The organism is Paenibacillus xylanexedens (assembly GCF_007676705.1).
In the GTDB taxonomy this organism is placed as follows: Bacteria; Bacillota; Bacilli; order Paenibacillales; family Paenibacillaceae; genus Paenibacillus; species Paenibacillus xylanexedens_C.
Map to the genome: position 1 here is coordinate 1,441,785 of NZ_VEBF01000002.1, position 57,671 is coordinate 1,499,455.

Below are 57,671 nucleotides of genomic sequence, written 5' to 3' on the forward strand. Positions count from 1 at the left end.
AATAACAACAGAGTTATCCGTAAACATACGCAGGCTGGCTGCATTTTGATATGTGAACGCTTGTGTCAGTGCAAAATTGAAGTTTTCTTTCCCCGCAGCAGCCAGTTTTTCTTTGGCTTCTACATAGTGCTGATCGAGATCACTAAGAACTTCTTTTGCTTTGTCTTCTTTACCCAGAGCCGTTGCAATGTTATTAAAGATCTCTGTCATCTTGTCATAATCATAGCCGTCACCATCATACGGATCATATTCAATCGTTGGTGCAATTGCATTCAGCTGATCGTAGACCGCTGTATTATTATCCGCATTAGCAATGATCAGATCTGGCTTCAATGCAGCAATAGCTTCCAGATTCGGCTCACTGCGTGTTCCGATGTCTGTAACACTGTCATCCAGTGCTGCTTCGGATGTTACATAAAGTTTATAGTTAGCATTATCTGCGTTACCTACTGGTTGAACTCCCAGGGCAACGACATCTTCTGTATACGTCCATTCAAGTGTAACGACACGCTCAGCCGGCTTGTCCAGCTGAAGCTCTCCACGTTTATGCTTCACTGTAACAGGACCTGCGGTCTCCTCAGCCGGAGCACTACCCGAATCGGTACCTTGACTTGTATCTGTTGTAGTATTGGCTTTACCACATCCCGCCAAAACCAGCATAAAGGCCAGCATGATCAACAGTCCGTTTAATCCTTTTTTCATATCTGTATTCTCCCCTGTTTATATGTATTTATATGATAACAATTATCATTATCACTATTGGATTATGCCGTAGGAATGGATTTTTGTCAATGCAAAGTCACTTGTGATCTTGATTCTCCGAATAACAGGAAAAAGGAACTGCTCTTCAGCAATCCCCTTCCCTTGGATCGATAACATCTGATTTAACTTAGCTGCATTGTAGTAATGCACGTATCATCGTTGTCATATGTAGACAATTGGGTCTCTGCAACTTTCCCATCATGAACTACACGAATGAGATAAGTTCTATCTCTGGGCACCCATAGATCCATAAATCCGTTTGCACCCGATTTCATCATGGAATCCTTCATTAAAGTGTTGCCCTCGGAATCGTGAATGGTAACATTGAACTCCTCGTTGCTCATTTCCCCCTGACAGCCGGTCAAGCTATGAATTGCACAGGGATGGGTCTGGTCCACGTAAGGCGCAATGGAAAGGAAAAATTCATTTTCAGGCAAATCATATGTAGTGGTCTTTTTATCTTGATCGGTGACAATTAACTGTTTGGCATTGATGGAGGCAGATTCCGGTGTCTCTTTATCTGTGCTGATATCTTCTACCAATTTTCTGATGTTGGGCGCATTGGCTGTATCCGCCTCATCCTTGCCCGTATTGCTTGCAAACAGATAGGTTCCGATTACAATCACAACTGCAACACTTGCAATGATCCACATTTGTTTCTTCATTTGGAGTCCATCTCCTCGTCCGTTTTGGTTTATTATAAGGGAGAACACATCGTTACGGACAGTTTACGACACCAAAGTCACCATATATTCACATTTTTGTATTGTAGTATGAGTAATCTGACAGCCTGTACACTGTATCATTGATAAGTAAGGGAGGATGTGTATACATGCTTAAGTCTCCAGCCGTATCTGACACCGATCGAAGAGTACACAAATCAAAACTGGCACTGAAGACAGCCCTTCTGGAATGGATGTCCCGTAAACCATTAGCCAGCATAACCATCACCGATATTGTCAAATCCGCCGATCTGAACCGCAGCACATTTTACAAGCATTATGTGTACAAGGAAGACCTGTTTAATGAATTGTTAAATGACGTGATTGACGATCTCAAATCAGCCTATCGAGCACCCTATCAGCATTTCCGAGATTTCGATATTAAGGACCTTAACGCCTCAGCCATTCAAATTTTCGACCATGTGCTGGCTCATGCCTCCTTCTATACTTTACTGGTTAATTCTAACGTGCTACTGGATTTCAGGGACACGCTCTATATAACACTTAAGAACTTGTATCTGGAGGATGTAACCGATCTGTCGCCTGATCCACGGTTGGATAAGGAACTTCTCGCCTGTTATCAGGCCAATGCCGTTCTTGGTTTAGTTACGGGTTGGGTGCAAAGCAACTTCAAATACAGTGCCTCCTATATGGCAGAACAACTATTGGAATTCACACGCATGAACCGATCCCAAGAGATTTATCGGTCTAATCTCCATTCTGCAACGAATCCATCAAGTAATGTTATGCCATGACTCTGTAGTGGTATCTGTTCTTAAAAAGAGGTACTGTCTCCCGTGAAGCTTGAGATACAGTACCTCTTTAGTATGTCGAAACATTTATTTTAATTAGTTGCTGATCCAGCCACCATCTACAGGTAGCTCGACACCTGTAATGAATTTGGATTCATCAGATGCCAAAAACAGGTAGGCATAAGCAATATCCATAGATTCACCAGCATGTGGAGGCAGTGGTGCAAGATTTTTGTAATTCTCCCCCATCTCCACCTGGGATTTGATGCCTGCTTTCTCCACCATACCTGTAAATACAGCACCCGGATGTACGGAGTTCACACGAATATTATCTTTGGCAAACCATTGTGCACCGTGTTTGGTCAGTGAACGTACAGATCCCTTGGAAGCACTATAAGCCGCGCCCTGGGCATCTGCTATTCCACCAATAATCGCTGCAATGGAAGAGGTATTAACGATGGAACCTTGTCCATTCTTCTGCATATAAGGAATGACTGCCTTCATGCCTAGCCATACACCTGTTCCATTAATGGACATCACCTTGTCCCAATCCTCTAGCTCAGCTTCCAAAATGCCTTTGGCCATATGAATTCCGGCATTGTTGACCAGAATATCTATTTTTCCGTATTTCGATACGGTTTCTTCCACAACAGCGTTCCATGACTCTGGACTGGACACATCCAGCTTCAACGCAATGGCTTCCCCGCCATCAGCTACAATCTGTTTAACCTGTTCCTCCAAAGCTTCGATTGCCACATCGGTAGCCACTACCTTGGCTCCTTCTCTTGCAAATAATTGAATACCTGCCAATCCCATGCCACTTGCGGCTCCAGTTATAATTGCAACTTTTCCAGTTAATCTGCCCATTTCATATCATCCTTTCCTATTACGATGAATGCCTCATTATGACACCCAACCTGCTAACACCTTTAGTATACGGATGAAATGAAAGCTCTTTCAATCAGCAAATAGACAGGCTTTTGTGGGATAACCGATAGCTGAGTATGGATCTGTTTATTCCCCAGATGTTAATCCACAACATGGACAACTTATGTTGGTTTTGTTTTCAAACTACGAGTGCAGATAAGCAAATGTTTTAAGATCATCGAAAAAGTTTAACCAGAGCTTCCTCTTGCTTAAGTATCTTGTCCAGCTTGAACATAACGACGGTCGTAATCTTAGAGACCCCATACCTTCGGTAGCTACTAGCACCGTGATTCTCTTACCCACTTTGGGGGCTTGGCTTCGGAAACGGAGAGAGTAGCGGCGATGACCTTCAGCGTCATCGTCCCGCCACTCTCCACCTCCGTCATCTATCTTCTGAATAAATAGACTTATTTACTGGATAAAACACATAAACTTTTATATTTTACGAACATAAACTATATTGAAAATTGGAATTAAGGCGTCAGTTTTAGTATGGTCACAGTGGTATTTAGATTATTATGCAACTGTACAGGAGTTGCATTTGCATTAACCAGCTGGATCGTCGTTGGTACTGTTGTTACCGTAATAATTACTTCAGCAGATATGGGTCCCCCTCCATTACCCGTGAAAGGCACGGGTGTAATAGGCACCCCATTCACTGTAAGGTTGAAATCAGCATCGCCCTGATTATGAATGGAGAAAGAGATAAAGTAACTTCCTGTTTCATTGATTGTTATCGTCGAGGATGGCGGTACAAAAGTAAATGCACCTCCAACATTAGCCAAAACGCCAGTTAAAGTTATTGGAGCGTTTCCTGGAACTGTGTCAGTACCTGTGCCGGGATCTGCCCGGAAAACACTTAGAAAATCAGATATTCCAGCCCCGGCTGGACCGGCAGGGCCAGCAGGACCTATTGCTCCAGCAGGGCCAGCAGGACCTATTGCTCCAGCAGGGCCAGCAGGACCTACTGGTCCGGCAGGGCCAACAGGACCTACTGCTCCGGCAGGGCCGACTGGTCCTGGTATACCAGGAACTCCTTGCAGTCCGATCGGCCCCGGTATCCCTTGAGCTCCTGTCGCCCCCTTGGGACCTATCGGTCCTAGTGCGCCAGGAATCCCTGGAGAACCTTGCGGTGCATTAACAACAACTTTAGGTTTAACCTTTACCACTTTTACCTTAACACCACAATGAAAATGTTTTTTAAATTTACGTCTACAAATTCGTTTCCCATGTCTATTTAACAACCAACTCACCTCCGTGATATTTCTCCACATACTATGTGCTACAATCACGGAGTGCATAGACAATTAACTATAATTCATAAAATCATAGTGCCTATTATGGGAAATTGATGCATTTTAATCATTTCATTAAATCGGAAAAAGCCCGTCTAACGTACGAGAATATCTCGTGGTTAGACGGGTTTTGCTTGTTTACATTCTACACAGGATTCTTTTCATGACAAAAGGGCTTTGTTTTTCTCATAGAACCGGGCATTGTGAGAAGATACACCCGCCATATCGGAAGCAGCAGGTTCCAGATACGTCTTGGCACTGTTGACTGCGAGCACCGCATCGTTAAAAGCACCAGCGATCAGCCTGACTTTGCTTCCATAGGTAATGAAATCACCTGCTCCGAATATACCCGGAATGTTGGTACGCATGCGCTGATCAACGGATACGCCGTAATCTTCCCGCGCCAGGCCCCATTGCACAAGATTGCCAAAATCACGATCATACCCATGACTTACGACGACTTCATCCACTTCAACATGTGTAATCTCACCATTCTCTACATGGGCCAGCTCAACACGATCTATTTTGTCACCTGCACCGTATAAGCGTGAGATGCTATATGGCGTCATGACGTTGGCTTGAGCTTTCATCTGAGCAACTGGCGACTCGTGTCCGGTAAATTCATGGCGTCTGTGTGCCACAATGACTTCACGGGCTATCTTGCCCATTTCATTCGCCCAATCGACTGCGGAATCGCCGCCACCCGAGATCAGAACACGCTTTCCGGCAAATCGGGACAGGTCGGTTATCGTATAGTGCAGATTTGTAAGTTCATATCGGTTGGCACCTTCAATAGCCAGCTTTTGCACCTGCGTCATACCTCTGCCAGCACATAACAGGATTGTGCGTGTGTAGTGACGTTCGCCTGTTTTGGAAATGAGTTCAAATACACCGTCCTCCCGTCGTTCCAGCTCGGCAATTTCCTGACCAAATACAATCGTTGGATCGAACGTTCTCGCTTGTCTTTCCAGTGATTCAATCAACTGCTCACATCGAATCGGGTCAACCCCGCCCACATCCCAGATCAGCTTCTCCGGGTACGTACGCATGAATCCACCCAGTTCCTGTTTGGCTTCAATGATTTTGGTACGCATGGCTCTCATGCCACTATAAAAGGAGGCGTACATTCCAGCAGGTCCCCCACCAACGATGGTAATATCATAAATATCCAGTTGAGGCTCTACAGTCATCTATGGCACCAACTTTTCAACAACGTAGTCCATTAACTTCACAGAACCAATTGGACCAACACCGGATACAAATTCACTCGTTTTCAACGGGAAGACATGATCATTCTTTACAGCCTCCAGATTCGCCCACACCTGGCTTGCTTTCAGATCTTCCATAGATTTCTTCGTGTCATACCCTACGAGGGTTCTGTCTTCCAGGAAAATATAATCCGGATTCATCTCAGGCAAGAATTCAAGCGAGAACTGGCTAAACCAATCTGTAGAGTCTTTGATAGCTTCAGGACTATTCAGGCCCAAGATATCATAGAAGAAAACACTGCTGCTTCCTCCTTTGGGACCCATGAAACGGTAACGATTGTGCTCTACCCGGAGAACCAATACTGTCTTGTCTCCAAGGGCTGCTGCAATTTTTTCTTTCGCTTGTGCTGCTTTCTCGTCGAATTCAGCCAGTACTTTGGCAGATTCTTCGGTCTTGTCGAATATGACTGCCAGCTTCGGCATAGCACGCTTCATTTCACTGTTGGCATCCAGTGCCACCGTTGGAGCAATTTTGGACAACTCGTCATATACGCCCTGTTCCATACCTTCACCTGCTGTAAGGATCATATCCGGTGACAATGCTAGCAATTGCTCATAGTTATATTGATACTGCTCGACTTCGATGACCTGAACTCCGTGTTCTTTAAAATAAGCAGGACGGTATTCCGCTTCGACTTCCGGAGTTAACAACACGATTTGGGGTGTAACACCCATCTCAATTAGATACTCGGCATAGATCGAATCGAACACAATTAAATTTTGAGGATTGGCAGGAATCGTTACTTCTCCAAACTGATCCTGTACCACTTTAGTTCCGCTGGCATTCCCTGCTTCTTCCGTTGTCCCTGCTGCGCCTTCCGTCTGCGTCTCTGTTGTTCCAGTTGCTGTATTTTCTTCTTTGGCTCCACCGGAACATGCCGCCAGCAGTACACTGATTACCAACAGCATGATGCCAAACCCTTTGAATCTTCGTGACATGATATACTTCGCCCCTTAATTATGTTGATAATGATAATTATTATCAAATAGTATCAAATAAGAAGTGTGCCTTCCATAGCATATCGTGCGTATTCAATTGGATTATTGTGCTCACACAGGATTGGTTTCTGTAAGATTGCGAATAATCTGATTTAAGATCAAGGTATGTCCCGTAATACCATGACCGTCCACCCACAGATGAGTATCAACGTAATACACCCGGTTATTCTTCACAGCCTTCAGGTCGTTCCATAGCGGACTCTCCCATAGTTTCGTCATATTTTCTTCAGCACTAAAATGCTGCATGATCCGCTTCTCCACAAACAGATAATCGGGATTGGCTTGTGCCAACAGATCAAGTGAACAAGGATTAAACCAGGCTGTACCTGATTGCAGCGCTTGCGGCAATGCTAATCCAAGCTGTTCATATAACAATTGAGAAGCACCGTGTGAGTGCCCACCCAAGTAACGATAGCCAAATGCTTCTACCCGCAGCAACATCACTGTGGAAGCAGATTGAATGATATGTTGCAACTGTTGCTTCGCTACGCGGACCTCGTGTTTCATCTGCTGATGCAATCTATGAGCCTTTTCTTCTTTGAAAAACCAGGCTGCCAATTGATGGAGCAACGGCTCTACATCTGGATGAAGTCCCGTCAGAATTGGTGCAATCGTGCGCAGCTCTCTTTTGACTTCTTCCGTTAATACGTTCCCAATCATGATCTCCGGTTGAACTTGTCGAACAAGATCTATCTCCACCTCATACTGTGCAACCTCCAGCATTTGCACTCCATACGCTATAAATTGTTCTCGATGATGTGGGGACAACAGGATTGGAGTGACCACTACGGCATGGGGGATAACACCGAGATGAATCATCATTTCTGCACAGATGGGAGACAGTGACACGATCTTGCGCCCGTTCATCGTCTGTCGATATCTTTTCGGTGATACGCCCGTCAATTGTTTGAAGCGTCGGCTAAAATAATGAGCATCTTCAAATCCAGATTTTTTGGCAATATCCTGTGAGGTTGCATCTGTTAATATCAATTCTTCCTGTGCACGATAGATCCGGTAGTGGGCCAGATAATCCAGAGGTGGCTTACCATATCGCTCGCTAAATTTGCGGGAGTAATGCCATGGACTAATTCCGGCAATCTGAGCTAACTGCATACGTGTAATCACCTGATCATAATGCTGCTGCATGTAGTCAATGGAACGCAGTATGCCGTGCTCTGGCTTCCGTTTGTTGTCCTCTGGCTTCCGGTACAGATTTTTTAATAATGCATATAACAAATGCTGGTGCCCAACCCCTCCTGCACTCTGTTCCTGTGTATCCTCTTCACTCCAATGCTGAATGATACTTGCCAGACTTCCACCCGACAGTTGTACCTTCTGATACGCCTCTCCTGACGGTACATGCCATTCGAACTTCTCTGCTTCCCGTCGCTCATGCAGGACCGAATATGTATCGAACTGAACATGCCATCCTGCCAGATCCAGATTGCCACCTTCAACGACCTCCATTACGGAGTTCTCTTCGAGCGCAATTAATTCTCCATAGGAGACGTGAACTCGGTGTCCATTTATATTCCAGATCGCTTTTCCATCAATGATAAATATCAAGGTGTGACTGAAAAAGTGATGCAGCTCGCCTTTCGTTATCCATGCGTTGCTTATTGCATTCGTTGACTTCCATTGAGCAATCCATTCCATGTTATCAGACATAGGTTATCCTTTCAGAGGGATTGATCATCCAGATTTATAGGTTTCACTATATCAAAATACATTACAACTCCATAACCAACAAGCTATGGCATGAATAAAATGGAGGAAAGCTATTATACATCTCATACTTACATTAATCAGAAAACACACACAACAAAAAAGCCCGTACCATCAGGTACAGGCTCTTTCTTACAACCTTAATGCTAATTTTTTCAACACTATGTTCTACGTATTACTCGATGCTGGCTTTCGGTGCTACCTTTCCCCGTTTTTGTCCTTTTCCTGCCATCCAATACGTCAGTCCACCTGAAACACCGAAAGCAATAACCACACCAATACAGGTGTGTAACAGATTCAGACTGCCCTCTTCGATGAAGAGCGGGAGGCTGACCAAGCTCGGATTCCCCACCATAGCGAATGCCTTGACAGATAACAATCCGAAATATAGTCCACCCGTAGCTCCACCCAGCAATGCCGCGTAGAAAGAGGATCTCTTTCTCATGTTGACCGCATACAATGCCGGCTCTACGACTCCAAGTAGGGCTGTTCCCGTTGCCCAGAAAGCAAGTCTTCTGGATGCTGGCTCTTTCGAGCGAATTCCGTTTGCAAGCGCGGCCCCCGCTTGTCCAACAATCGCCACTAACATGGCAGCAATCACCATCGAACCACCATTCATAACCATTTCATTAATTAGAATGGCAATCAGCCAGTAGTGTAATCCCATAATTAACATCAGTGAGAAGACTGCTCCCAGTAACATCACCGTCAACACTGGAACATTAGCTAACAGTGAATCCAATGCCTCCGGTAGATATTCATCGATCCAGGTACCGATAGGACCAAATATCATGAATACCAGTGGAACCAGGATCAATAACGTCAGGAACGGAGCAACAATCCCTTTGGAGAATTTTGGACTTATTCGTTGAACGGCTCTTTCCAGATAGGACGCGACACAGATCGTTAGAATAACCCAGATGGCAGTCGTGTAAAAAGCAGGCTGGGACACGAGTGGCAAGCCCAGGAAATGAACCTCTTGTTCACCTGACATCATCATGGTCATCTCCGGATGGAACATCAATCCGCCAATAGATGCAGCAACATAGATATTGCTCTTCAACCGGTACGCTGTGCTGATGGCTACCAATACAGGCAGTAGATAAACAACACTGTCTCCAATGATCCTGAATATCGTAAAGGTCTGACTGTCCATCAATGCAGAAGAATCCGTTGAACCGTACGTATCCATTAGAGTAATAATAGCGAGCAGTATCTTAATAACAGCGGCTCCGAGAATCGCAGGAATCAAGGGCCTAAACACATCGGAAACAAAGTGTAAGATCGAAAATCTGTTCTTCTTCCCGTGTCCTGCTTCCTGTAATATTGTTCCTTCCATTTCCCCAACGCCCATACCCAGTAACGTGTTGTAGATCAGGACAGATTCATCCTTTATTGCCAGATGGCACTGCTCACCCGTTACCCGAATATCTGCCTCATAACCAATGGAAGCCAAAATCGACATGTTCAATCGGCTACTGTCCTTCAGTATCAACATCGTTGTACCCTTATCGTGCTCTACAAGCTTGATGTTCTCCGCGCCACCTGTGAATTTTAACCAATCTTCAACTTGCTTCTCATGCATTATGTACAATCTCCTCATGTTACGGTAAACCCGTGTTTTGTGATGTGTTCGATCTAATATGCCTCTATCTATATACACATTTCCACGAAAAAACTTCAATAGGATAATAAAACTAATTTTCCTTACATTGCATGTTCATTTATACAAGGTAAATGGACCTATGACATCGTTTATGTAGCAAAAAAGCCTGCACAAACGCAGGCTCTAACACATCTTCTATAGGTTACATTTATCCACTTATGACAATGCCAACATCGCGTTCATATCTTCTTCTGCCGTTGTAATTAACTTCAGACCGAACATATCCACGAGTACATCCAGGACACCTTCTGATATGAACTCAGGTGGTTTTGGTCCGATCCGAATGTCCTGAATGCCGAGGCTGAACAGGCCAAGCAGGATGGCTACTGCTTTTTGCTCAAACCAGGACAGCACAATGCTGACAGGCAACTCGTTCACGGTACAGCCAAAAGCATCCGCCAATGCCATTGCAATCTTCACGGTGGAACCGGAATTATTGCATTGTCCCAGGTCGATATAACGCGGTATGCCCGTGTCTCCAACCGTACCATAATCCACATCATTGAAGCGGAACTTGCCACAAGAGGTCGTCAGTATAACGGTATCATTCGGCAACGATGTAGCGAGTTCACGGTAGTAATTTCCGCCTTTGCCTGGCGCATCACAGCCCGCGATCACGAAGAATCGACGGATATGACCGTCTTTTACCGCCTGAATAATTTCGGGCGCAAGTCCGATGACCGTCTCATGATGGTATCCTGTCGTTAAGACTTGCTCGGATTGTACATCAGCCGCAGGCAGTGACAATGCGCGTTCAATTAGAGGTGAGAAGTCGTCATTCATAATTTTGGCAACACCCTCCAGACCCGCCACTTCATATGAGAAGAAGCGGTCTGCATATGTGCCTTTGATCGGCATAACACAGTTGGTCGTTGCGAGAATGGCACCCGGAAATTGTTCGAACAGTCTGCGCTGATCGTACCACGCTTTACCGATATTGCCCTTAAGATGGGCATATTTCTTCAGCGCCGGATAACCGTGCGCAGGTAACATTTCCGAGTGAGTATAGATGTTGATTCCTTTCCCTTCGGTTTGACGCAGCAACTCCTCCAGTGCATACAGATTATGCCCTGTCACCACGATGCACTGTCCTTCGATCTGGTTCTGACTAACCGTTATCGGTTGCGGTATACCAAAGCGGTCTGTGTGCGCACGATCCAGCACGTCCATGATGCGGATTGCTGCATTGCCGACTTTCATCGCCATCTCCAGATGCTCTTGAACATTAAAATTCGAATTCGTTAATGTCATATATAATGCCTCATGTGTAATCCGATCCACCTCAGGATCATGATATCCCAACTGGCGTGCATGAGTCGCATAAGCAGCAATCCCTTTTAACGCAAAGATCATCGTATCCTGCAAACTTGCGATCGTTTCATTTTTGCCGCATACCCCAACCACGGTACACCCGCCACTCGGCGTCTGTTCGCACTGATAACAAAACATATGGGTTCCCCTCCAAACTAGATTAAACACTGTTCGTTATGAAATAGCGTAACAGACCCCGATATGTCCATGTGTGATGGTGCACACAGTTTCTGATCCAACACCTATATATGGTTCTCTGAGACTATCATCCAATCCCTACCTTTCCTCTCAACATATCCTGTTGAATAGATCCATCTGTCATCCAGGCAGATTTGTCTTGTAAACAAAGGGGGAACATCATATGGATAAACCTGTTTCGATCTCTCGCACGTATCCTCGACTGGCCGTATACAGTGAAGAGAAGTTCAGGGGATTACGAAGAGTTTACCGTGGTAACCTGGGTATTGCTGATATCGACGCAGTCCTGACCGGGATTGAGAGTCTACGGTTCTTCTCTACGAATCCGAATGCCACGCTTGTATTGTTTGATCGGTCACGTTTTCGTGCTAATTTCGTTATTCTGCGGGGCAATCGCAATATTCGTGAACTGGACGACATCCTTAGAAGAGGAGATGTAGAATCGTTAATTGCTACGAATCAGCGGTTAACTTCAGCACAAGTCCGTAGAATTCAGCGTACTGGAAACCTGCCTCCAGGCTATCGTCTGATCTAAAATTCCTCTATGGTTCACACCACCATAAGTTTCATTCCAGTGATGCATGTTATGTCTCTGCATCACTGGAAATAATAACATTGGGAATGAAGCATATCTCGGCTCATTATGAAAAATACTGTGTACATAAGAAAAACTTCTGATCGAAGCACTATTGAGGGATATTCAGCTCCGCTGAAAACTTATAGATTTTATAATCATAAAAAATTATGGAAATGAAACGATTCTAGATTTTGTCCGTAAGGGTAATACACAGAGAAATCTAATATTCAAGGAGCTGGTCAATTGCAACACTATAGACACAGTGCAGAGGAAACCCTTCAGGATGTACAGAGCTCCTCTAAGGGACTCACAACCTCCGAAGCTGCCAAGAGACTTGAAACGGAAGGATATAATGAGTTAAAAGGTAAAGATGCAACGCCAGTCTGGAAACTGTTCCTCGAAAATTTCAAAGATCCTATGGTCATCGTGCTGCTGATTGCAGCCGCGGTACAGGTTGTACTTGGACACCTGATTGAATCGTTGATCATATTCCTGGTTATTTTGCTTAATGCCGTGATCAGTGTAGTGCAGACCAAAAAAGCCGAGAGTTCGCTTGATGCGTTAAAACAAATGTCTGCACCCGAGGCCAAGGTCATTCGTGACGGCCAGAAAAAGACCATTCCAGCAAGGGAACTCGTGCCTGGTGATATTGTTATGCTGGACGCAGGAGATTATGTTCCGGCCGACGGACGTATCTTGGAATCAGGCAGTCTGAAAATCAACGAAGGCATGCTTACCGGAGAATCCGAAGCTGCGGAAAAACACGCCGATGTCATCCCGGATGAAGCTCCTATTGGAGATCGCCGGAATATGGCCTTCAGTGGCTCACTGGTCGTATATGGACGCGGTATGCTCGTCATTACAGGTACGGCACTCAAAACCGAAATCGGAAAAATTGCTGAATTAATTGAAAATGCCGAAGCCAAGAACACGCCATTACAGCGCAAATTGGAATCTTTCAGCAAAAAACTGGGCTTTTTCATTCTTGGCTTGTCGATTCTCATCTTTGCCATTGAAGCCGGTCGCGTATGGTTAACCGAGGGTACGGAGAATATCGGACCATCCATCGTGAATGCACTGATGTTTGCGGTAGCCGTTGCGGTTGCTGCCATCCCTGAAGCACTCTCCTCCATTGTGACCATTGTATTGTCACTCGGAACGAATAAGATGGCCAAACAGCATGCGATCATTCGCAGACTGCCTGCCGTGGAAGCTCTCGGTTCTGCCAGCATCATCTGTACCGATAAAACAGGTACACTAACGCAGAACAAGATGACCGTTGTGGATTATTACATTCCCCATGGTACCAAGGATGAATTCCCCGATGATCCGGATCAGTGGTCGGAAGAGGAACGACGTTTGTTACATATTGCAGTGCTCTGCAATGATTCGAATATTAACCAGGAAGGCAAGGAACTGGGTGATCCTACCGAAGTGGCCCTCATTGCCTTCAGCAACCGGGTAAACAAGGATTACAACGAGATCCGTGACCAGTTCCCGCGTGAAGCCGAGCTTCCTTTTGACTCGGATCGAAAACTCATGAGTACGGTTCACACGTTTGAAGGACAGACGGCTTTGCTGACCAAAGGTGGTCCGGATGTGTTGTTCAGCCGCTGTAGCCATGTGTTTATTAACGGTGAAGTTCAGCCCCTGACACCTGAGATTCGTGCACAGTTTGAAGAAAAAAATGAAGCCTTCTCCAAACGGGCTTTCCGTGTGCTGGCCTATGCGTACAAAAAATTCGATGATAAAAACCAGGTCACCATTGATGACGAGCATGATCTGACGCTTGTTGGCCTGACAGCGATGATTGATCCACCGCGTGAAGCGGTGTACGGCTCTATTGAAGAGTCCAAAAAAGCGGGCATTCGCACCATCATGATTACCGGTGACCACAAAACGACGGCTCAGGCCATCGGTGTGGATATTGGCCTTGCCGAACCGGACGATCTCGCCATTACCGGAGCCGAACTGGACAAAATGTCTGATGAGGAGCTGGATAAACAACTCGAACACATCTCGGTCTACGCAAGGGTATCTCCCGAGAACAAAATTCGGATTGTTCGTGCATGGCAGCGCAAAGGAAAAGTTGCAGCCATGACTGGAGATGGAGTTAATGACGCACCAGCGCTGAAACAAGCTGACATCGGCGTAGCCATGGGCAGCGGAACAGATGTTGCCAAAGATGCGGCTGCCATGATTCTGACCGATGATAACTTTGTCTCCATCGTGAATGCGGTCAGTGTTGGGCGGATGGTATTTGATAATATCAAAAAAGCCATCGCATACCTGTTTGCCGGTAACCTCGGCGCCATTATTGCCATTTTGTTTGCCCTGATCGTCGGCTGGGTTAATCCGTTCACGGCCCTTCAACTGCTGTTCATTAATCTGGTGAATGACTCCCTGCCTGCCATTGCCCTGGGTACCGAGAAGGCCGAGCCGGATGTCATGCGGCGCAAACCGCGTGATATTAACGAAGGCATCTTTGCAGGCGGAACCCTGCAGGCTGTGATTACGCGTGGTGTCCTGATTGGTGCGGCTGTTATCGTATCCCAATATATCGGACTTGGCATCTCGGAGGAAATCAGTGTGGCTATGGCCTTTACAACCCTGATTCTGGCACGCAGTCTCCAGACTTTTGCAGCACGTTCCAACACACAGACCATCTTCCAGGTGGGCTTCACGACCAACAAATTGGTGCTTGGCTCGATCCTGGTATGTCTCTGTCTCTATGCAATCACACTGATCCCAGGTGTGCGCGGCGTCTTCGCCATCCCGGATACGTTTGGCTGGAATGAGTTCCTGATTGCAGGCGGACTCGCTCTTGTCGCCGTCATTCTGATGGATGTCATTAAGTGGATTCGCAATCGCGGTAAACAAGTTACTGCGGCATAAAAGTTATAGGACGTACCTCTTATACTAAAAAGTTTTATGCAGAAACAGGCGCCCTTCATCAGGGCGTCTGTTTGTTTACATTTTTTACACAGACAAGAGTACACTTTCGAGACATACTGTTGTTATCTAAGGCATCCTCGCAAAATATTTAAGCATTAAGTTGATATCTAAATACCAACCAACAGATGGAAAGGATAAGGATACATAATCCCCAGGATACCGATGGGATGGTCGCCGACCAGTTAAACTTTTCTTTCCCGTTTGAACCATTTGTTAATCCGGATGCTATTAAAGCCACTCCAATAATTAAGCCGATCTGGGCAAACAACAACAAAAATCCTTCTACCATGTAGATTACTCCCTCACATACTCCGCTATCGATTTGAACATCATTACGATTAATACATCTGTTGTCTGTACCTAGTTACCCCTGTTTGATGCCAAAAGCGATCCATCGTCCATCGACATCCTCGATCACAAATTCTTTGTTATTATAGTCTGTGTGAGTAAGGGCACGTACAATTTTTACATCTGCGTTGATCAATTCCTGCTGAAGATCTTCCTGGTTCTTGGTAATAAAATATGCGTCATATCCATAGCCATATAATTCTCTGTTGGGAATAACCTTCTGTCCGTTGCTTTGGGTCAAAATAATCTCGGTAAGATCACGATACAGACAGATATGAGGTTCCTCGGCATCGAGATATTCGACCATCCGAAAGCCCATCTTCTCTTCATAAAACTGCGCGGTTCGCCTCATATCAAGCGTCGCAAATACGCTGTGGGACATTAATAATGCATGAGTCATGGGTATAATCTCCTTCATTTTCAGCATGCTAATTACTCACATATCTAGTTACATAACCGCTGCTCCATCTGCTTATGTATGTTCAATGATCATTTTAGTTAAATTCAGGAAATTCGTCTATGGTTTTTTATTAATATTTATCTGTGCTCATCACATTCGAACGAATCAGTATGACATTATTGCCATATGATGAAATGGAGTGTAAAATGATATATTGCTTTTATACAAAATTTCCTTTGAGGTTCGATCCGAATTCATATTCATACCCAAGACAGGAATGGTTACGTGAAAGATAAAATTGTCATGCCACTCTGGACATGCTGCCTGTTCATCGTTGTGATGAATACCACCATGTTCAATGTTTCTTTGCCAGTCATTATTCATGATCTTCAGATTACATCAGATCTGGGGTCTTGGGTTATCTCAAGCTATTCGATTGGTTACGCTTTGTCGACGGTGATCTACAGTCGATTGTCAGACCGTATTCCGGTACGCAAACTGCTAACGGTTGGACTCCTGATCCTGGGATTATCTTCATTGCTGGGATTGTTCGCGCATAGCTTCGCGATCCTGTTGCTGACACGCATACTGCAATCTGCGGGTGCAGGGGTTATGGCCGGTCTGGGTCTCGTCATTGCGAGTCGTTACATCCCGGTGGAACGGCGCGGAGCTGCCATCGCGCTGATCTCATCAGGTAGTGCGATGGCTTTTGGACTGGGCCCCATTGTCGGCGGACTCATTAGTGAGTACTGGGGCTGGAATGGACTTTTTGCCATAACGGTGCTTGTCCTGCTCGCCCTGCCCGTATTGCTCTATTTCCTCCCCCGGGAAACGGTCAAAACAGATCAGCCGTTCGACTTCATTGGGGCTATATTAACCGTCATTAACGCCACTACACTTCTGGTAGCGATCACCCAGCAGTCCTGGTTATGGTTCGCCATAGGCGTTATCTCGCTTATTGCACACCTCTTGTATATCCGTAAAGCGAATCTGCCGTTTGTGAATCCACAAGTGTTCCGAACGCCGGGATATACCCGGCTAATCCTTATCGGATTCTGCGTGCTCGTCGTGAATCTGGGCAATCTGTTTTTGATGCCGCTTGTGCTCGCTGATCTGTATGGGCGCTCTTCGCTGGCCATTGGTTTGCTGATTGCTCCTGGGGCAATCGTTGCAGCATTCGGTACTCGTTTCGTCGGGCGCTGGATCGACCGTTATGGCAATATGCGATTCATGATCATCGGACACACCCTGCTCGCAGCGGTACTTGCCTTATTCATGCTCGGGCTTGATCAGTCCGCCTTGATCGTTACCAGTGGTTATCTCTTTTTCTCACCGGCACTCTCAGCCTCCATGGCTTCACTGAATAATGAAGCGTCACGAGTGCTACCCAAAGCGCAAATAGGTTCCGGTATGGGCATGCTACAACTGATTCAGTTCTTCGGTGGTTCAGTGTCTGTAGCGGTGTGTGGGCTACTGCTGCACAGCATTCCGGGAGTCTCAGTCGAGGAAGCTTATCATGTGGTATATGCTTGTCTGTTGTTCGTCTGCGTTGTCTCACTCGGGCTGACCGTCTGGCATAGCAGAGCATCACGCTCAGGCATTAAACAGCTTGCATCCGATAATTAAAAGTTCAACAGTAAGAGGCCCGCGCCAAGCGCGAGCCTCTTTTAGTTTGGAACAGAAATGCCGTTTTTTTAAAAGTGGATCACTCAATACAGCAGCCTGTTGACTATTTCCCGTCCAGTGCGAACTTCCAGGCCTCCATTACGCTAATTGGGGCTTTACTACTGCTCTCACCGCTGCCTTCCTGTGTCCAAAGTGGTGGATAATAGGCAAATACTTGTCCTGTCTGTAGCTGAGACATTTCTTCCTGCCAGCCTTTCCAGCGAAAGTTCTGATAGAACTGCTCCAGATCCCCATTTGCGAGCCAATTCATGAAACCTGAATATGTCAGTTCTGTCGATTCCCATTCGAGTGTATCCGGTGCAAAATAATAGACCTGTCCCGTGCGGCCATACTTGCCTGTATCCATTCCGAAGAAACCGCCTGCCGCATCATATGCGACGACCATCATGCCTTCCAGTACATCTACCCAAGGTTGCTCACTCACACCATTCCAACTGGTTAGACTCCCCGATGTACTGTCACCACCCGCACCAAGCAGCGTGATCCAGCCATGGTCAAGTACAATGCCTTCTGTCTCATAAGCAACAGCCCCCAAATAGGATTTGGTGCTTATTTGCAGACGATAGAGCGTATCCTCTCCAACCTCCTGCTTTGCTGGAACATACACATATGTATTTTGCCCGCTGTCCAGGAGTTCCTTGAGTTCTTCCCATGCGTGATTCTCCCGATCTACTAATTCAGCTATCGTTAATGTATTCATGAGCACTCTCCTCGCTGATTTTATAAGAGCATATCATGGCTTATTAACCCGTTCAAATCTGCTATAATCGATCTTCAAAGCTAAATGCAAGGGGGAAGCGATTTGACTCGCTTAGTTTTACTTATAATTCCGATTCTGATGGTGCTCGTATCCGGTTGTCAGAATCATACATCTGCCATGAAGGAACCCGTTTCTGTTCAAAAGTCTGATCCCCAGGTCATCCATTACATATCACCCCAAGGAAACGACTCGAATAAAGGAACGATTCAATCTCCTTGGAAAACGTTGCAGCACGCAGCCGACCACGCTTCGCCAGGAAGCACGATCTATTTGCGTGAAGGTGTCTATCATCAGAAAGTCAAAATCACCAAGAGCGGTAATTCTTCCGCTAATCCAACCCTATTTTCAAGTTATCCTCAGGAGCAGGTTATCATTGATGGTAAAGGTTTATCTGTCCGGGGCATTGAAGGGTTGATTGAAATTGAAAATGCCAGTTATATCACGATTCAGAATCTCGAAATTCGTAACTTTGCAACCACACTTGGGGGCCAAGTTCCAACCGGGATCTATGTCCACGGAGCAGGTGTGCATATTCAGCTGTTAGGCAACACCATACACGCGATTGCTAGTTACGCAACTCCTCAAGGTCCCGATTTGCGGGGCAGGGATGCCCACGGTATTGCCATCTATGGCACAGAGCACCCTCAAGCTTTACGCGATATCATCATCAAGGATAATGAATTGTATGATCTTACACTTGGTTCAAGCGAGTCACTCGCAGTCAACGGTAATGTTGATACCTTTGCCATCCAGGACAATATCATCCATGATTCAGACAATATTGGTATTGATCTGATCGGGTCCGAGGGTACGTCTGAGGATGATACATACGATCAGGCTCGGAACGGCATTGTACGAGGCAACGAAGTATACGATATTACGTCCAATAACAACCCCTCCTACGGAACAGACCTGCCCAATGATAGCAATTCGGCGGGCGGCATCTATGTGGATGGCGGGAAAGATCATATTATTGACCAAAACCGGGTATATCGGAGCGATATTGGAATTGAGATTGCCTCGGAGCATGCCGGACGTTCGACAAGCAACATTACGGTGAGGGATAACCTGATTTATTCCAACCGACTTACGGGCATTGCCATGGGTGGATATGACGAGGAACGGGGATCTACCGAGGAGAGTAAGATCATGTACAATACGCTGGTTGGGAATGATACGCTGGATGCAGGCAATGGACAGTTATTCATGCAATCACGGACGATGAACAATACGTTCATGCGTAACATTCTCGTATCGGGCAGCTCGGATGTGCTGATATACAACGAATATACTAGCAATACCGGCAATGTGTTTGACCATAATGTCTATTACTCACCGGGAGAACCGGAAGATGCTCTATGGATTTGGAAAAATAAAGCCTACTCCGGCATCGCCGCCTACATCAAGGGATCTGGTAACGATGCACACTCTATATATGTGAAACCGGCATTTATGGATGAGTCCAACGAAGATTTTCGTCTTCAGGCGAATTCTCCGGCGAACGCGTATGGTTATCTTGCACCACGGTAAAGTTAATCAGATACTACTACTCCAGTGGAATTAGCCCAGCCTATTTCACGCAAACAAAAGAGCCTGTGCATGAGGGGAATCATCTCCCTTATCATTGCACAGGCTTCTTATGGTTTTACTTTGATCCAATCCAACCCTTAACTTCTTACCATCTGCGCTGCATGTGTCACTCGGTTTCGTCCTCCGGTTTTGGAGGCATACAGGGCGTTGTCCGCTCTTTGGAACAAGGTCTGTTCCGTATCTTTCTCGACTACAGTGGCCGCACCAATACTCACGGTAATGTTATATTCGCCCCAGTCGGCTGAAGCAACCTGTGAACGATATCCCTCTGCGATGCCACTCGCTTGCTCCTCTTCACAATCCGAAAGGATGATGACAAATTCCTCTCCGCCGTAACGTGCCACCACATCCGTACCTCGTGATACCGATTGCAGCAGCCCCGCGAGATTGCCGAGCACCAAATCTCCGATCGGATGTCCGTACGTATCATTAATACTTTTGAAATGATCAATGTCCACAACCAGAAGAGAGAAATGACGTTGCTTCTCCTGGAATAGCAATAGTTTCTCAGCCATTTTCTCCTGAAAGAACCTGCGATTCTTCAGTCCTGTCAGTAGGTCGGTGGAAGCCAGTGTCTCCAACTGATCATTCACTTTCATTAGCGCCTGCTCTTTGATCTTGTATTCCTCGTGTAATCGTTCAAGCTCCTTATTCGCTTCTTGGGTCGCTTGATACAGCTCTTGCAGTTTGGTTTTGGTATGCAAAATATCCTTCTCATGTTCGATTCGCTTACGCATGACTACAACGACACAATCCACGACGCTTTCCCCATTACGGGTCTGACGAACTCCGTTAAGCAGCACGGGAACAGCCTGCTGGTCACGAGTACGGAACGTGAAATACATCTCGTCCACATGTCCATATAACTGGATGTAGGGATAGAAATACGTATGGAAAAATACCTTATTGCTCACCGACATGGTTGACTCAATATGTTGCCCTATCAACTCATCGCGTTCATATCCAAGCATCGTCAGAAAAGTTTGATTCATCGATTGTACAATGCCCGAATCAGAGATAGAGAAGTATCCACAGGGCGCTGAATCTAGTTGGGTATCCATCAATAACAGCCTTTCTTCCGAATTTTATGCGCTCGTCAAATAATTCTTAATCATTCGGATCGTTTCTTCCGGTTGACTTAGATGCGGATAATGTCCTTTGGCCGTCATCTGTTGCAACCTGCTATTTTTCAGATGAGCGTGTAAATAATCCCCTACCTCAACCGGGGCAATACTGTCCTCGGAACACTGAAGAATCAGGGTTGGTACAGTTGCCTGCTCCAGATCAATACGACAGTCAGATAAAAACGTCACTTCGGCAAATTGTCTCGCAATATGCGGATCTCTGGAACAGAAGCTTTTCTCCAACTCTTCCGTCAGATCTTTCCGTTCCGGATTGTTCATCACAATCGGTGCCAGATAACTTGCCCAGCCTATAAAATTCATCTGCATCATCTCAAGCAATTCATCGATATCATTCCGATCAAAACCTCCATAATAACTTGGAAGATCATTCACATAACGTGGGGAAGGCCCCAACATGACGATCTGTTTGAAATATTGGGGGTTCTGAATGGATGCCAGCATGCCGATCATACTGCTGACAGAATGCCCGACAAATATGGTATCTCTTAGTTCAAGTGCTTCCATAATTTCCAGCACATCCTGGGCGTATCCTTCAAGGTTGCTATATTTAACAGCATCATAATAGTTAATTTGAGATTCGCCAGATCCAACATAATCAAACAAAATTACACGATAGTTTTCGCTAAAAGCAGGGACGATGTAACGCCACATGTCCTGGTCACATCCAAAACCATGCGCAAATACAATCGTTTGGGTACCCGAGCCAAGCACTTTAACATTATTTCTGACAAGCACATCAATCGTCATTTCATATCACCTCTCTGAGGTAGTACTCTCTCGAATCATTTTATCTGATTATTATATCGGAAAATGTTGGGATATGGATTAAAAATTATTAATTACTTCTCTCATTCACAAATAAATCATGAACCATTGCTCGAAATACCCACTTTACAATCTGACTATCGTCAGGTAAACTCAGTTCAACATGTCGCGCGACAGAGATTACATTTACGGAGGAAAACCATGATGACTTCAACACACAGCCCAACTCCTCAGCAACTATGGGGAAGATCATTCATTTTTATCATGTTAGCCAACGCATTATTGTTCATGGCCTTTGAAATGCTGCTTCCCACCTTACCCTTATTCGTCTCAAGTCTGGGTGGAGAAGCATCCCAGATCGGGCTTGTTACTGGCATATTTATGTTCTCTGCCATCTTGATTCGCCCCTTCACATCTGTTTTGGCAGCTCGAATAGATAAAAAATATCTCTTGATTATCGGCATCACCATCTGCGCATTAATGACAGGTGCATACTACCTATCGTCAGGTATTTGGATGATTCTCGTATTCCGAGTGATCCATGGATTCGGATTTGGTTTGGCAACGACATATTTTGCGACGATTGCTACAGAAAACATACCCAGGGATCGCCGGGGAGAAGGCATGGGGTATTTCGGTGTAGGGGAAACCGTCGCCATATCCATTGGTCCGCTGATCGGCACCAGCCTGTTGTTTAAGTACGACTATCAGAGCCTGTTTATGGGAGGCATGTGCATTTTGCTGTTAGCACTCCTGATGACAGTGTTTGTATCCAGAAAACCGAAGACAGGAGTTAATAGCGAATCCACGCAAACCCATGTCCCTTCGGTGAAACTGATCGAAAAGAAAGTACTCTTCCCTTCCTTGTTGATTATGCTCGTTGGCGTTGCAGCCGGTTCAATCATGTCTTTCGTAGCTTTGTTCGCCGCCGAAAGAGGGTTTGAGAATATAGCCTGGTTTTTCTTTGTCATTGCCATCGCCAGCTTCGCCGTCCGACTATTCTCGGGGAAAATGTTTGATCGATTGGGACCAGGCTCCGTGTTGTTGCCTTCTGCCGTGTTTGCAATTGCAGGACTGTTGGTTCTAATTATCGCTCAGAATGATGTGCAATTCCTGATCGCTGGCGCGTTATACGGCTTTGGATTTGGTGCCATATTCCCGGCAATTCAGACCTGGTGTGTGAATCTTGTGGAGGAACATGAGCATGAGAATGCGATGGCTTCCTTCTTTAATTTCTTTGACCTCGGGATTGGCGGTGGTTCGTTAATTCTGGGCGTTGTGGCTTCTGCATTTTCCTATACGGTCGTGTATGCTATCTCTATAGGCATTTTTGTGGTATATATCTTGTTATATTTGGTATACTCCCAAAAACAGCAGAGGTATACAGCTCGCCAACTGGAGGTAGACATTGAGTAAAAAACGAATCAAGGAAATTGCCATTCAACATTTTAATCGTCTGGGTTACGAGGGGACCAAGATGGCGCAGATTGCCGAAGAGGCAGGCATTCGCAAGCAATCCCTGGCTTATCATTATTCATCCAAAAAAGCGTTATTGCTGGAGTTATATGAGGAAGTCGTGCAGGAGGAACAGCGGTTTGTACGCCAATTTTTCAGCGAGTCTGCTACCCAAACGCTGGATCAGCAGCTATATGCCTTTTTGCATGAACACAAAAATCGTTTCCTGACTCACCCTAACGTTGCTTTTATGTATATCCTGTCCTTTATCACACCGCTGGAGGTGCATGATTTTGTGCTCGCGCAGTATCGAACGTACCTCGGGACATTGAAGGAAGAGCTGGCAGCCGTATTTACCAGACATCCCGATATACGTCTGAGTCCGGAAGAAGCCACTGTAGCCTTTGTCACCGTGATGGATGGACTGGATGTACAGCTCGTGTATGAGACTCGGCAATCCTATGAACAAGCTTTGGCGATTACCTGGAATGTCTTCTGGTCAGGCATCCAGCGTTAACGGATCGATTACGATGAGACTACACCAATAAGAGGGGCGTCCCGCCAGCCATGTTGATGACTTTTGGGACAGCCCCTCTATTCCTTATTTCACGGTTAAGATCACACGTTGATAATGCTTCAACTGATGCTCTCCATCATCCTGTACTTCAGCAACGATATGAATGGTATCGCCCGATTTGGCATCGTCAGGAACGGTGAATGTCACTACTTCTGTGTCACTGCCCTGCAATTTTATCGTATCTACCTGTTCATCCTTGACAAGTTCACGATGCAAACCAAGCAACAGGTCACCCGCCATTTCCGGCTGAACTTTGCTCTGTTCCACTTTGGAATCCTCGTACGTGTCCGCTTCGAAATATCTCCACCACGTATACGTCAGTTGATCTCCATCCGGGTCTGTGCCTTCCGCGTGAAGAGTAACTTCCTCCCCAGGACTCACACTCAGATCCAGCCCTTCCTTAATCGTTAATGACGGATTATGGTTGGCACCTTCGTAAGTGTCTGCAACTGCCCAGTCTGCACGCGCTGCAAAATCATCCTGGATATCGTCAAACCATCTCATCAAAGAGTACTCGGCTTCATACCGTTTCGTATAGGGATCGTAATCAAGCACATTATTTCTAAACAGCTTGTCGTTCACGACGCCAAAGCGTCCACCCCAACCGCCGTAGGAAGGGTCTTCCATACTGCGCAGCCCATTATCGATCAGATAAAAGAAGGAAGGAGAATCACCCTCTGATATAAAATCATATTTGTCATATTGCGGATTGTTCTTGAGATATTCAGCACTTCCCCGCTGTTCTTCGGCCAGTTCACCTTTGATCATTTTGCCGTCACCCATCGATGCATACATATCCATCAGCTTGCCATGTCCATTCAGAATATTCTTGACCATCCAGTCTCCATGAAGTTTGCTGTTCACTTCTTCGGCATGCATCTTCCATGCATAGGCAAAATGCCAGAAGTTCGATTGGTCATTAAGAATACGGATATCCGGCCAATTCTTCGCAATGTATTCGTTGTAGCTGTCATCCTGATCGAGAATGATATACAGGACCAGTTTTTCACTGACTTTTTTGCGAATCGCATCCCACTCAGCCGTGTCCTTGTACTGTTCCTCAATCGATTTCAGCGCTCGGGCTGTGGTATTGGTGCCACCCCAGGTCTGAACAATCAGATCACGGGAGTCATCGTCGAGGAAAAGAGTTTCGAGGAACTCGGAACCTTCGGTTTCCTTCTCCATCTCCCCTTTATCGGAAATATTACCGATCTTGGTCATCGCTCGAAGCTGTTCTGGCTCCGGATAGCCCTCCGCATGTTTGGACAAGTTCGGGTAGATCTCTCCATAGGCATCGATCATGTCGTATACCCACTGTGTGCCTGTCCACCGGAACGGTTTGATCCCCGCTTCCTCGTCTCCAGCATAATGATACACCGAACTGGTCAGTACAATTCCGGCGAGGTCCATCTCATTCGAATACAAGAGGAAACGAATGACCGAGTTCATATCATCCACTTCACCGTCGGTTGTAATCACCGTTCTGCCTTTGGCGGCTTGGTTGTTTGCAGGTTCCTGAGTTTCATTTTCTGCCTGTTCTGTCGTCTGATTCGGTGTGTCACTCGCGGTTTGCGGCGCTTTGGATGCGCATCCACTAATCACCAGGATTATACTGAGACAACCTGCGGCAAAACCGTTTAACCATTTTCTCTTGTTCATAATGCTAATGCTCCCCTTTCTTCTGTACAGCGTGATGTTGGTGTTGGGATCAGTACGTCCTCTGTTTTCTAGCCTTAATATGGACCGTAGAATGCAAAAAAACCCGAACATCACTATGAATGGGACAAAGTCCACGCATAATGATACTCAGGTTTTGCCTGCCCGAAGCAGTAACAATCCTTATTTGAGTGAAAGTATACCATGTCCACTCAGAAATGTAAACGTATTCAAATGTTTTTTTGAATTCATCTTTGATATAGTATAATGCTTATAGCCAAGAATCAAATGATCGGTGTAGTACTAAACCAATTCATCGGGAGGAATCAGACACCATGCAACAACTGGATGCGGCCTTAAGCCGTTTTGTGGAACAGCAGGATTTATATAATGAAGCTTATGGACTTTTCCAAAATCATGATCTGCGTCCTCGCGAACAACATCATCAGCCGGAAGTGGACGCACGAATACCTCTTTCACCGGAACTTCAGTACCTCTACAGCCACTATGAAATGGTGGATTCCGAAGCTGAAGGTACACTCAAAATGAAAAATGCCGCCGTCGAGATCGGTGATGCCGCACTGATCTCTTTTGTCGCACCTGAACATCTGCTTCGTCAGCAACTAGGTTTCCGCTGGATTGGCATGAATGAACCTTATGAGGAGTCCTCCACTTGGCCAAAAAGTCACGTCGTTATCGCAAACTTTAACGATGATCCGTTAATTGTAGATACTGAATCGCCGAATTCTCCTGTATATGCGGCTTTTACAGGAGGAGAACCTCATCGTGTCGCTGACTCGCTGCCTGACTTTTTCAGTGCACTAGCTATCCTGATTGAAGCAGCACGAAGTTATGCTGGAGAAGTAAAAGATGAAGAAACCTATGAAACCAAGCCCGAGTATCTGGAGCAAGTGGAACCTTTATTGCAAGATCTGTTGGGAGATGAGTATACTGCTCATCTTTTCGAGTATCTGTCCTTTTGTTAAAACGGTGAATTGAAGAAATTGGAGGGGCGCCCATATGATTTATGTGGCTTTGCTACGAGGCATTAATGTAGGCGGAAATAATAAAATCAATATGAAGCAGCTGAAAGAAACGTTTGAACAAGCAGGCATGCTGGATGTCGTTACCTACATCAATTCTGGCAATATTATTTTTGCCAATCATCTGGAACGTGACGATGCAAATAGGGAGATATCCCTTGTGCTAGAACAGGCCATCGCGGCCGATTTCGGCTTAAAGATCAGAGTGATGGTGCGAAATATGGATGAAATTCAATCCGTTATTCAGGCGCTGCCAGCGGAATGGGCTAATGATGACACGGCCAAAAGTGATGTACTGTTTCTCTGGGATGAAATCAATGATCCCTCTGTGCTGGACAAACTGCCCATCAAACCGGAAATCGGTACACTGATCTATGTTCCCGGAGCCATTTTATATTCAGTCAGCAGAGAGGACGCAGGTAGAAGTGGCATGAACAAGCTTGTAGGATCCAAAGTCTATACTTATATGACCGTAAGAAACGTGAATACCACACGTAAGATATATGCCCTGATGCAAGCAGCAGCAGAGATATAAATCGGACCCGAAAAATAAAGCATGCAGAACACATCCTTATGGATGTCTCCTGCATGCTTTTCACCATATTAGGAAACTATTCTTTTCTCTGTATATTAGTCAATCTGAATGCGTCTGCGAGATTGATCATTACCAGGACGTTTCGGAATCTCGAGTTTCAGCACACCATCTTCCAATCTGGCCTTAATGTGCTCCTCATCAATATGATCAACATAGAAACGTCGGATAAATTCGCCGGATCGGCGTTCCTGCCGAATGATTCGATTGGAGTCATCCTTCTGCTCCACCACATCATTGCGTTTGGCACGAATAATCAATTCATTACCTTGAACCTGAATGTCTATGTCCTCTTTGGCGATGCCCGGCAGCTCGGCTTCTACCGAATATTTGTCTACTTCTTCACGAATGTCGGTCCGAAATGGCTGGGAGCCAGTTCCAAAAGGGGAGAGGAATGAGGTCTCAACCATGTCATTGAAGGATTTCAACATGTGTCCGAATGGGTCTTCATTTCGTTTACGAAACGGAATCAGATCAAACATGAAAATCAGCTCCTTTTGTGTGGTTGGTTTATTGTTGTTGCTTACATGGATTATTATAATACCAGCGCAGATCAGGCTCAAAGTCCGTAAAAGTCGAAATAAAACGATTATCTTCCACCTTAGTTCACTATTTTAAAATAGATCCTTTTTTCTTTCGTTTTGACCTTTTCTGACCTTCTGACTTTGTCTGACTATACCGAATGAATGGCGTCCGCTACAGTATTGGATTCATTTTTCCGCATTCCCAGCATCATGATTGCCAGCAAGACGACCAGAACAGCTACGAACATAAATGGAATATGTCTATCCACCTGGTAGAGTGTCGTTGTAAGTAACGGAGTAATGACGGCGGATATCCCCTGAATCGCTGCTACCAACCCTGCCGCACCTCCCTGCTGTTCTTTGCTGACCGCGAGCGAAGCACCTGCCATGAACCCCGGCATCATCAGACCCGAACCCATGCCGAACAGGAAGAATGAGAAATAATACATGGGTAACACATTGAAGACCAGAAACAGGATCATGCTTGCGATCAAGAAAAGGGACCCGAGCATAATCATTGGACGTGGCTGCCATTTCAACCATTTCATCTGAATGACCTGCATGATCAACATGGCTGCTCCAGAGAACATGAGTCCAAACGAAACCATTCGGGCCGTCGCGGCTGGTGATAGAGCCAGTTGATCCTGAAAATAAAATCCCCCGACAACCTGCAATGTCATGATGCCAATCATCGTAACCAAGCCCGCAGCAAGATATATTCGTAATCCACGTTGAAACGGGTTGACTTTAGGCGGCTTTACCTGAATGACCGGTTTGGCTGCTGGAATTAATAACAAAGCGATAATAAATGCAGCGATCGCTATAAAAATGCCAAAATAAAGCGGCCACAGCAGACCGATGATCGTAAATGCTCCTGCAATGGCGGGTCCAAATACAAGGCCAAGTCCATTCGCAGCGCTGATCATGGCCATCCCGCTTGCCCGCTCCTTCCCTTCTGTCACATCACCCATATAGGCCTGGGCAGAAGAGAGAACGGCCGGAATAAACATGCCGATCAGACTGCGCGTCACAATCAGAAGGGTAAGCAATACGCCTCCTCCGATCCATGCATTCAATCCTCCATACAATGCCATAGCAAATAACGCACAGCTAACAGCCATACCTATGAATCCAATCAATATGACGGGTTTTCTGCCCTTCAGATCACTGAATCTGCCCCATACCGGAGCCATAACAGCCATCATAATGGACCCCAGCGAAATAATAAGACCGGAATGACTTTCTTTCATGCCTAACTCCCGAATAAGCGGTGGCATAATGGGTGCAATCAGCATCAGGCCCAACATGGCTGCGAATACGCTAAAAAAAATACTTCCTCTGATTCTGTTCATGCTCATACACTCCTCTATATTTCAGTACAGTATCCACTGTACCTGGAGTATACAAGGCTGAGAGAATCCCCACTGCCTCTATACGGAACAATTCACGGCAAGGCGGATTTATTAATCTTATTTTATATAAGATGAACCAATAAAACGTTACACCAGACCACTACGATTGCAGTACCATCTTCCGATCGCTGTTATCACCGGATTTCTGTGATTCCCTTCTATGATGGGAAAAATCCGTTGATAAAGGCGAACGCTCCGCTTCTCCAGACTGATTCTGCACTCTTCGTTCTCGTGTAATGTTTCAGTTCATCTTATTTAATAAATCTTTTTCATCTCGGAGGGCTTCACGCCGAATTTGCGATAAAATTGCTGCGAAAAGGCACTGATATTACTATAACCGACCGCAATGGCGGCCTCGGTAACGTTGTTATCCTGATTGCGTAGCAGCTTCATGGCGTTGTCGAGACGAACCTGACGCAAATATTCGAAGACCGTGCTTCCGAATAACGCCTTGAATCCTTTTTTTAATTTAAAATCGTTAAGACCCACTTGTCTGGACAATGCTAGCAAGGATGGAGGATCTACCATGCAAGCCTCCATAATCTCCCGTGCCGTATGTAACTTCCGGATGTCCTCTCTGGAGAATCCTGCGGGGATTGGCGCCAGATCAAACAGCTGGATCATAAATCGATTCAAGATCTCCAAGGCTGTCGCTTCCATCATTAAGGAGGATCGGTAACTGTTGTTTAATTCCACAATCAGACTGTCAATCATCGTTCGTATTCGGTTATCCAGTTGAAATACAATCGGCTTGAACACTTTTCGTCCCAACACCTGTTTAAAATCAATGGACTTGAAACTGCCCAGTTGTGCCGCCGCATAATTGAACAGATTCACCGGAATCCCCAGCGAAAAAGAAGTATACGGTTCCCTCGCCGGAGGATGGAACCACGCTTCGAAATCATGCATGAAAATGAGGGCACCTTGTCCAATCGATAACGAATACTCCTGTCCAGAGATATCGACATGCCGTTGACCCGCCAAGGCAAATTGCAACTCCACAACGGGCGTCTCGGACGCAAAGTACGTCGGGCATGGCTGATAATACTCTACATGAGAACATAGAATCTCGATGCCACTGTATGTGGTCACTCTCTTTATACTTCCACTGCCCGCCTTAGCGGAGAGCAGGTATGTATGTTCATCTTGCTGACTGTAGGGGTCCCGGGTTAAATAATGCTGATACATGACGCCTAATGCATCATCAGTACGCATGGTAGTCACCTCGCCTTATAACTGATCAGACTATCCTGTAAAGAAAGCCTGAATTGATTGATAATGATTCTCAATTAATTCTACCGCAATTTCTTTTTTTCGACCAGTCCTATATATATGAAGATTCCCGTCTGCTTTTTTTCTTCATGTGGCAACATCATTTTATACACTAACTTACATATCCAATTTGGAAAAATATCTCTTATCTAACCTTTTACACAAATCGCAGACTTCTCTTACCTCTCCTTAACATTAGCTCCCTATACTAAAACAATTGTACAACTCATTACACACGAAACGATAAAGGGGATCTGGAACATTGAAAAAGAGAAATCAATGGCTCGCCGTTCTGTCGATGACTGCCATTCTAACCGCAGGAGCAACCAGCTACACATCCATGATTCATGCTGCTGACGCAACTAAAACTACCAATGATCATGTCGTACTGCGTACAGCCATCCAAAATATGCAGGGTACGGTCACATGGAACGGAAGCAGTCGCAGTGTTGATATCCAGATCGCAGATACTAAAGTACAACTTCCTGTAGGAACGTCATCAGCCACCATCAACGGTGTGAAAACTCCTTTGGACAGTAAAAGCTACATCACCAAAGGTACAACGTATGTATCTTCCCAAACGCTAAAATTAATTACGGAGCAATTGATCCTCAACCAAAATAAAACGGGTTTTGAACAGACCGCATCCTATCAGATGCCTGGCGGTAAAGCTGAAATATCAGCCTCCACCCCAGATGGACAGCGCCTGCTTGTAACCGAAGCAGACAATGGCAGCATTTCTGTGCTGGACATTGCTGACTTGAAAAACATCAACGTATTGAAGACGGTAAGCTTCCATGACCTCTCCCCCAAAGCTGAAGTTACGAGCGTAACCGTGTCCAAAGATGGTAAATACGGTCTGGCTGTTATTCGTACAGGTGATACAGACAGTGAAGCAAGCAAAGGATTGCTTGCCATTGTGGATCTGACAACCTACAAAACGGTAAAAACATATGAACTGGGTATTGGTCCTGACTCGATTGCACTGTCACCTGACGGTCTGCATGCGGTGATCGCCATAGAGGATGAAGAGCTGAATACAGCTGCCGATGAAATTGACTATGCCAACACCAAACGTCCGGGTAGCATTATGGTTGTATCTTTTGCTGGCGGGAACGTATTGGAGGGTGAAATCACCAACTTGCCGGTCTCTCTGGACAATGTAGAAGGCGCCATCTATCCGCATGATCCACAACCGGAGTATGTTGCCATTAGTCCAGATAGCAAAACAGCAGCCATCACACTACAGGAAAACAATGTTGTTGCCATTGTAGATCTGGAGACGAAAAAGATCAGCTCAATCTTCGCTCTTGGCACTACTTCACATCCAGCAGATCTCAAAGATGACGGTATTGTTCAGTTTAAAGAGACATTGACCGCTCGTTATGAACCGGATGGAATTGCTTTCTCTGCAGATGGTAAATACCTGCTGACAGCCAATGAAGGGGACTTGGGCAAGAATGAATTGGAGGATGGTGTAAAAGCGGGCGGACGCAATATTGCTGTCTGGGATCTGCAAGGCCAGCGGATGTACGATAGCCAGAACCTCATTGACGAGGCAACCGCTATGGTCGGCTTGTATCCGGATAATCGCAGTCCCAACAAGGGAAGTGAAGTGGAGAATCTAACTGTTTCTACTGTAGACGGCACTACGTATGCAGCCGTAGCTTCTGAACGGGCAGATGCCATTCTGTTCTTCGATCTTGCTGATCCGGTCAATCCGGACTACCTGGGTCTGATCCCTACAGCCGGAGAATCACCAGAGGGAATTCATCGTGTTAACGGACGCAGCCTGTTTGTGAGTGCAGATGAAAGCACGGGAACACTTAGTTTTTTTGCAAAAAAATAGATCGAGTGCCCTTGGTATTCAAAGGCTGAATTGAATGGTTTCACGTTGTATTGAGTGGGTGGGGGGGGGCGAAAAGCCCCTACCCTCTCATACTGTTATACGTGTTATTCCACGTACCCACATAATGCTACAAAGGTTATCGACGCTTCATATTTTCCAATTCCCGCCTGTTCCGCTCTACTTCCTCTTGTAACACTCGTACTTCCATCCTTAATGCGGATACTTCCTCTTTGACGCCAGACCTCTTCATCACAAGATAGAAAACCAGATATAATACAAGACCAATCATAATAAAGAAAATTAATAGCGTTATAATCCCATAAATACCAAAATTACTAACTCCATCCATAATGTACGTTTTCCCCTTTCCCATATCTTATTAATTTATATTTACAACAATACCATATTTAAGTATGACGAACAGTACAAAAAGCCAAGAGAGCATGCTCCCTTGGCTTTCAATTTATCTATTATATATACCTTCCTATCCGGTAATCCTTATTCCCAGAAGAAACGACCTGCGAACACTTTTTGCGTCAACAGTTTGTATGTTTCTTCAGGCAATTCTTTTTTCATCTTTGCCATAACGGCTTCTTTGCCTTGGTTATATTGTGTGGACATGCCAATCTCTGCCGTTGTATTGCTCGCATCCAGACGCATGATTGGTGCTTGCGCATCTTTCGTCCAAGGTGTCCATGCCGCCAAATCAGATGATCCGCCCGTACCTGGATTGCCTGTGTACAGGAACTGCTTCAGGTATGCTGCCATCGCGGCGGATAACTGATCACGTCCTGGTTTGTTCGTATCGGTAAAGTACCCCTCAGGGAAATAGGCAGCAATTCCGTCTGCGTGTCCTGTATAGAAGTCCATATCCGCACCATGCGGTGCACCCAGTAAGGTGAGCAAACGCTCAGAGATGACCCCAGGTTGCGTACCCCATGCAAAACGATAAGCATATACCGGCGGTTGACCTGCTTCACTCGTCAATTGCTCCGCTACACGCTCTGCATTAAAGCCTGCATAAGCTTCGCTACCGTATTTCAACGCAGCAGCATATTGTTCCGCCTTGGTTTTATCCGTAAACAGCGTCTCATCCGTGATGGATGGAGAGAAGTTCGGATCACCGAAGGCAAAGCCAGAGAATTCCGTTTCCAGGCTGCCCAGCAATACAGGTACTTTCGTGTAGTTGCCGTTATGGATGGCGTCAAAGCCTTCTTTTGGAATCACGGTGCCATCACGGAACAGATGCGGAAATGGGTCCATACGGATTGCCGTTGCGCCAAAAGCAGTGACCAACTTGTCCGCAGGCAGTGCACGCAGGTAACTCTCCAGCTGTGCCTGAGATTGTTTGCCAATCCACGCTTTTGCTTCTTCTGCGGTAGCCGCTTTCCCCTCTTGCACGAGCAGTTTCACGAGTACATCCTCGGATTTTTGCTCGCCGTCTTCCGGTGATGCTGTCGTCAATCCTCCGCTGAAAGCAACTGCTTTTTGATACAGTCCTTTGCTAAGTGGAGAGATCAGGGTTGCCAGCACATCACGTGCACCAGCAGATTGTCCGGCTAATGTAACATTGCCTGTATCTCCGCCAAATCCTTCGATATTATTCTGAACCCACTCCAATGCACGGAATGCATCGAGCAGACCATAGTTACCTGAGTCATCCAGGGCATTGCCTGTTTTCAGCGCAGCGTTCTCGAAGAATCCAAGTGCTCCCAGTCGGTAGTTCACGGAAATGATGATGCTGTTGGTGCTTCGTGCAAGCTGCTCACCTTGAAAATCTTTGCCTGATCCGGTCATATTCCCGCCGCCGTGCAGGAACACCATAACCGGAAGTTTCGAACTGGTTGTGTCAGGACGCCAGATATTAAGGTACAGCGAATCTTCGCTTCCGGCTGTAGTCTTGCCGGAGATCTGCAAGCTGTTCGCTGCAAATTCCTTAGCCGATCTGGTTCCTGTCCACACTTCCGGTTCTTGCGGAGCTTTCCAGCGCAATTCACCTACCGGAGGTGCTGCATAAGGAACACCGAGCCAGCCGAGCGTGCCATATTGTTGATAGGTTTTGCCATAAATGGCGCCATACTTGGTCTGTTGCACCGTTTGAGGTTGGAACATCCCAGCTTCTTTATGTTTCAACCAGCTCTGTTCCAAGGTTCCACTACCATTCTTGAGCTGCGTCTGCAATGCCTGTACGGTTGCCTCTGCCATCAGACGATTGGTAAGTTGACTTGCTCCCTTTCCTTGCAGCGTCTTGATTCCTATACCAGCCGCATAAGTGGAAGCCTCTCCTTGCTGATAATCCGTACCCGCTTCATATCCGAGCACCTTCAGCAGCATTGCGGCATAACCTTCCGCTGTAAGTGGTGCATTAGGTTCAAACTTCTCCGTTCCTGCCACGATCTCAGCCACATACGGATGCTGCTTCAAGTATCCAACGACCGGTTGCAATACTTTGCCTGCCTGAGCCGCATCGTCATACGTTTCCGTTCCCTGATAGGCGAGTGCTTCTTTCTCCAATCCGGACAGACGCAAGTAAAGTACTGCGGCCTGAATACGTGTAGCCTTTTTGTTCAGATAAGCCGCATTAACGCCTTGACCACTGCCACGAATAAGTTCGGATTGAATCAGCTTGTCCATCGCTGCTGAGGAAGAGGTTGTTGTGTTCCCTGCTGCATAAGCTGGTAGAGCGGATACACATAACCCCAGAATTGTTGCCACGGCAATCGAACGTTTAATGGTTTTCATGTCATAAATCTCCTCGCTGTCGAATAGTGTGTGATGGGATAATTTCATTGGAAATGTTCACTTGAGATGTGTATCTAGGAATCAGTATTCCAATGTCTGGATGAGTCTATATCTCTATTTAGGAAAAATGGTCTGTTACGCTCGCTCCTTTCTGCTTAACCTCTCTGCTGCCGCGCTTACGGTCATACCATCAGGCATTTTTTATATAAAAAAACCTGAACCGAAGGCAAACAGACATCGCTTTAGCGTGGTCTACTGCCCTCAATTCAGGTTTTGCCTGCAATCAGTAACAACCCTGAGGAATGAGGCTCATTCCATATAAAAATGTAAACGCAATCAATCGTTTGGTAACTAAATAGTCAACGAATGAACTGACACAGGTATTGCCCTAAATACGGTTACAATCCTGTTGTTATCGTGATGTTAGCACATAATGTAAGCGTTCGCAATACTGTTTTTTAAAATCGTCATCATACGATCTCCGATAGGGGCAACAATAAAAAACCCGCATTCTCATGCGGGTTTGAACTTAACTTACATCATGATGATTTGCACCGCTATCTGTTAATCCCTCAATATCTGCTAGCCTACTTCTCTGGTTGTCTACAGCGTGCGTGCCAACTTCTCCAGCAGTTCCACCGCAGGGGCCAATACCGACTCATCAATATCAAATTCAGGATGATGATGCGGAGCAGGCAACTGGCTGCCAACAATCATATACGTAGCTCTGCCACCTTGCTCCTGTACTCGCCGGATCATATAACTGGCATCCTCGCTGCCGAGAGCAGCACTGTCCGATATGGCCTCTGCATGGGTGAAACCAGCGATGCCTTCCGCTTGCTGAACCGCAAGCTCTGCAAGTTCCATATCACATTGAATCGGAATGGCACTTCCAACCACCTCAACGGTAGCGGTTAGTTCGTGCATGGCCGCACTATGCTCAATGATATGCCGCACGCGACGTTCCAGCTCCCGATTCGTTTCTTCACTCGTCGAACGCGTCTCAATAACCATACGGGCATGCTCAGCAATAATATTGGCTCCTGTTCCACCTTCCAGAATGCCTACATTAATCCGGGTATCTGCCGAACTGAACCGGGGAAGTGCATGAATGTTAAGCATGGCGGTCGCTGCGCCAAGCAGCGCATTCCGCCCTTCCTCCGGGGAAGCCCCTGCATGGGAAGATACACCGGTGAAGTGTGCTTCCAGCTTGGTCGTTGCCAGGAATCCGGCAGACGCACCTCTGATATGACCGGATGGCACACCGGTACCCAAGTGCATACAGAACAGGCGATCCACCTGTTCCAGCATTCCTTTTTCGACCATGGCATATGCCCCGCGTACACCTTCTTCGGCAGGCTGGAACAACAGCCGGATCTTGCCGGCAAACTTCCGGTCACTCAACCGTTCTGCAAGCGCCAATCCAATCGTTGTATGTCCATCGTGTGCACAAGCGTGCATAATGCCTTCATGACTGGAACGAAATTGTCCCGCTTGCGGTGCGTGTTGCTCCAACTTGCTCTCACGGATTGGCAGTGCATCCATATCGAAGCGAAATGCCGTCGTTGGTCCATCCTGCTCCCCTTGAAGTTCAGCGACAACGGCAGTGAATCCACCACGCATCTGCTCCACAATCACCGGATCTGCACCTTCCCGGAGGGCACGCTGATATGCATCTTCCAATACTTCCGGCTTAGGCAGCCCCCGCCGTGATGTGTCGTCGATCGCATCTTTTCCATAAGTGACGCTATACCCAAGTTCCGTCAGCATCTGCACCACTTTGGTCGCAGTACGAAATTCCGTGAATCCCAGTTCAGGATGTTCATGCAGATCCCGGCGAAGCGCGATAATATCCATCATGTGTCATTCCCCTCTCTCTAACCTCTATCTATTTCATCGTATATACAGTTCTACACTACTCATTCAACGTTAGGAGTCACTAAGCCTGCTCCTGTGGATCTCCTACAGTCTTGCGTTTACTCCCGGACCAAGTGGCAGGTTGAAGACATACCATAGAATGACCATAACCACCCACACCGAGAAGAACGCAATCGAATACGGCAAAATCAGTGAATAATACGTTCCCAGCTTCGCGTCTTTACGATACTCCTGCAGAAATCCTACGAACAGCGGTACAAACGGTGATACTGGAGCCAAGGGAATAACGACCGAGTCCGATACCCGGAAAATAACCTGAGTGAATGCCGGATGAAATCCAAGCAGCATCATCATTGGAATAAACACCGGGGCAAGAATCGACCAGATCGCTGATCCGCTTGCAATAAACATTGTCAGCAATGCCGACAGGAAGATCAGCCCGATCACCACGGGAATGCCGTTAATGCCCGTCTTTTCCAGTAAATCCGTGATCGTAAGTGCCAGAAACTTGCCCATGTTGCTCCAGTTGAACATCGCCACGAATTGAGACAGCGGGAACACCATCACGATAAATCCAGCCATCGTTTTGATCGGTTCAATGAGCAGTTTCGGCAGATCGTTCTGGTTTTGGATCACTTTCAGTTTAATGCCGTAAGTCAGTGCTACGGTAAAGAAGAACAGTAAAATGACAGGAACAATCCCGGCCAGGAAAGGCGAACCCATGACACTTCCCGTTTCAGGGTTACGAAGCACCCCATTGGAAGGCACGACCATGAATGCAATCACGGCGATAAAAAGCAATGCTGCGATTCCCGATGCACGTAGTGCCCGGTTCTCTTCAGGTGTCGGCGCTTCGAGCTTGTACACCCGCTCCCCTTCGTAACGGCCCAGGCGTGGTTCCAGGAATTTGTCAGTCATGAACCCGGCAACGAGGGTCAGCACAATAACCGAAGCGGACATAAAGTACCAGTTATCCAGAACCGTAACACCCACATTGGGATCTACAGAGGCCGCAATCTCGGTACTGATGCCTGACAACAATACATCCGTGGTCACAATGAGCATATTGGCTGTAAAACCTGCACCCACACCAGCAATCGCGGCAATCAATCCGGCAACCGGATGTCTGCCTACCGCAAGAAAGATCAGCGCTCCAAGCGGAGGCATGATCACAAGCGCTGCGTCCGAGGATACATGGCTGAAGAACGCGATGAAAATAACGAGATAACTGGCGTAACGCGCAGGTACCCGAACAGCCATTTTACGCATAACCGCTTCGAGAAGCCCCACCTTCTCCGCCAGACCAATGCCCAGCACCAGAGCCAGGATGGAAGCCAGTGGTTTGAAATCGGCAAAGTTCTTGACCACATTCGGCAACAGCCACTGAATCCCCTCTCTGCTCAGCAAGTTCTTGACGTGTACCTGCTCCCCATCAATCGGGTTATGTGCCGTCGCATTAAAGAGTGATAACACCAATGTGGCAACCATCAGGGCGAGAATGAGATAAATAAACAATAAAAACGGATTGGGAAGCTTATTCCCTACTTTCTCTACCCAACCAAAAAGTCCTGTGTTCTCCTGTCTGTCCGCATTCACCATGCAAACTACCCCCTGACTGTGATGGAACTGCCTCTGGATTGACTGAACAAGTCTGATGAGGTCTTGTCCCCGTTAGCAGATCATTAACGTACATTTAACGAAAATGTCGTAATTTTAGGACATTATATAATTAACTCCACATAAAGTTCAATACCTGTGTTATGTATTTTAACACTAGAAATAAAAAAACCGCTGATCTACTCTTGTGTTCTTGTCCTTTCCACACGGACATGAGACATAAGGTTGCATCATCGGTTTTATTGTTTCGTTCTATGTTCGTTAATCTAACGCAGGAGACGATAACGGTTACTAGGCCTTCCCCGCCTTGTATTCAGCTCATTGCCAGCAATCTCGGCCAGTGCAAATGCGGTAAGGCTACCCATAATACGTTGTACGTGCCTGATGGTCATGGACAGTCCGGAAGCCAACTCACCGGCTGTAAATTCTTCTTTGCCCATTCGACGTATGTATGCCTTTATTTTCTGGAATGTACGGATACTGACGCCTGCCTTGTTCAATTGTTCCAATAGTTCGATGTCGCTTGAATACGTTTCGTAGGATAATTCTTGGTCCTCTCCTGCCGCCTCCACAATGGTTCCATCCGTCTCATAGATAATGATTCGTCCGGCTTCATCATCCTTGGCATACTGGATGGCTTTGCGTGCATGACGTTCGGCATCGAACGCCGTCTCCCCGAATCCAATTCCGGCAAAGGAGGGCAAGTCTGTATCCAGCTCCAACTGATGCATGGTCGAATGCAGTGATTCCATATTACGAGCCATTACACCTCTTGAACCATACATCAGATATCTCCCGGTGCCGTCTTGATGAAGAGATCCATCAATTTGTTCACAGTGTCGTAGCAGCACGCCCTTGATCTTCAGCTCCATATGCTGCAACTGGTAACGCTCGGTCGATTGTTCGCCAGCTTCATGCAATCGATCGATCTCAATCATGAGTACACCAATCTGACTGTCCTTGAACGCGGAACTGCGAATCTGTTCAATCAGCATGCGTACGGCTTGCACCGTTTCCTGCTTGGTTGAATCTATTTTGAAGACGGGTACCCCACGTTCCAACAGGCCTTCATACACCGCATACAGACATGTAATCGCTGCTTTGGTAAGCCCCTCCTGCCAATGCTGGACGTGAAACTCAATCATGGCTCCCACATCATAATCGATAGAAAACACGTATTTACGTAATTGTTCCTGCGAGAAATCCAGCTCTTCCAGGCTGTCCATCAGCCCCCAGCTCTCGTTATCTGTCATATCAATGGAGATATCTTTCACCGGACTGTCCAAGGTGTAGACGGCTTGAAGCATCGCCTTATACAAGCTTGCCCCTGTAGGAGGGCAGTATATCGCATGTTCTTTTTCAAGAAGTACAGCTTGGGCACTCAGATAAGGAATCGGCCCCGTAAATACCCACCCGTGTACATTCTCCCGATTTCGTCTAATAATGTCTCCTGTTTCTCTTGCATGTTCATAGGCATATAGCTCATAGCTCGCCCCCAGATTGTGACCCCGCAACGCACGCATGGTTCGCTCAATGGACGGCTTCGGTCCTACAATTCCGATACGATACATTCACAGACCCCCTTCTTCCACTCCACAATGCCAAAATAAATAGTGGCTTCTGGCGCGGTCATTCCCTAGTCCGATTTTCTCCTTAACATACAAGAGAAATCCTCATGTTGTCCAGTTTGCCTGAATACCAGCATCCTTCATTAATCGTAAATTTTACATATCGTTAATCTAATTCATATATTGGTTTAGCATTTGTTGTATACACTGGGTTCTGGATACAAAACAAATTATACATATATTCTAGGAGGATGCATTCATGTTAAACCGGTTCAATATCCGTGCAGCCAAAATGATGCTCGCGGTGACGACGATTGTTACAGCTACACTCGGAGGAAGCAGTGCAGCGTGGGCTGTGGAAGACACGACCTCAACGACATCTGCATCACCGATTAAAAATGTCATCATTCTCATTCCTGACGGCATGGCTAACGATGCGACTGCCCTGGCTCGTTGGTACAAAGGCTCTTCCCTGACGCTGGACTCCATGGCAAGTGGTATGGTTCGCACACACTCTGCAGATGCGCCGATTGCGGACTCGGCCCCTGCCGGAACAGCTTTTGCAACAGGTTATAAATCGCATACCGGATTTGTCGGTGTACTGCCGGACAAGGCTACGATGCCTGGACAGAAGGCGATTGCGCCTGGAGATGAAAGAAAACCTGTTGCTTCCGTGCTGGAAGCATCCAAACTGGCAGGCAAAGCAACTGGAATTATCTCAACATCCGAAATTATGCACGCTACGCCAGCAGACTTCTCTGCTCACTACCCGGATCGCAAAAATTACGATGCGCTCAGCAAACAGCAAGTCTACAATGGCATGGATGTTGTATTGGGTGGGGGTAGCAAGTACCTTGAGCCAGCGGGGCGCAAAGACGGGGAGAATCTGGTTTCCTCCATTAAGGCACTGGGTTACGATTACGTAACTACACCGGCTGCAATGAAAGCATCCGACTCAAATAAACTCTGGGGTATGTTCGCTCCCACGAGCATGGCTTACAATATGGACCGTGACCCTGCGAAGCAGCCAAGCATTGCCGAGATGACATCCAAAGCCATCGAAGTTCTGTCCAAAGATGAAGACGGCTTCTTCCTGATGGTCGAAGGCAGTAAAGTAGACTGGGCAGCTCACGCCAACGATCCGATTGGTATTATCAGTGACGTGCTGGCTTTTGACAATGCCGTAAAAGTAGCCATGGATTTTGCCAAAGCTGATGGAGAGACTGCCGTTGTGGCTGTAACGGACCACGGTAATGGCGGACTCACCATTGGTAACAACGCGACGTCCGGCACTTATGACAAAGAGCCATTGTCCACATTTATCGGACCTTTGAAAAAGGCCAAGCTGACAGGCGAAGGCGTAGAAGCGAAACTGAATGCCAAGCGCACGAACATCAAAGCAGTGATGAAACAATACTATGGCATTACCGATCTGACTTCCGAAGAGATTGCCACCATTAAAGCAGCTGAACCAGGCAGCCTTAACTATGCAATCGGTCCAATGATCAGCAAACGTGCAGGGATTGGCTGGACAACTGGTGGTCATACAGGTGGAGATGTTGTGTTGTACACGTATGCTCCGAACAATGACCGTCCATTCGGAGTAATCGACAACACGGATGTAGCCAAGTATATGGCACGTGTACTGGATCTGGATCTCGACAGTGTGAGCAAACAATTGTTTGTACCTGCCAAACAGGCATTTACAGCCAAAGGCGCGACGTACAAGCTGGATCTGACTGACGCCAAAAATCCGAAGATCCTCGTTACAAAAGGAAATACCAAGCTCGAACTGCAAATCTACAAAAATATTGCACTGGTGAACGGCAAAAAGACAACCTTGGAAGGTGTCATTGTATACAACGGTGTGGAAGCCTTTGTTCCACAAATGGCTGTTGATTTGATTCAATAATACGTTAGAACTACCGGAACTACCGGAGATTAAACCATTTGGCTGCCGAATATTTCGGCAGCTATTTTGTTGTTTTGTGATATGCAGTATGTCCCCGTTCCCGCTTATCGTATAATGAACATAATGTTGAGAAATAGGATACAAAAGGAGAGATTCACCCATGTTAATCAAATTAAACTGGATCACGCTGAGGGTCAGTAATTTGGAAGTTTCACTCAAGTTCTACCACGACATGCTCGGACTTCCCATTCAGCGCAGATTCGAAAGCCGCGGACGGCAGATTGCCATGCTGGGCATGGAAAATGAAACAAAGCTGGAACTGATTGAGGGCAGCGAATCCGTTCTTAAACCAGAGGCCGGCGTGTCGATCGGCTATGAGGTGAACTCGCTGGAGGAAGCCATGGAGCGACTGGCTGAACTGAATATTCCGATTTTGCGCGGACCCATCCAGCCCAATCCTCACCTGCGATTCATATATATTACCGACCCTGACGGCTTCGAGGTGCAGCTTGCAGAGCATGCATAATTAAGCGAGTGTAAAATGGAGTGTACGTATCATGATAACCAGTTGGGTGTTCATGTGCGCTGCCAATTCTGCACACTCAACCCTAAAATAGGACGGCGGCGGTAAGCTTTTTGTATGTTTACAGTTTCATGCGGCGCATCAGCGGCACACCTACGCGATTCAACAACCGATCAAGTAACAGCCAGCACCAGCGTCTGCCCCACGGAAGATGACGCTCATACACAGCGGAGTACTCGAAGTCAGCCACAGCACCGCGATTGCGCTTAAACTGCGCAGCCCCGGCGCTCTCATGTAACAGGTGGCCGTTCTCTCGAGCCTGCCCGATCAGGCATGCGGACAACATGCGGTATAGTCCCACGGACTGGGGGATCGCCGTATCATAACCGAACAGCGGCGTTGTCATGATTCCATTTCGGCAGAAATAACCCATGACCGCGTCCAGGTGCCCCTCCTTTCGCAGTCCATAGATTCTGAGTGTTCCTGATGCCATTGCAGCAGTAATGAACCGCTCGGTGAATTGCGGATTGTGATAGGAGTATTTTTCAAGGTATAACAGCTTGTATAGCTCCACGATTCTTGGAATATCTGATTCTGTCATATCTGCTGCGGATACGAATTCGTATCCATGTTTGGCGAGCAATTGATCATCCCGCTTCAGCAACCATCGCGACTTCGAGTTACCAAAATTCGGATCATACGCACGGTACAGATAGATTTGCCGACTTGGGATCAATCGGCACCCCGCTTCCTTCAGCTTCTCCGTCAGGTCGGGATGAAGTTCCGGGCACAAGGAGCGAAAGACGACGATATGCTCAGGGTACCGCTCTTGTACAGCTGCAAGCATGCGGACAGCCTGTTCGCCGGTCATGGAAGGATACAGGTTCGTAGAGAATAGCCAGTTGTTCACATGCACGACCTTGTTGATCTGCGATCTCTTCATTCCCCAACCCAACAGACTGAGCAGCACAGATAGCCCTTTTTCCAACACTGGCTTCTGCAACATGGCCAATTCTTGCTTAGCGTAACTCACATAATGCGTATACGGTGAGCATACATAGGCATTGTCGTACTCCGCTTCATTCACCGTTAGCGGAAGAACGAGATCGTCTATCCGGGCGAGCAGCATTGTGGTCTCCACGTTCGCCATATAACTCCGGGTCCCATCCAGCATAAAGGGTTCCAAATAGGCTCTTGCATATCTGCCGTCCTCTGTATCGGGCCAGTCCATGCCTTTGATCGAATGCTGATCATACAGACGCACGCGTTCAACACGGTTACCCTTTTCATCCTCGTATGTACGATCATCACAGGCCGATCTGTCTTTCATAACTTTATTCTTCAAGCTTATACTCCCCCATACCCTTCATACTCTACACCACACTGTATAGGAAAAAAATACTGCTTTCAAGTTGTATTCCAGATGAAAAAAAGCCTGTCCAGCACGCTAAATACGCACCGACAGGCTCTTAACTAGTTATTATTAAAGTTTGTTCTCAGCGGAAGAAGCCTGATGATCCGAGACCAATTCATTCAGGTCTACAATCAGTTGCTCCAGTTCTCCAAAGCTATTTACCATCTTCTGTGTCAGGTTACGTTGTTCTTCCATGCTCGCCAGAATCTCTTCTGTCGCTGCACTGGATTGCTCAGTCACACTCGAGATTTCGGAAACCTCATTCACAACTCTGGTGGAAGATTCCTTCATGGTAGCCGAACTAGTCTCTATATCTGTCGCTTGATTCAATACATGTTGAGAGTTACTGTTGATCGTACGGAATACTTCCTCTGCCGTATGCACACTATCTCTTCCTTGTTGTAACGATTGTCGAATGCGTTCGAATCGATCCGTCAGTGCCTGCGTCTGTCCTTTCAATCGAGACAGGATGGTTGCAATATCACTTGCGGACTGACCCGAGTTCTCGGCCAACTTACGAACTTCCTCTGATACAACAGCAAACCCGCGTCCATGCTCACCCGCACGAGCTGCTTCAATGGCTGCATTGAGTGCGAGCAGGTTGGTCTGACTCGCAATATCCGCTATGCTGTTCAGCATAAGCGTCATGGATTCACTTTCCTCGTTAAACTTTCGCATGTCATTTGCAGTGGTATCGATTGTCTCATATAGCTCTTGCATCTGAATGTTCAGCTGGTCCATCTGTGTGCTTCCTGTTTGCGTGCTCGTTGCCATACTTGCGGACAACTCTTTCATCTGTTGGGAATACGATGCAACGTCCTTGATATGCTGATCCGACACAGACAAGGATTCCGAAATCTCGGCTACACTGGTCGCCTGGAACTCAACACCTTTTGCAACCTCACTGAACCCAAGCGTCACCTCATTGGTGATGGAGCCAGTCGCATTCACTTTTTGCTTCAATTGATCCGTATAACGTGATAAACCTTCGACCGATTCCTTCACACGTTCCAGCATAGTTTCCACTCTTTGTTTAGAGTGCTCCACCTCATTCTGGCGTACTTCACTTTCATGGAAGAGCCTTTGATTCAATTGTGAGACCAGCATCAAAACAGCTCCCGTAAGAGCAAATAGTCCCACATTGACGATATTACCTATTAGCTCAACAGAATCAACGGTATTCATAACAAATAACTGAAGAACACTGTTGACTAGTAATACCGAGAATCCAACCATAAAAAATTTCTTGTTAGGGAATAACAGTAGAACTGCGGTTATGACCAAACTTAACGCAAAATTGACCGTTCCCCAACCGACATAGACTCCACATATTGTAAGTAATACGGTAATCAGCCATGGGATGAGATAAATATGTTTCTTTTTCGCATTAGCATATGTAATCCAAACTACAAAGATCAGAGCTACTCCATTGGACACAAGTAACTTCGGCATCATAAAGGCCAGCCCCATACCAATGGCAACGATAATCCACAATATGATACCGATTAATTTGTTCCTTTTCCAAATAATTTCGTCCATACGATCCATGCATACCCCGTCCTTTTAAGTAGGTTAAATGTAAGTTGTAGGGCCTTTCTGTACTACATCTAGTAGTCTTTGGTCCTGCTTATGCGCAAATCGCAAATACGCAGCGCCTTAGCATAGTACATATTGACTTCATAAGTATGAAATCAGCGCTACTTTATGTATATCGGTATTGTTAATTAAAAATGAATATGAATTGTAAAATGATATGCGGACATATCATTTTACAAACAAAAAGGCCTGTCTTATACGTTTGACGTATAGGACAGGCCTTTTTGGCATAATGCGAATGTACAGGACAAACTCTTATTTTCCGAATACAAGTGTCGTATTGGAGGAGCCTGCATACTTGGTGACGAACTCACGTGCGTAGCTGGCGCTCTCTACCTGATAACTGTAATTGGAACTTGGTCTCCAGTTGGTTTTAGGAGAAGTCGGGCTATTAAGGGCTGGCGTACTGCCCGTATCGGTGAACTCCCCTTTTCCTTTGTCATCCAAGATGCCACCCTTTTCAGCGCCAGCACCAAAGTAGTTGTTTTCGGAATAAATTCGTGCTTTTTCACCAATTGTGATGGCCTGATTAAAGTTGTTTGCATAGTTGTTTTTGAGATGGAAGTAACCATATCTTAAAAGTCCAGGTCCACGTACATATAGATTTTCGAAGTAATTGTTGGACATCGTCACATGAGGTACGCCATTGTAACTGCTGTTACCATCATTCGGATGTCCGAGAATTACGCCATACTTATGGTTCGCAAATTTGGAATTGCTAATCGTAATATAGTCTGCGCGATCACCAATGTACAGAAGCTTGTCCAGGTCACTTCCGCCGGAGCTGTAGCTATGGCCAGAGAACGTCACATGATCGATCCAATAATTAGAGCCAGAAGTGATATACACCTGGATATCATCATTCCCGTTGATATTTGCTGAATGTTGAAATGTCAGATTCTGAAAAACCACATTGCTTGAACTACTTGTAGATCTGAAATGAATATTCGTTAATGTATGTTTGTCAAAGGAACCTACGAGTGTTTTGTTCGCTCCAAATTCAACCTTTTGCAAGGTGGATGAAGAAATATTCTGTTCAACAACGACAATTTTGGCTGTAGAGCCCGCCATATGTGTTCTCAGGTCATTAAGATTACTTACGTAAACCACCTGACCGTTCTTCCCACCTGTCGTGGCTGCCTTGGATACACCACTTTCATTCTTCGCACTGCCTGCAAAACCGGTTAATCCGTTTGTACCTGTGTTCGGATAACTGGCCGCGCCATATGTAGACGGAGCCGTTGAGATCGTTAACAACAATAGAGTTACCGCGAGTAAAAGCATCGAAAATTTCTTCAAAATTTCACCATCCTTTATAATATTATCCTCGAATACAACACGATTATATCGTGTAACTTTGGTTGTGACAATACAATAATTGCAAAAAGACATCAATATTATCTTTTTTGCAACAGCAGATCAGATATAGTGAAAAAACAAAAACAGACCTTTCTTTCACACAAAATAGAGCCGCTAATTAGCGGCTCTACAAACGAGTACTGTGAGATACAACTTGAACACTTATCCTTCCCTCGGATCAGTTCCTAAAGCCTCTGACGAAAAACCATTCGTTTGCGGATATTAATATATCACGACTTCTGATAGCTGCGGCGGAAAGCACCGGGTGTAAGTCGTTCCAGCTTCTTGAAGATTGCTCCATAATAGCTGGTAGATTCGAAGCCGACTTGACGAGCAATATCCTCCATCCCACGCTGCACATTGTCGAGCAGCAGTTCCTTGCTCTTGTTGACCCTTACCTGATTAACATAGCTGATGGGACGAATGCCTGTCGTCTTCTTGAACAAATGACAGAAATATTCCGGGGTGACACTGATCAGTCCAGCCAGCGTTGGTAAAGTAATCTCTTCAGCATAATGCTGTTCAATATAATCCAGAACCGGCTTTAATCGCTCATACTGCTGCCCGACCGTATCGCTGCCCTCCACAGATACGCGTTGAATAATCTCTGTCAATAAGGTATAGAGGATAGCCGAGCAGGCGTAATTGCTTAATGTCTGCTCTTGTGGTGCTAAGGCCGCTTGCAGCAACTCCCGCATGCGGGATAGAAGGTATTCAGGCGATGCAAGCGTGTATACGCATGTGTCGACAATGCCCACGGTTTCAAACAGGCTCGCTGACCCGCTGCCATCGAAAATGATCCAGTCGACTTCCCAGCTCTCGGATAGCGCATAGTATTCGTGCTTCTGTCCAGGGAACAACAGCATGCCCATGCCTGACTTGACGATATGTTCCGTTTCACTTAGCTTGAGCTTGCCCACACCGCTGCGACATTGTATCCACTGATAATCCTGAATGCCTTGATCTCGGCGTATGTGCTCCTGTTCATGATGCAGGCCGATGCCAAGCAAATAAAAAGGGAGCAGCTTGTCTCGGGCAGATAATACCGGAAAATTGCGATTGGGAAGAGGCATACGACTAACTCTCCTGTTATCTTAATATTGTTATATCAGATTAATTATTTAAGATATTCACTACAATTAATATAGCATATAATCGCAATATATTGATAAATAAAGGAGATTACAGGATGACAATTAAGATCGGAATTGATTATTATCCAGAGCAATGGACACCGGAGTTATGGGAGAAAGACGCCGTACTTATGCAAGAAACAGGAGTTGCCGTTGTGCGAATGGCGGAGTTCGCCTGGAGCCGAATGGAACCGACTGAAGGTAATTATCAGTTTGAATGGTTGGATGCAGCTATAGAAGTATTCGCTTCGCGTGGCATGAAAATTGTGTTATGCACCCCCACCAATACCCCGCCGAACTGGATGACAACCCGTTATCCGGATGTGCTGCCCATGGATGAGCAACACCACATTATCCGGCCAGGTGTGCGTGGTCATCGTTGCAACAACAGCCCTTCGTTGAGAATGCTGGGCTCTAGATTTGTGGAAGCGATATCACAGCGCTACGGTAAGCATCCCGCCGTCATCGGCTGGCAAATCGATAACGAGATGCACTACCAGGAGTGCCATTGTGATACATGCAATCGTGCATTTGTCGCTTGGCTGCAGAAGCGTTATTCCAATCTGGAGGAGTTGAACCTGGAGTGGGGTACGGTCGTCTGGAGTGGGGAGTACAGCAGCTGGGCTGAGGTAACAACGCCGCTCGGTGCCAGCAAACCGATGAATCCTTCCTATCTTCTGGAGTACAAGCGGTTTTGTTCCGACAGCGTAGGCTATCTGCTGGGATGGCAGCTTGAGATTTTACGTCGTAACTGTCCAGATCAATTCGTGACGCATAACATGTGGCAATATCCGAATAGCCTGGACTATTATGATATGCACAACGAATTGGACTTCGTCTCTGTCGATTATTATCCGAATGAGCTGTATCGCGATTATGGCGATCGGTTTCCGAGAAATGGTGCGCTTACGCTGGACTTGGTTCGCGGCATCAAACGCCGGAATTTCTGGGTAATGGAACAGCTCAGCGGAGCACAGGGCGCCTGGATGCCGATTCAGCGCACCCCCTATCCCGGACTGATCCGGGCTCGCTCCTGGCAGACAATCGCCCGCGGTGCCGATATGGTCGTCCATTTCCGCTGGCGGAGTGCTACCGTAGGAGCCGAACAATTCTGGCACGGGCTGATCGACCACAGCAATGTTCCTGGACGCAGGTTCAGGGAATTCGCGGAGCTTACTCGCGAGGTGAACCAGTTAGGAGAACTGCTCGCCGACTCGACCATTGTTACCCAGGTTGCGATTCTGCATTCGCATGATCAGCATACGGCGCTTTCCCTTCAGCCGCAGGCGGAAGGAGGAATGCACTATATAGACAACTTGTCCTCTATGCATAATGCATTTTTGAAAATGGGCATCGGTACGGACGTTATCAACTGGACTGAGGAGCTCAATGGGTACAAGCTGGTCATTGTCCCTTCCCTCTTCCTGTTAAGTGAAGAAGTAGCACAGCGGCTGGAGCGATTCGCAGCCAAGGGCGGTACGGTTGTCCTCACCAATCGGACTGGCGTGAAGAACATGAGGAATGTATGTGAGATGTTGCCTCTGCCTGGGCTACTGGCTGAAGCGGCGGGTATTGTCGTAAGTGAATATGATGCCATCGGCAACAGTGAGCATCGGATACGGAACGCGGAGGGCAAGACATTCGCTGCGAAGCAATGGTGTGATCTACTGGAACTGCGAGGGGCAGAGCCGATCGCCTGGTATGACAACGACTTTTACGAAGGTGTACCGGCGGTTACTGTCAATAAGCTTGGTGAAGGTGAAGTGTATTATGTTGGCACTTGGCCGGAGCCATCGTATTTCTATCAGCTGTTTGAAGACATATTGAAGGAAAAGGATTTGGCGCCCAAAATACAGTTGCCGGAAGGTGTCGAGCTGTCGATTCGAACGAAGGGGGAGCAAAACTTCCTCTTCCTGATCAATTTGACGAATGAGCAACGAGAGATTACGCTGGACGTTCCTTATCGCAGCTTGTTGACTAACGAGAGATTGGATCAGAAGTTGACTCTTCCAGCTCTGGGAGTAGATATACTAACTGTATAAGATCAGCAGCTTTTCTTATTTAAGAAGGGATGTCTCACAAGGCTTACAACCTTGAGGGACATCCCTTCTCTGCTTTCACTAACATCCACCTAATCTGAATAAGAGTATTGCCAGTTAGTTCATCTTATTTGATTTTGATTTCCAGTTCATCCTTCTTCGCTTCCTGCAAATCATCATAGACCTTATCTGGTTTACCACGAAGTTTTAATACCATGGACTCCGGATGGTCCAACAGATTGCTACTGAAAGAATACATCATTCCGTCTTCCGTTCCGCTCCCGCCTACCATGGATAACTTGGTCTGTTTCCCGTTTTTAGTGGTAGTTACAATCTCAAGAGGCTGAACGACTTCACTGATCGACAACTTCGTTTTGTAATCGATCTCTTGCTCCGGCTCAAAAACAATTCTAACCCGAGTCACAAGCGGTGATAATTCCACTTCGGACAACGTAACTTCATGACCCCCAACGGTAAAGGTCCGATTAACGTTGATGATTTCCGTTTTGGGGATAGAGAACTTGGGATCCAGTGCAAAAGAAAGATTCATTTTTTTGGAATATTTATATTTTCGTTCCTTTTCCCCTTTTTCTGAATTTCCCACCACATCTGGAACAACGGAAGAAAGCTGGAATTGAAGATTCACTTGCTCAGGCAGTGGTTTATTTCGATTACGCTCAATTGTATTCCGGCCATAAATGGTATGTTTATCATTCGAAAAATGCATACCTCCTATATTTCCGTTATCAAGGACATAACCTGTTTTTGCATCCGTCATCTTGGTATTGACTATCGAATAAATCTCTTGCGAAGCATCCGTTCTGGCGGTATACAATACGGTTATCCTGTTCTCATCCGCCATAACCGCGTTCACGGTAAACTGATATATTCCTGATGTCACCGTCCGATCCACGAGTTGCACATAACCATTATTGAGCGTTGAAGTAATCGTTGCACGGTCCATATCCGAAGTTGCCAACTCACGAAAGGGTTCAAGTACTCCCCAATGGGGCATAGGCTCAGTATATGTTGCCGGTTGTTGCCCATAGTTTCCAAGCGGGCCTATAAGAAACCAACCCGCAGCCAGAACCGTGACTAGCACTGCCGTGATCCATTTGATACGAACAGTCCTACCTGATCGTTTTGTTCTGGCCTTTGCGAGACCACGTTGAATTGCCGCAGTCGTGTCCGCCGGATTCCATTGCTGTTTCTCTCTTTTCACCTGATATGCGTCTGCAAGAAGTGCTTTCTCCTCCGGGTTAGTGGTCATGCCAATCCCTCCTATTCCTCATCAACTTGCGCAACTGTTGGAGTCCCTTGTGCTGCCAGGTCTTGATCGTACCTTCCGGTTTGCCGAGGATGGAGGCAATATCCGTCAGTGTCATGTCGTTATAATATTTCAGCAATAATACATGGCGATATTTCGGTTTCACCTTTTGCAAAAGAGATTCCATAGCGATTCGATTATCATCAACGCTAATCATCCAAGACGCCGGAATGCTGTCCTCTATATCCTCCTTCGCCAGAGGTGTCGCCCGCTTGCGGCGCCTCTGCTCATCAATGCAGACATAGATCAGAATCCGAATGATCCAAGACTTGAACGCCTTCTCATTGTTCAGCGTACGACGCTTGATCCAAGCTCGGCATGTCATCTCCTGCACAGCTTCCAGCGCATCTTGCCGATTACGCAGGTAACTGTAGGCAATAGAAATGAGCGTATCTTGATACTCCATAATGGATTGCACAAATGCCGTCTCGTCTTCGGTCTGCACATAGATCCTCTGGTTCATCTCTGCTTTTGTTTCCACCCCGCATCCCTCCTTCTCTCTCTTTCTGTGGTATAAGACGGGTGAGTGAATCAAACGGTTTTTATTATTTGCTCATCAAAAAAAGCTCCGCCATCATCCTGAGGGAGCTTGATTACCTAGCACTTCAGCCGAAGATATTCTGATTGTCGTGTAATTTTAGAAACTTCATATCAACTAACTTACAGATTACCCGTTATTTCGATTCCATCAGCCGACTGCAGATGAGTTCTTACCCAAGTGGTGAACTGATTCAAAAACATCCGTAATTCAGGCTCTGCAACCACCTGTTGATCCAGCTCTAATAGAATCTCCACCCACACTTCCTTCGTAATGGGATTGTCCCAGCAGGAATCAAGTGCCTTCATCTCTTCTCCAGATCGAGGGTCAGTTAACGGGAACATTCGATCCAATGCCGGACGAATATGATCAAAGTCTTCATTATATATGAACAGCATATCTTCCATCTCTACTTCGACTGATTCTTGTATGTATAAGGGTGATAAAACAAAACCCACATTCCGCTGCGGACCTTGATACTGATAAATGAGTGCAGGAATAGTCCTCTTTGATCTTTTAGCCATATAGAATCATCCTCCTGTTTCAGGCAAATCTCCTACCGATCAGAGTTCAAACCAGGTTAAACCGCCATCAACCTGCCTGGTTTCTCGCTCCATCTGTTGCATCCAACTCCGCGCCTCTTCGCCCCCGATATGAAACAAACAGTAGATATACAACTCTCCGTCGACCGTCTCTTCCAATCCAGAAGCCTCTTCCACCCACACTTCAAGCGCTCTAGGCCAGGAAGGATCTTCACGTTTCAGTACAAAACCATTGGCATGGTGTTCCAAGCTGTACATGTCGGTAAACGTTAATGCACCTGCCAGACGTTTCACGACTTCAGGTAAAATCGCGGGCTCCATTGTTCTAATCCCGTATTCCCAGCCCACATGTACGACCTCCTTCAGTCTTCTTTTGCTCCAGATGATTGCTTTTGTTCATGTATTTGATGGATTGAACGATCTAACCACAACTCGTACCAATCCAAAAAATGCAATCGATTCGTATTGCCCCAATACTGATCAGGATAAATTCCATTTCGGTTGGCCCGGTCATCAACCCAGATTTCTCCGTAGGAGGCTCCCTTAACGATCAGATTCATGGAAATGCCACAGCCAAAATCACTGATGCGCAGCATGCCTGCTGACCATTTTGGATCAAAATATTCTTGCTCTAGCACATCCCATTCCTCTTCTTCCTTGCTGTCATCGAACCAGTCATAGTTCCAGTTCCATGCTTCCGTGAATTGGAAAGGGTCCGAGACTGCGTTCAACTCATCGTCATAACCCAGCACTGCGTATACCCCGTCATCGGGGAGTTCCAGTCCGTAATAAGGCCCTGCACCGCCAGCTCCCATATGGAGAAGCCAAGCCTTATACTCCCCAGGCAACTCTATCCGCCATTTCTGTTCGAACTGCGCGATATCCTCTTGTGTCCATACAGGTGCCATCTCATATTCATGGTTTTCTGCGCCGAAAAGGTCCAGATCGGGGTCCAAACTTCGGAGATTCTTCATCTTTTCACGCATTCGTTCCAATTGCACCTTGTACATGGCTTACTTCTCCTCCCTCACTACTCTATTAACGGTCTTTCGACAACGTACCCGCGTAGCCTCAGTTCATCCAGTGCTGCTGCCACATCTCGCTGAGGACACAGCTGCTTAATCAGGCTGGCAGTCAATGGTTCTTCTTCATATACTTTAGCTACGGCTCCCAGCGACAATTCCTGTAAGTCATAGTATGCTTTGGCCCAATCAACGTAATCTTCCGGGTTCTTCTCCATATACCCCAGCAAAAAGTCCGCTCCACCTCCGGTGTCCGCTTCGTCTTCTTCGGCTATCGCCAGCTGAATCCAGCTACCAACCTTCCATTGCAAGTCGTCTCCTTCCTGCCACAGGCAAAAGGTGACATCCTCCAGGGCCAATGTCTCCTCATGATGCCGCAGAACAGCCATCAACGTCTCTGGCACATCATCGTACATGCCCGGATAGATTTCTCCATCCTCACGGGCATGTGGGCTCAAAGGTGACTCATGATCGAATCCTTTGATCAACGTGCCCGAATCTGTAAACAATACATGCAGATGATCCCCTGCTCCATTATTAATACTCCCCCATGCCACACCAGGCTGAAGCTCAGCATCATAACTATGTACGCGCAGCCATTCTTCCTCGGAAAAAATGATGTCCAATGCAGCGAGTATCCTCATCCGTTTATGCAGAGTATGTGCATTCATTGTTATCTCGTTCCAATCCTGCATATGAACCCCTCCTGTCTGTTCGCATATGTACATCACATCCGGATTAATTCATCCAGCGTGTTCTTACCCTGCATACTTGGTTTCATGAGAATCGAGATGCGACTGGCTTCTCTGGAGATGATACAAGCATAGTTTCCCGGCTTTAATTGAAACAGAACCCCTTCACACGACTCATCCGGCTCCAGCTCACCGCCACTGACATCCTCTGCTGCTCCCAGATAAACGTTGCCCGACGGAACTTGCAGATGATAGACACTTCCCTGTTCGGCTATGAAATCTGGCTTTTGATCTGAATCTGCATCCTCCAGGCTCCATTCCACCTCATATACTCCATCCGCACCCAGATTCAGGAACAGACAATGGCCTGCATTCACCTCAGCCAGTTCATCCTCCGGTATGGACCACCAGTCTGAAGTATCCTCTACACGATGCTTCAACGCCGCCAGATCATACAGGCACAATGTTGCCGTATCTGTAACCATTTGAAATGTTCCTCGCATGTTCAACCGTCCCTTCGATCTGATTCAGGTCCGATATAGAACCATATCCCACCATTATATCAAGGCTCATACACGTGTAAAAGGAACCCAGGGGCCAACTCTGCTTGCGCAACTCTTCATTTCTGGTTCCAAACGGTCGATATAAGCATAACTGACTTTTTTGAATTTGATGGAGGAAGCCATGTCAATTAACAATAGAAAAGAACCCTTTCGCTACACATTGAAGGAACCGATCCACTTTGAGATCTATATTCTCAGCATCAACGGGGTCATTGCACCACCGAAACCCATTCAGGCCGAACTCTGCGATATCAGTCGATCCGGCTGTCAGCTGTCATTTCCGCTGTCCCTTCCTGTAGAGAATAACGATATTCGGATTGGAATGAATATGCTGCTCTTTGAAGACCCTCTATATATGGAAGGCACTCTCCGCTGGGGTCAAGAAAAAAATACCTCATGGCATTATGGTGTTCAACTCGAAATGCAGGATGGGAACCAGGACCGTCTCTCTCGAGAGATGCGAATGCTTGCAGGACAAGGCAAAATTATCGTGAAATAGTTAATTAGCCATATAGCCTGATAACAAAAAACAAAAAACAGCCCAATCAAATTGGACTGTCGCAAGATGAAACTCTTTATGCCGCTTTACTTACTGTCGCTGGTTGTTCCATTTTGGACCAGTTCACGGTTTTTTCAAGAACCAGTGAGACCAATACCCCAATGACGAGACCATTACTTATGATCGGAATGAGGTACATGGGCAAGGTTTGAAAGGCCTCAGCAGGAATATTCATGACCGCAACTCCCGTAAGGACCGGCAGCGCTACACGATAGATCGTTTTAGAATTAAACGTTGTACCTTCAAGCGTTCTTAGTGCCGTGCCGAACATCTGAAGATAAGCCACGAACAAAACCGCACTGCCGACGCTTGGTGGTATTTGTGCAAAAAATGCTGTCACTGAAGGTGTAAGACCTATCACACATAACATCCCCGCTCCAATTATCAAGGCAGCACGACGCAGAATGCGAGTACTCTCCAAGAATCCGATCGATGATGCAAATAAACCAAAGGGCAGCACACCTACACAGGCTGACAACATCGTGAACAGACCCGTTAGCGTATAGGAATGCCTATACTGACGGCTTGTTGTTTCTGTCCGGTATAGTTTCTCAACAGTGCTTAATGTGGTGATCGAATTCGTCATGTTCACCAACCCCACGAAAAATGCAGTAATGACGATCCCCGGTTCCCATCTGGGTGCTCCCCACGGAAACAGTTCGAGACCTGCCGGGGCCTGATTAGGCTGTCCGCTATGCTGTCCAGGAAACAATAGACTATAAGCGATCCAGCCTGCCACAATCCCAATCAGGATCGCGTAGTTCCCCAGTTTCCCCCTACCCTTTAATTGAATCAATGCCACCAAAAATGCAATGACAACGGACAATGCGGCAACAGGCAGATCGAAACGACCAAACTCCGTATATCCAATCATACCTTTGAAAAAATTCATGGTTAATTGAATCGTCATTAGAAACAACATGGCACTCTTCACCATAGGTGTGAACAGCTTTTGCAGCACTTGCGCTGCCCCCAGCCAGCCCAGAATCGCCATCGTTAGTCCCGCTAACAGGAAACCTGCAGCCAGCCCACCGCCAATACGCTCCAGACTCATACCCGCAGATGAAGCAGATACCGTCAAGCTTAGCGTTAGTCCCCACCATAATCCTGACGGACCATCCATGACCGCATACCGATGACCGAATACAGCTTGAAGAATACACACCGCTCCAGTGAGTATAAATGCGTGCTGCATGGAGGCAGCGATGGCATCCGGGGACAGATGAAAGTTATGTCCAATGGATAGTGGAACAACAACGGTATTGGTAAAGAGAAAGAAAAACCATTGTATGCCTGCCAGAATCAGTGCAGATACGTCCTTCATATTCTTTTGTGAAAAATGCTCTTGATGTCTGTTCATTTGTTAGAAATATCCTTTCACTGTTCTGTATCATAAATGCATAAGTCTCTTCAGACTTGAGTTAGTAGTCGTTCCATGTCGGCATATTGATGCTGGCGCGCATGTTCGAGCGGTGTAATCCCGTCCCGATCCGCAATCTTTGGATCTGCACCATACTTCAAAAGCAGGGCAACAATCTGCTGATGACGCAGTCCACCATCTCCCAAAATGACCGCTTCCAGTAAGGCTGTCCACCCCAGATTGTTGATATGGTTCACATTCACATCGCTGCGTGTCAGCAGAAGTTCCACGATGTCCACATGGCCCCGATCCGCTGCAGGGATAAGAGCTGTACCGCCGAAACGATTTGTTAAGCTGGTATCCGCACCCCCGGCAATAGCCAATTCAACCATGTCATACATACCCTCAGCACTCGCGTATAATAGCAGGTTGTCCAATCGTGTATCCTGAAGATTAATGTCCGCTCCAGCGTCAACTAACATCCTTGCCGTATCTATCTTGTTACCATGTACAGCTGCCATCAGAGGTGTTCTCCCCAATGCATCCTTTTCATTCAACCGGCTACCTTGTGTGATATATCGAATGACCTCATCGGTATGCCCCGCTTGAGCGGCATCATGTATTGTTCTACCCACGTTGCTTCATCCTCCAATGTAAGGTCCTTCTACTGTTTTTCATTCAGGTGTGCAAATCTAATGTATGGTAACATAAGATCGTAGTATATTAAAAATACATGTTTTGTTGGCTTTCCATACGAATTACATATACATGCAAGCGAAGGAGAAAATCATTTGGATATCAAACAATGCCGCTATTTCATTGCCATTGCCGAGGAAAAACAGATTACAGCCGCTGCCCGAAGACTGCACATGGCTCAGCCACCTTTAAGCCAGCAGCTTAAGTTAATGGAAGAAGAGCTCGGCGTGATTTTGTTTGAACGCAAAGGACGCATGATGGAACTAACACAGGCAGGTCGCAGCTTCTATGATTATGCGGTTACTTTGACCAAATATATGGAGGAAGCTGTAATGGAGATGCAAAGTTTCCGTCATGGCA

50 protein-coding genes (2 of these 50 cut by a window edge) are annotated in these 57,671 nt (G+C 46.4%); 15 read left to right on the plus strand and 35 right to left on the minus strand.

The features are described from left to right. Positions 1-702 carry the 5' portion of an ABC transporter substrate-binding protein gene (locus tag FS628_RS16450; protein ID WP_145323513.1) on the minus strand. Its footprint begins 300 nt before the window's first position, so 702 of the gene's 1,002 nt are visible here — the first part of the coding sequence; the start codon lies at positions 700-702; the stop codon falls past the left edge of the window. Positions 703-884: 182 nt separating this feature from the next. Beyond that, the gene (locus FS628_RS16455; protein WP_145323516.1) at positions 885-1,427 is read right to left on the minus strand and encodes a CueP family metal-binding protein; all 543 of its coding nucleotides are present in this window, start codon (positions 1,425-1,427) and stop codon (positions 885-887) included. Positions 1,428-1,594: 167 nt separating this feature from the next. Here FS628_RS16455 and FS628_RS16460 point away from each other — a divergent pair, with 167 nt between their 5' ends. Beyond that, positions 1,595-2,239, plus strand: a complete 645-nt coding sequence (locus FS628_RS16460) for a TetR/AcrR family transcriptional regulator (protein WP_145323518.1) — start codon at positions 1,595-1,597, stop codon at positions 2,237-2,239. 93 nt (positions 2,240-2,332) lie between these two features. On the opposite strand, the gene FS628_RS16465 is transcribed toward FS628_RS16460, so the two are convergent. The 7 genes from FS628_RS16465 to hcp form a co-directional block, all read right to left on the minus strand. Continuing rightward, positions 2,333-3,103: an SDR family NAD(P)-dependent oxidoreductase gene (locus tag FS628_RS16465; RefSeq protein ID WP_145323520.1), complete on the minus strand. Its 771-nt coding sequence runs from the start codon at positions 3,101-3,103 to the stop codon at positions 2,333-2,335. Between the two features lie 533 nt (positions 3,104-3,636). Then, positions 3,637-4,332 carry a collagen-like protein gene (locus FS628_RS16470; protein WP_260871062.1) on the minus strand — a complete coding sequence of 232 codons (696 nt, stop codon included), beginning with the start codon at positions 4,330-4,332 and terminating at the stop codon, positions 3,637-3,639. 287 nt (positions 4,333-4,619) lie between these two features. Then, positions 4,620-5,648 carry an NAD(P)/FAD-dependent oxidoreductase gene (locus FS628_RS16475; protein WP_145323524.1) on the minus strand — a complete coding sequence of 343 codons (1,029 nt, stop codon included), beginning with the start codon at positions 5,646-5,648 and terminating at the stop codon, positions 4,620-4,622. Next, positions 5,649-6,665: an ABC transporter substrate-binding protein gene (locus FS628_RS16480; protein ID WP_145323526.1), complete on the minus strand. Its 1,017-nt coding sequence runs from the start codon at positions 6,663-6,665 to the stop codon at positions 5,649-5,651. Between the two features lie 111 nt (positions 6,666-6,776). Next, positions 6,777-8,393 (minus strand): helix-turn-helix domain-containing protein, encoded by a 1,617-nt coding sequence (locus tag FS628_RS16485; RefSeq protein ID WP_145323528.1) that lies wholly within the window; start codon positions 8,391-8,393, stop codon positions 6,777-6,779. 232 nt (positions 8,394-8,625) lie between these two features. Next, the gene (locus FS628_RS16490) at positions 8,626-10,035 is read right to left on the minus strand and encodes a PTS transporter subunit EIIC (RefSeq protein WP_186327830.1); all 1,410 of its coding nucleotides are present in this window, start codon (positions 10,033-10,035) and stop codon (positions 8,626-8,628) included. A 237-nt stretch (positions 10,036-10,272) separates the two neighbouring features. Further along, positions 10,273-11,565 (minus strand): hydroxylamine reductase, encoded by a 1,293-nt coding sequence (gene hcp, locus FS628_RS16495; RefSeq protein WP_145323532.1) that lies wholly within the window; start codon positions 11,563-11,565, stop codon positions 10,273-10,275. Between the two features lie 223 nt (positions 11,566-11,788). Here hcp and FS628_RS16500 point away from each other — a divergent pair, with 223 nt between their 5' ends. Together FS628_RS16500 and FS628_RS16505 are read left to right on the plus strand one after the other, a co-directional pair. Continuing rightward, on the plus strand, positions 11,789-12,160 hold the full coding sequence (locus tag FS628_RS16500) for a hypothetical protein (RefSeq protein WP_145323534.1): 372 nt from the start codon (positions 11,789-11,791) through the stop codon (positions 12,158-12,160). Positions 12,161-12,445: 285 nt separating this feature from the next. Further along, the gene (locus FS628_RS16505) at positions 12,446-15,097 is read left to right on the plus strand and encodes a cation-translocating P-type ATPase (RefSeq protein WP_145323536.1); all 2,652 of its coding nucleotides are present in this window, start codon (positions 12,446-12,448) and stop codon (positions 15,095-15,097) included. Between the two features lie 148 nt (positions 15,098-15,245). On the opposite strand, the gene FS628_RS16510 is transcribed toward FS628_RS16505, so the two are convergent. Further along, positions 15,246-15,446, minus strand: a complete 201-nt coding sequence (locus FS628_RS16510; protein ID WP_145323538.1) for a hypothetical protein — start codon at positions 15,444-15,446, stop codon at positions 15,246-15,248. 75 nt (positions 15,447-15,521) lie between these two features. After that, positions 15,522-15,905: a VOC family protein gene (locus FS628_RS16515; protein ID WP_186327831.1), complete on the minus strand. Its 384-nt coding sequence runs from the start codon at positions 15,903-15,905 to the stop codon at positions 15,522-15,524. Positions 15,906-16,190: 285 nt separating this feature from the next. Here FS628_RS16515 and FS628_RS16520 point away from each other — a divergent pair, with 285 nt between their 5' ends. Then, positions 16,191-17,531 (plus strand): MFS transporter, encoded by a 1,341-nt coding sequence (locus FS628_RS16520; RefSeq protein WP_145323540.1) that lies wholly within the window; start codon positions 16,191-16,193, stop codon positions 17,529-17,531. A 103-nt stretch (positions 17,532-17,634) separates the two neighbouring features. On the opposite strand, the gene FS628_RS16525 is transcribed toward FS628_RS16520, so the two are convergent. Continuing rightward, positions 17,635-18,291, minus strand: coding sequence for a DUF2625 family protein (locus tag FS628_RS16525; RefSeq protein WP_145323542.1), 657 nt, complete (start codon positions 18,289-18,291; stop codon positions 17,635-17,637). A 177-nt stretch (positions 18,292-18,468) separates the two neighbouring features. Between FS628_RS16525 and FS628_RS16530 the strand changes: the two genes are divergently transcribed. Beyond that, positions 18,469-19,881 (plus strand): right-handed parallel beta-helix repeat-containing protein, encoded by a 1,413-nt coding sequence (locus tag FS628_RS16530; RefSeq protein ID WP_260871098.1) that lies wholly within the window; start codon positions 18,469-18,471, stop codon positions 19,879-19,881. Between the two features lie 137 nt (positions 19,882-20,018). Here the strand turns inward: FS628_RS16530 and FS628_RS16535 are convergent, their stop codons facing one another. Together FS628_RS16535 and FS628_RS16540 are read right to left on the minus strand one after the other, a co-directional pair. After that, on the minus strand, positions 20,019-21,002 hold the full coding sequence (locus FS628_RS16535; protein WP_145323546.1) for a sensor domain-containing diguanylate cyclase: 984 nt from the start codon (positions 21,000-21,002) through the stop codon (positions 20,019-20,021). 24 nt (positions 21,003-21,026) lie between these two features. After that, entirely contained in the window at positions 21,027-21,833 is an 807-nt protein-coding gene (locus tag FS628_RS16540) for an alpha/beta fold hydrolase (protein ID WP_145323548.1), read from the minus strand. A gap of 219 nt (positions 21,834-22,052) precedes the next feature. On the opposite strand from FS628_RS16540, the gene FS628_RS16545 reads away from it, so the two are divergent. Both FS628_RS16545 and FS628_RS16550 read left to right on the plus strand, forming a co-directional pair. Then, positions 22,053-23,267: an MFS transporter gene (locus FS628_RS16545; RefSeq protein WP_145323550.1), complete on the plus strand. Its 1,215-nt coding sequence runs from the start codon at positions 22,053-22,055 to the stop codon at positions 23,265-23,267. Further along, positions 23,260-23,823 carry a TetR/AcrR family transcriptional regulator gene (locus FS628_RS16550; RefSeq protein WP_145323552.1) on the plus strand — a complete coding sequence of 188 codons (564 nt, stop codon included), beginning with the start codon at positions 23,260-23,262 and terminating at the stop codon, positions 23,821-23,823. The genes FS628_RS16545 and FS628_RS16550 overlap by 8 nt, the downstream gene beginning before the upstream one ends. Before the next feature lie 84 nt (positions 23,824-23,907). Here the strand turns inward: FS628_RS16550 and FS628_RS16555 are convergent, their stop codons facing one another. Beyond that, positions 23,908-25,542 (minus strand): DUF1593 domain-containing protein, encoded by a 1,635-nt coding sequence (locus FS628_RS16555; protein WP_145323554.1) that lies wholly within the window; start codon positions 25,540-25,542, stop codon positions 23,908-23,910. Positions 25,543-25,874: 332 nt separating this feature from the next. On the opposite strand from FS628_RS16555, the gene FS628_RS16560 reads away from it, so the two are divergent. Beyond that, positions 25,875-26,525 carry a hypothetical protein gene (locus FS628_RS16560; protein WP_145323556.1) on the plus strand — a complete coding sequence of 217 codons (651 nt, stop codon included), beginning with the start codon at positions 25,875-25,877 and terminating at the stop codon, positions 26,523-26,525. Positions 26,526-26,559: 34 nt separating this feature from the next. Continuing rightward, positions 26,560-27,117, plus strand: a complete 558-nt coding sequence (locus tag FS628_RS16565) for a DUF1697 domain-containing protein (RefSeq protein ID WP_145323558.1) — start codon at positions 26,560-26,562, stop codon at positions 27,115-27,117. A gap of 95 nt (positions 27,118-27,212) precedes the next feature. Here the strand turns inward: FS628_RS16565 and FS628_RS16570 are convergent, their stop codons facing one another. The 3 genes from FS628_RS16570 to FS628_RS16580 form a co-directional block, all read right to left on the minus strand. After that, a complete protein-coding gene (locus FS628_RS16570; RefSeq protein WP_145323560.1) occupies positions 27,213-27,656 on the minus strand; it encodes an Hsp20/alpha crystallin family protein in 444 nt (147 codons plus the stop codon). Positions 27,657-27,847: 191 nt separating this feature from the next. Further along, positions 27,848-29,050, minus strand: a complete 1,203-nt coding sequence (locus FS628_RS16575) for an MFS transporter (protein ID WP_145323562.1) — start codon at positions 29,048-29,050, stop codon at positions 27,848-27,850. Positions 29,051-29,365: 315 nt separating this feature from the next. After that, positions 29,366-30,325, minus strand: a complete 960-nt coding sequence (locus tag FS628_RS16580) for a helix-turn-helix transcriptional regulator (protein ID WP_145323564.1) — start codon at positions 30,323-30,325, stop codon at positions 29,366-29,368. Positions 30,326-30,644: 319 nt separating this feature from the next. Between FS628_RS16580 and FS628_RS16585 the strand changes: the two genes are divergently transcribed. Further along, positions 30,645-32,231, plus strand: a complete 1,587-nt coding sequence (locus tag FS628_RS16585; protein WP_145323566.1) for a choice-of-anchor I domain-containing protein — start codon at positions 30,645-30,647, stop codon at positions 32,229-32,231. Between the two features lie 498 nt (positions 32,232-32,729). Here the strand turns inward: FS628_RS16585 and FS628_RS16590 are convergent, their stop codons facing one another. The 4 genes from FS628_RS16590 to FS628_RS16605 form a co-directional block, all read right to left on the minus strand. Then, positions 32,730-34,973: a carboxylesterase/lipase family protein gene (locus FS628_RS16590; protein WP_145323568.1), complete on the minus strand. Its 2,244-nt coding sequence runs from the start codon at positions 34,971-34,973 to the stop codon at positions 32,730-32,732. Between the two features lie 603 nt (positions 34,974-35,576). Then, the gene (locus FS628_RS16595) at positions 35,577-36,833 is read right to left on the minus strand and encodes an amidohydrolase (RefSeq protein ID WP_145323570.1); all 1,257 of its coding nucleotides are present in this window, start codon (positions 36,831-36,833) and stop codon (positions 35,577-35,579) included. 102 nt (positions 36,834-36,935) lie between these two features. Further along, complete coding sequence (locus FS628_RS16600) at positions 36,936-38,450, minus strand: AbgT family transporter (protein WP_145323572.1); 1,515 nt, start codon at positions 38,448-38,450, stop codon at positions 36,936-36,938. Positions 38,451-38,734: 284 nt separating this feature from the next. Then, entirely contained in the window at positions 38,735-40,039 is a 1,305-nt protein-coding gene (locus FS628_RS16605; RefSeq protein WP_145323574.1) for a hypothetical protein, read from the minus strand. A 289-nt stretch (positions 40,040-40,328) separates the two neighbouring features. Here FS628_RS16605 and FS628_RS16610 point away from each other — a divergent pair, with 289 nt between their 5' ends. Next, positions 40,329-41,948 carry an alkaline phosphatase gene (locus FS628_RS16610; protein ID WP_145324211.1) on the plus strand — a complete coding sequence of 540 codons (1,620 nt, stop codon included), beginning with the start codon at positions 40,329-40,331 and terminating at the stop codon, positions 41,946-41,948. 160 nt (positions 41,949-42,108) lie between these two features. Continuing rightward, on the plus strand, positions 42,109-42,474 hold the full coding sequence (locus tag FS628_RS16615; RefSeq protein ID WP_145323576.1) for a VOC family protein: 366 nt from the start codon (positions 42,109-42,111) through the stop codon (positions 42,472-42,474). Positions 42,475-42,592: 118 nt separating this feature from the next. On the opposite strand, the gene FS628_RS16620 is transcribed toward FS628_RS16615, so the two are convergent. The 4 genes from FS628_RS16620 to FS628_RS16635 all read right to left on the minus strand — a co-directional run bounded on the left by FS628_RS16620 (position 42,593) and on the right by FS628_RS16635 (position 47,913). Beyond that, positions 42,593-43,816 carry a GNAT family N-acetyltransferase gene (locus tag FS628_RS16620; RefSeq protein WP_145323578.1) on the minus strand — a complete coding sequence of 408 codons (1,224 nt, stop codon included), beginning with the start codon at positions 43,814-43,816 and terminating at the stop codon, positions 42,593-42,595. A 138-nt stretch (positions 43,817-43,954) separates the two neighbouring features. Then, complete coding sequence (locus FS628_RS16625) at positions 43,955-45,433, minus strand: methyl-accepting chemotaxis protein (RefSeq protein ID WP_145323580.1); 1,479 nt, start codon at positions 45,431-45,433, stop codon at positions 43,955-43,957. Between the two features lie 303 nt (positions 45,434-45,736). Continuing rightward, entirely contained in the window at positions 45,737-46,780 is a 1,044-nt protein-coding gene (locus tag FS628_RS16630; protein WP_145323582.1) for a pectate lyase family protein, read from the minus strand. A 290-nt stretch (positions 46,781-47,070) separates the two neighbouring features. Next, positions 47,071-47,913 carry an AraC family transcriptional regulator gene (locus FS628_RS16635; RefSeq protein WP_145323584.1) on the minus strand — a complete coding sequence of 281 codons (843 nt, stop codon included), beginning with the start codon at positions 47,911-47,913 and terminating at the stop codon, positions 47,071-47,073. A 116-nt stretch (positions 47,914-48,029) separates the two neighbouring features. On the opposite strand from FS628_RS16635, the gene FS628_RS16640 reads away from it, so the two are divergent. Then, a complete protein-coding gene (locus FS628_RS16640) occupies positions 48,030-50,015 on the plus strand; it encodes a beta-galactosidase (RefSeq protein WP_145323586.1) in 1,986 nt (661 codons plus the stop codon). 124 nt (positions 50,016-50,139) lie between these two features. Here FS628_RS16640 and FS628_RS16645 read toward each other — a convergent pair whose 3' ends face one another. The 7 genes from FS628_RS16645 to FS628_RS16675 all read right to left on the minus strand — a co-directional run bounded on the left by FS628_RS16645 (position 50,140) and on the right by FS628_RS16675 (position 54,636). Further along, the gene (locus FS628_RS16645) at positions 50,140-51,282 is read right to left on the minus strand and encodes a DUF4179 domain-containing protein (protein WP_145323588.1); all 1,143 of its coding nucleotides are present in this window, start codon (positions 51,280-51,282) and stop codon (positions 50,140-50,142) included. After that, on the minus strand, positions 51,272-51,820 hold the full coding sequence (locus FS628_RS16650) for an RNA polymerase sigma factor (RefSeq protein WP_260871064.1): 549 nt from the start codon (positions 51,818-51,820) through the stop codon (positions 51,272-51,274). Before FS628_RS16650 ends, FS628_RS16645 begins: the two co-directional genes overlap by 11 nt. A 179-nt stretch (positions 51,821-51,999) precedes the next feature. Next, entirely contained in the window at positions 52,000-52,401 is a 402-nt protein-coding gene (locus FS628_RS16655; RefSeq protein ID WP_145323590.1) for a hypothetical protein, read from the minus strand. A 39-nt stretch (positions 52,402-52,440) separates the two neighbouring features. After that, positions 52,441-52,767 carry a hypothetical protein gene (locus FS628_RS16660; protein WP_145323592.1) on the minus strand — a complete coding sequence of 109 codons (327 nt, stop codon included), beginning with the start codon at positions 52,765-52,767 and terminating at the stop codon, positions 52,441-52,443. 14 nt (positions 52,768-52,781) lie between these two features. Beyond that, on the minus strand, positions 52,782-53,429 hold the full coding sequence (locus tag FS628_RS16665) for an SMI1/KNR4 family protein (protein ID WP_145323594.1): 648 nt from the start codon (positions 53,427-53,429) through the stop codon (positions 52,782-52,784). 20 nt (positions 53,430-53,449) lie between these two features. Next, complete coding sequence (locus tag FS628_RS16670) at positions 53,450-54,136, minus strand: hypothetical protein (protein WP_145323596.1); 687 nt, start codon at positions 54,134-54,136, stop codon at positions 53,450-53,452. A gap of 32 nt (positions 54,137-54,168) precedes the next feature. Next, positions 54,169-54,636 carry a DUF6386 family protein gene (locus FS628_RS16675; RefSeq protein WP_186327832.1) on the minus strand — a complete coding sequence of 156 codons (468 nt, stop codon included), beginning with the start codon at positions 54,634-54,636 and terminating at the stop codon, positions 54,169-54,171. 181 nt (positions 54,637-54,817) lie between these two features. Between FS628_RS16675 and FS628_RS16680 the strand changes: the two genes are divergently transcribed. Next, complete coding sequence (locus tag FS628_RS16680; protein ID WP_145323600.1) at positions 54,818-55,195, plus strand: PilZ domain-containing protein; 378 nt, start codon at positions 54,818-54,820, stop codon at positions 55,193-55,195. Between the two features lie 76 nt (positions 55,196-55,271). On the opposite strand, the gene FS628_RS16685 is transcribed toward FS628_RS16680, so the two are convergent. Together FS628_RS16685 and FS628_RS16690 are read right to left on the minus strand one after the other, a co-directional pair. Further along, positions 55,272-56,615 carry a uracil/xanthine transporter gene (locus tag FS628_RS16685; RefSeq protein WP_260871065.1) on the minus strand — a complete coding sequence of 448 codons (1,344 nt, stop codon included), beginning with the start codon at positions 56,613-56,615 and terminating at the stop codon, positions 55,272-55,274. A gap of 50 nt (positions 56,616-56,665) precedes the next feature. Then, the gene (locus FS628_RS16690; protein WP_145323602.1) at positions 56,666-57,250 is read right to left on the minus strand and encodes an ankyrin repeat domain-containing protein; all 585 of its coding nucleotides are present in this window, start codon (positions 57,248-57,250) and stop codon (positions 56,666-56,668) included. Positions 57,251-57,406: 156 nt separating this feature from the next. On the opposite strand from FS628_RS16690, the gene FS628_RS16695 reads away from it, so the two are divergent. Further along, on the plus strand, positions 57,407-57,671 hold the beginning of the coding sequence (locus tag FS628_RS16695; RefSeq protein WP_145323604.1) for a LysR family transcriptional regulator. The gene runs 641 nt beyond the window's last position; the window shows 265 of its 906 coding nt (coding positions 1-265); the start codon lies at positions 57,407-57,409; its stop codon lies beyond the right edge, outside the window.

Bases quoted from the DNA above. Each gene is read 5' to 3' on its own strand.
- FS628_RS16455 (WP_145323516.1), bottom strand. From the start codon at position 1,427: ATGAAGAAACAAATGTGGATCATTGCAAGTGTTGCAGTTGTGATTGTA.
- FS628_RS16460 (WP_145323518.1), top strand. From the start codon at position 1,595: ATGCTTAAGTCTCCAGCCGTATCTGACACCGATCGAAGAGTACACAAA.
- FS628_RS16465 (WP_145323520.1), bottom strand. From the start codon at position 3,103: ATGGGCAGATTAACTGGAAAAGTTGCAATTATAACTGGAGCCGCAAGT.
- FS628_RS16475 (WP_145323524.1), bottom strand. From the start codon at position 5,648: ATGACTGTAGAGCCTCAACTGGATATTTATGATATTACCATCGTTGGT.
- FS628_RS16480 (WP_145323526.1), bottom strand. From the start codon at position 6,665: ATGTCACGAAGATTCAAAGGGTTTGGCATCATGCTGTTGGTAATCAGT.
- FS628_RS16485 (WP_145323528.1), bottom strand. From the start codon at position 8,393: ATGTCTGATAACATGGAATGGATTGCTCAATGGAAGTCAACGAATGCA.
- FS628_RS16490 (WP_186327830.1), bottom strand. From the start codon at position 10,035: ATGCATGAGAAGCAAGTTGAAGATTGGTTAAAATTCACAGGTGGCGCG.
- hcp (WP_145323532.1), bottom strand. From the start codon at position 11,565: ATGTTTTGTTATCAGTGCGAACAGACGCCGAGTGGCGGGTGTACCGTG.
- FS628_RS16500 (WP_145323534.1), top strand. From the start codon at position 11,789: ATGGATAAACCTGTTTCGATCTCTCGCACGTATCCTCGACTGGCCGTA.
- FS628_RS16510 (WP_145323538.1), bottom strand. From the start codon at position 15,446: ATGGTAGAAGGATTTTTGTTGTTGTTTGCCCAGATCGGCTTAATTATT.
- FS628_RS16515 (WP_186327831.1), bottom strand. From the start codon at position 15,905: ATGACTCATGCATTATTAATGTCCCACAGCGTATTTGCGACGCTTGAT.
- FS628_RS16525 (WP_145323542.1), bottom strand. From the start codon at position 18,291: ATGAATACATTAACGATAGCTGAATTAGTAGATCGGGAGAATCACGCA.
- FS628_RS16530 (WP_260871098.1), top strand. From the start codon at position 18,469: ATGAAGGAACCCGTTTCTGTTCAAAAGTCTGATCCCCAGGTCATCCAT.
- FS628_RS16535 (WP_145323546.1), bottom strand. From the start codon at position 21,002: ATGGATACCCAACTAGATTCAGCGCCCTGTGGATACTTCTCTATCTCT.
- FS628_RS16540 (WP_145323548.1), bottom strand. From the start codon at position 21,833: ATGACGATTGATGTGCTTGTCAGAAATAATGTTAAAGTGCTTGGCTCG.
- FS628_RS16545 (WP_145323550.1), top strand. From the start codon at position 22,053: ATGATGACTTCAACACACAGCCCAACTCCTCAGCAACTATGGGGAAGA.
- FS628_RS16555 (WP_145323554.1), bottom strand. From the start codon at position 25,542: ATGAACAAGAGAAAATGGTTAAACGGTTTTGCCGCAGGTTGTCTCAGT.
- FS628_RS16560 (WP_145323556.1), top strand. From the start codon at position 25,875: ATGCAACAACTGGATGCGGCCTTAAGCCGTTTTGTGGAACAGCAGGAT.
- FS628_RS16565 (WP_145323558.1), top strand. From the start codon at position 26,560: ATGATTTATGTGGCTTTGCTACGAGGCATTAATGTAGGCGGAAATAAT.
- FS628_RS16570 (WP_145323560.1), bottom strand. From the start codon at position 27,656: ATGTTTGATCTGATTCCGTTTCGTAAACGAAATGAAGACCCATTCGGA.
- FS628_RS16575 (WP_145323562.1), bottom strand. From the start codon at position 29,050: ATGAACAGAATCAGAGGAAGTATTTTTTTTAGCGTATTCGCAGCCATG.
- FS628_RS16580 (WP_145323564.1), bottom strand. From the start codon at position 30,325: ATGCGTACTGATGATGCATTAGGCGTCATGTATCAGCATTATTTAACC.
- FS628_RS16590 (WP_145323568.1), bottom strand. From the start codon at position 34,973: ATGAAAACCATTAAACGTTCGATTGCCGTGGCAACAATTCTGGGGTTA.
- FS628_RS16595 (WP_145323570.1), bottom strand. From the start codon at position 36,833: ATGATGGATATTATCGCGCTTCGCCGGGATCTGCATGAACATCCTGAA.
- FS628_RS16600 (WP_145323572.1), bottom strand. From the start codon at position 38,450: ATGGTGAATGCGGACAGACAGGAGAACACAGGACTTTTTGGTTGGGTA.
- FS628_RS16605 (WP_145323574.1), bottom strand. From the start codon at position 40,039: ATGTATCGTATCGGAATTGTAGGACCGAAGCCGTCCATTGAGCGAACC.
- FS628_RS16610 (WP_145324211.1), top strand. From the start codon at position 40,329: ATGATGCTCGCGGTGACGACGATTGTTACAGCTACACTCGGAGGAAGC.
- FS628_RS16615 (WP_145323576.1), top strand. From the start codon at position 42,109: ATGTTAATCAAATTAAACTGGATCACGCTGAGGGTCAGTAATTTGGAA.
- FS628_RS16625 (WP_145323580.1), bottom strand. From the start codon at position 45,433: ATGGATCGTATGGACGAAATTATTTGGAAAAGGAACAAATTAATCGGT.
- FS628_RS16635 (WP_145323584.1), bottom strand. From the start codon at position 47,913: ATGCCTCTTCCCAATCGCAATTTTCCGGTATTATCTGCCCGAGACAAG.
- FS628_RS16640 (WP_145323586.1), top strand. From the start codon at position 48,030: ATGACAATTAAGATCGGAATTGATTATTATCCAGAGCAATGGACACCG.
- FS628_RS16645 (WP_145323588.1), bottom strand. From the start codon at position 51,282: ATGACCACTAACCCGGAGGAGAAAGCACTTCTTGCAGACGCATATCAG.
- FS628_RS16655 (WP_145323590.1), bottom strand. From the start codon at position 52,401: ATGGCTAAAAGATCAAAGAGGACTATTCCTGCACTCATTTATCAGTAT.
- FS628_RS16665 (WP_145323594.1), bottom strand. From the start codon at position 53,429: ATGTACAAGGTGCAATTGGAACGAATGCGTGAAAAGATGAAGAATCTC.
- FS628_RS16670 (WP_145323596.1), bottom strand. From the start codon at position 54,136: ATGCAGGATTGGAACGAGATAACAATGAATGCACATACTCTGCATAAA.
- FS628_RS16675 (WP_186327832.1), bottom strand. From the start codon at position 54,636: ATGCGAGGAACATTTCAAATGGTTACAGATACGGCAACATTGTGCCTG.
- FS628_RS16680 (WP_145323600.1), top strand. From the start codon at position 54,818: ATGTCAATTAACAATAGAAAAGAACCCTTTCGCTACACATTGAAGGAA.
- FS628_RS16685 (WP_260871065.1), bottom strand. From the start codon at position 56,615: ATGAACAGACATCAAGAGCATTTTTCACAAAAGAATATGAAGGACGTA.